A 57671-nucleotide genomic window follows, 5' to 3' on the forward strand; every position below is an offset into this window, starting at 1 on the left:
CCTAGGATGGAAGACCATTAGGGAGTATCGCGAGGAGAGGTACCATGCGGCATAGCGCCGGGACATGGTCCGGAAAAACGTCCGAGGTCCCACTCAACCCGTTTTGCGACTCCATCTCCTTGAGCATCTGGTTGCGAAGCGCAATTCCGTCCGTAGAATCGGGACGCAGACCCGGAACCTCCCTGGGGTACACGCGAAGCGAATCGAGGAAGTTATCGAGAACAAACAGCTCGCCATCGATAAAGCGCCAGTCAATTCGCTTACGATTAATCAGGTCATCAAACTGCTCTTCGGTAAACTCAGGCCACTCCTCGCGAATCATCGCAATAGCCAGATCACGCGACACCGAAAAATGAAGCGGCGTCTCGAGCATGCGATACCGCTCGGCACGAACGCAGGCTGCCAGGGAAGGCTCAGGATTCTGCTCCAAAAGGCGATCGCAGGCAGCAACAGCCCGCGTCAAATAGCCGGCATCCTTGAGACGAAGAATCTCGGGCGGCAGTTCAATATCGAGATGACGAAAGTCATCGCAGCAAACATCAACAGAGCAACCAACAGGACCCTCGTCAATAACCTTCCCATCCGAAGGCAGCACATCAATAACAGCCATACCAAACTCCAAGTCATTAGAACTCTTGAAGCCCATTGTAGCGAGATAAAAAAGAAAGCCCCAATAAAGGAACCCTCAACACCGATAAACGGTACCTATTAAAAATGAATTCAGCCCAGTAACCCTGCGGCGTTAAACGAAGGAAGCCCCGTCTCCCGGAACTGTTTCCTTGGCGCGACTTCTGGCGAAGCCAGGTGAGCGCAAAGGAAACAGTGTAGGGGGACGGGGCTTCCGGCGGGAAGTTTAGCGACGCTTACGCCTTGTTGACGGAGCCAAACTCCTCCATGAGCTCCTTGGTGCGGGCAACGATGTTGTCGCGACCAGGCTTGAGGAGCTTGCGGGGATCAAAGCCCTTGCCCTGCTGATCCTTGCCAGCCTCGATGTACTCGCGGACGCCCTTGGCGAAGACGAGCTGCAGGTCGGTGTTGACGTTGATCTTGGAGATGCCCAGGGAGATGGCCTTCTTGATCTGATCCTCGGGGATGCCGGTACCACCGTGCAGAACGAGGGGCAGGTCGCCGGTCTGAGCCTTGATCTCGCCCAGACGCTCGAAGGAAAGGCCAGCCCAGTCGGCGGGATACACGCCGTGGATGTTGCCGATGCCGCAGGCGAGGAAGTCGACGCCCAGGTCAGCAATCTGCTTGCACTCAGCAGGGTCAGCGAGCTCGCCGTTGGAGGTCACGCCGTCCTCGGTGCCGCCGATGCCGCCGACCTCGGCCTCGATGGACATGCCCTTGGAGTGGGCAAGCTCAACGAGCTCCTTGGTGCGGTCGAGGTTAAGCTGGAAGGTCTCCTCGTGAGAGCCGTCATACATGATGGACGTGAAGCCGGCCTCGATGCACTTGAAGCAGTCCTCGTAAGAACCGTGATCGAGGTGAAGGGCGACGGGAACGGTAACGCCCGTGGCCTCGACGGCAGCCTTGACCATGTCGGCGCAGACCTTGAAACCGCCCATCCACTTAGCGGCACCAGCGGTGCACTGAAGGATCAGCGGAGACTTGGCCTCCTCGGCGGCCTGGAGAATAGCCAGGGTCCACTCGAGGTTGTTGGTGTTGAAGGCACCGAGAGCGTACTTGCCGGCCTCGGCCTTCTTGAGCATGTCTGCTGCGTTGACGAGCATAAAAGAAACCTCCTGTAAGGTTGCTCCGATAACGCCTGAGATTTTACCACGGCGTACCCGAGCATAAACGTTCGTTTGTTCACGAATATCGTCCAAACAGACTTTTTTTGACCGTTTGCCCTACGGAATCGACCCGTTGGGGAAAAATAGCTTGACGTTTGGACGCTTCTCGTGCTTCAGGAGCTGACTATAAAGCTACACCTGCATGAAAGGGTTCTGCATGAGCTCGCGTGCCATGGTGGTCGAATCGCCATGGCCGGTTAGGCAAACGGTATCGGGCGGGAGAAGCCGGGCGAGCTTGGAGAGCGAGCGCAGAATCGCCGCCTCGTCTCCGCCGGAAAGGTCGGTACGGCCGTGCCCACCCGGAAACAGGGTGTCGCCCACAAAGGCAATGTTCCCCTGCTCGGTGGCAGCAAACAAGACGATCCCGCCCGGCGTATGCCCTGGTGTCTCGATCACCTGCAGGCAGATATCGCCCACCTCGATTGCATCGCCCTCGGCGAGCAGGCGCGTCGGCTCCCCAGGGTCGGGCGTCTCAATGCCCCACATAGCTCGCTGTTCCTCGATGTTCGCATGCGGCACCGCCACATCCTTGGCACACAGCTCATACTGGCAGCCCTCGCCAACGGTGGTTCGTACGCCGGCAACACCACCAACATGATCAGCATGGCCATGAGTGCATACGGCGCCAAGCATGCGTACGCCGGGATGCTCGGCTCGAATATGCTCCACCAAGCGCCCGCCTTCCCATGCGGGGTCGATAATCACGCACTCATTGTCCGAAATAACAGCATAGCTATTGGTCTGAATGGGACCGTTTACGAGCGTCTCGATCTTGACCGATCCCTTGGGAGTTAAATCCAAGGACACAGCATTCATGTCCCTCTCCTCTCAATAGAACTCGAGGCATCGAACGATGCCTCGAGTGTAGCGAATATCGAAAATGTGGCACGTTCGTCGCGACTAAACGCGACGCTTAAGCTGGGCTCCACCCTCGCCGGGCATCAGGCGGCGCGCGTCGTAGACCGAGTCAACGCTGCTGATGGAGGCCAGCAGTGGATCCAGACCACTCGCGTCCGAGATCTCGACCATAAAGCGCAGGGTTGCAATACCCTCGCGGTTGGTCGACGTGGCGGCAGAAAGGATATTGCCGCCTGCATCGCCAATGGCGATGGTGACGTCCTTGAGCAGGCCCATGCGGTCCAGGCACTCGACCACAATCTCGACCTGGAAAAGCGTATCGGCAGCACCATCCCACTCTACGTCAATCATGCGCTCAGGATGTTCCATAAGGCCCTTGACGTTGGGGCAGTTGGCGCGATGCACCGAAACGCCACGACCGCGCGTGATGAAGCCGACGATGTCGTCGCCCGTCACGGGGTTGCAGCAATGAGCCAGACGGACCAGCAGGCCGCTGTTGCTCTCGCCCTTGACGATAATGCCGTTACTGGCACTCTTACCGCGCTTTTGCGGCTTGCGGTTGGAGCCGCGAGCGGGCTGCTTTACGACCTCGGCGATAGCCTCGGCCTTGGTGAGCTGTTCCTCGGGCTTGGGGTCCAAGATTTGCTCGACCTTATTGCCCACAGCGCGCGGGGCGACCTTGCCCGCGCCAACGGCTGCAAAAAGGTCCTCGAGCTGCTTGAAGTTAAACTGCTCCGCCACGGCGTTGAGCGCACGCGTGGATCGTGGCGTAGAGATGCCATACCCGCGCTTACGCAGGTCCTTGGCCAGTATATCGCGGCCGGCGGCAGCGTCGTCATCCTTGGTCGCGGCGGCGAAATAACGGCGAATCTTTGACTTGGCCGAAGGTGTCTTGACGATCTTGAGCCAATCGCGCGACGGCTTAGAGCTCTTGTTAGTCAGAATCTCGACACGGTCACCCGTCTTGATCTCGTGCGTGAGCGGCGCCACCGCACCGTTGATTTTGGCGCCGACACAGTGGTTACCGACCTCGGTATGAACGGCGTAGGCAAAGTCGAGCGGTGTAGAGCCGGCACGAAGCGCCATGACCTCGCCCTTGGGCGTAAAGACAAAAATCTCCTGGTCAAACAAGTCGACCTTCAGCGAGTGCAAGTATTCCTTGGCATCGGTGATCTCGTCAGACGCCGCCCAATCGAGTGAGTGCTTGAGCCAGTTAATCTGGTCGTCCAGACGCTGGGCATCATTGGTCTTAGACGCAGACGATCCGCCCGATTTCTTATACAGCCAGTGGGCGGCAATGCCGTACTCGGCCTGCTCGTGCATTTCGTAGGTTCGAATCTGAATCTCGAGCGGACGGGCCGTGGGGCCGATAACCGTCGTGTGAAGCGATTGGTAGTTATTGACCTTGGGCATGGCGATATAGTCTTTAAAACGACCGGGCATGGGATGCCACAGGGTATGCACGGCACCAAGCGTGGAATAGCAATCGCGCACCGAATGAGTGATGACGCGCAGCGCCACCAGGTCGTAAATCTCGGAGAACTCCTTGCCCTTGCGCTTCATCTTTTGATAGATGGACCAATAGTGCTTGGAACGACCGTTGATCTGAAAGCCCTCAAGACCAATGCGATTGAGCTCATCGGTGAGCGTCTTGATGGTCTCGGCCAGATAACGCTCGCGAACCTCGCGCGACTCGGATACCATGCGCGCGATGCGCTGGTAGGCATCGGGCTCCAAGTAGAAAAAGGACAGGTCCTCGAGCTCCCACTTGATTGAACTCATGCCCAGGCGGTCGGCCAAAGGCGCGTACACGTCCATGGTCTCGCGTGCCTTAAACAGGCGGCGGTCCTCGCGCAGGGCGGCAAGCGTGCGCATGTTATGCAGGCGGTCGGCGAGCTTGACGATGATGACGCGGATGTCCTTGGACATGGCGAGGAACATCTTGCGCAGCGTAAGCGCCTGCTTCTCGTCCATGCTGTCGACTTCAATGTTGGTGAGCTTGGTCACGCCGTCGACGAGCCCTGCCACGGTTTCGCCAAACAGACCCGAAACATCGGCAAGCGAGGTCTCGGTGTCCTCGACGGTATCGTGCAGCAACGCGGCGCACACCACATCGCAGTCCATCTTGAGGTCAGCCAGAATGATAGCTACCTCGACGGGATGGTTAATGTACATCTCGCCCGAGCGCCGCTTTTGGTTGCAGTGCTTCTCGGCAGCAAAGCAGTAGGCCTGCTCCACATTGGAGAAGTCGTCCTCGTTCATATATTTGAGGCACAGACGCTCCAGCTTGTCGTAGCTGTCCGCCATAATCTCGGGCGGCAGCTCATCGGCATGCTTATAGTGCTCCATCTCCGAAAACGGCTGGAGGGTGGAATCATGGGCGGTACGGGCTGCGGCGTCCATCGAGGTCCCCTTCCCCTAGGCCCGCGGTACGATCGGGCGATTAACTTTGGCTAGCATATCAGAAGCGCACGAATCGAGCGCCCAGCTCCGAAAAGCCGTGAACTCCATGCGCGAGCGCAAGCCCTCCAAATAGCGAATTGACCTGCTTAATTGCACGCGACCGGGGTTTTCCGCCATCGCGATGCGACGCGTATCGTCAAACCCCGAAACGCGGCAGAAACCGAGTTCTTCGAAGATTCCCAGGCCGCTTTCCACCGAGCGCTCGTCGACCGGCGTGCGGGCATCGATGGCAAGACACATCTGCGCAATGTCGATATCGCTCGCGCAGAATGAATCGTCCCCCGTCTTGCCACGGTTGGAGCGCCACATGGTCTGCAGCGCTCGATAGAGAGTGACAAGCTCATCGCGCTCGGGCGCGTAACAATCGAGCAGGCGCTCATTAATACGAGCGTCACGCGACGAATAGAGCAAGTGAATCACGGCGGGCTGTCCATCGCGGCCGGCACGGCCACTCATCTGGTTAAACTCAATCGCACCAAACGGCATGTGGTAGAGCACGACATGGCGGATATCGGGCAGGTTGACGCCCTCACCGAAGGCCGAAGTTGAAACGATGCAGCTGAGACTTCCGTCTCTAAAGGCTTCCTCGACACGGCGGCGATCGGAGCGCGCAAGCCCGGCGTTATAGAACGCAATATGGGTCGCGCAGTCGGGCACGCGTTTGCGCAACGTCTTGGCAAGCGCCACGGACTGGTCGCGCGAGTTCACGTAGATAACGGTCTTCTCCCCCGTCGCCACGATCGACACCAGGCGATTTTCGCGGCTCGCAAGGTCACGGTCGTCCTCGAGTTGTAGGTTCTCGCGAACGGTCTCGTCGACCACCGTCCTGGTAATCGGCAATACACGAGCAAGCTCCGCCACGACTGGGGCCGTCGCGGTAGCCGTTGCCGCCATGACAACGGGATCGCCCAGGGCTTTGAGAATATCGGGCATGTCAAGGTAGGCGCTCCGGTCGCCGCCTTTGGCAAGACCGGCATGGTGTGCCTCATCGATAACGACAAAGCCAATACGTCCAGAACGCGCAAAGCGATCGCGATGGATAGACAGGAACTCCGGCGTCGTGAGAACGATGCCGGTGCGGCCCGAAGCCAGACCGGCAAACACGTCATCGCGCGCTGCCTCCACGGTCTCGCCGGTCAACACGCCCACGCCAATGCCGAGCGCAGCCATCGTCGACGAGAGGTGATAAGCCTGGTCGGCAACGAGCGCGCGCAGCGGATAGACAAAGATGCTCGCCCGCCCACGAAGGACCGCCTCGCGCGCGGCGTGCACATGGAAGATGAGCGACTTGCCGCGACCCGTTCCCATAACGGCCAAAACGCTCTGGTGGTCGGCCAGGGCGTCAAGCGCCTCGACCTGTGCGCGGTGCGGCTGGTTCGATCCGATAAAGCTGTGAATGAGCGAGCGCGTGAGCTCGGTATAGGAAAGCTGAGCGAGCGTTTCGCGTTTACGCGACTCCAGGCGCAGGCCAGAATCCGCCGGTTGTACGCCGCGGCGAAGCTCACATGCCGGATCGTCGATATTGGGCGCCGTGGCATCGCGTAGCAAGACATCTTTGATCATGAGTTTGGGCTTCACGCGCCCCTGCCAATGCTCGGCAACGGCCTCGAACACCAAGTCGACGGCGCTGTCGCAATTGATAAGCCTGTCGATCTGCGGCACACGAAACATGATGGCCGGCACACTTGCGGCGCCATCCGTCGCCACGAAACGCATATGCTCGCCGGTCTTACCCACCACGGCGCGGTCACACATCGTCACACCCTCGGCAGCCAGCAGCGGCACCTTATTACCCTGGCCAAACGGCTCAAGGCGGGAAATCTGCTCGATGGTCTCGATATTCAGCTCGGAGAGGTCAACGGTGGCGGCAACCTCGTCAGTGTCCTCAAAGTCATCGGCAGGAAGCTCCGATAGCACGGCCGAAAGGCGACGGCGGAACTCATCGAGCTTGGATGCCTCGATGGTCACGCCCACCGCACCGGCATGCCCGCCGCGACGAATCAGCAGGTCGGAGCAGCGTTCTACGGCGTCGAACAGGTTGACTTTGCCCACCGAGCGACCCGAACCGCGAGCGATACCGTCCTCGATCGAGAACAGCAGCGCCGGCACGTGATAACGGTTGGTGAGGCGGCTCGCCACGATGCCCTTGACGCCCTCGTGCCAACCTTCGCCGCCCACGACAATCGCGCGCCCGCCGTCATAAGTCTCCTCGACCTTCGCCATGGCATCGCGCGTAAGCTCGGCCTCGATCTCGCGGCGTTGGCGATTGATTTCCTCGAGCTCGGCGGCAAGCGCGCTCGCTTCGATGGGGTCGCGGGCAAGCAGCAGGTCGAGCGCCAGCTTGGGATCAGCCATGCGGCCGGCAGCATTCAGACGAGGGATGAGCGAAAACGACAGGCCGTCGGCCGTAATGGTAGAAAGGTCGGCCTTGGCAAGTGCGGCAAGCGCGATATAACCGGGGCGGGCCGTCACGCGCATCTGCTGGATGCCCTCGGCGACCAGTGCGCGATTCTCGGGCGTGAGCGGCATCATGTCGGACACGGTGCCCAGCGCCGCGACCTCTATCAGCGAACGCCAATACGACGGCTTGCCCAAACGCTCGCCCAGGACCTGTACCAGCTTAAGCGCCACACCGGCACCGGCAAGCTCGCGCGAGGGGCCCTCGTCCTCGAGCTTGGGGTCGGTCAGGGGCACGCCCTGCGGCACCTGGTCGGACGGCTCGTGATGGTCCGTGACCACCAAATCAATCCCCAGGCTCTCCAGGTAGGAGACCTCTTCCTTGGCAGCAATACCGTTATCGACGGTCACAATCAGGTTGGGTTGAGCAAGCTCGTTGACGCGGTCGAGCGCCGCACGCGACAGGCCGTAGCCCTCGTCAAAGCGGTGCGGAATAAACGGCGTGACGTTGGCGCCAAACGAACGTAGCGCCTCGGTCAACAGACAAGTCGACGTAATGCCGTCGACGTCAAAATCGCCAAAGACGGCGATACGCTCGTGGTTGCGAATAGCACGCTCAACGCGGTCGGCGACGACCGCCATGCCCGGAATAACAAGCGGGTCCGCCCAGTCGCGATCGAGCGAAGGCGTCAAAAACAGCTGGCCTTCCTCGATGGATGTAATGCCGTGCGCAACCATAATGCGCGCCACCAGCCCGGGTATGCCCAGACCAGCCGAAAGCTCCTTTTCGAGCTCGGGATTTTGCTGAGCGACCGCCCAGCGATGCGTCGTCTTAAGCGATGACATAGGCGCCCACCCCCGATAGGGGCAGGTCGCCGCGATACCTCTCACGGTTCATAGCGATGAGTCCTCTGTGTATGCCCGCTTCGGCAGGCAGATCTGTTGAACGGATTTATTATACCGTGCGGCACGGACGCAGAGCCTCGCGGCACGCCCTGGTTTCGGTAAACGAGGCCGGTAATAGCCTCGAAATAATCGAGCGTTTCTGACGCACGGACGCATGCGAGCGTCTAGCATATCCATTCAAACGAGTTCGCGGATAAAGGGAGTCACGGGGCATATGAAGCAATGGGTTGGACTGGGAAAGTTCCTCGCGGGGCATATGCAGGTCATCGTTCCGATTTGCGTAACGCTCGGCGTGCTCTTTCCCCAGCAGATCGGAGTACTTAAGCCCATCGTTCCCGCCCTCTTCGCCTTTATGACGTTCCAAGGTGCGCTCAGCAACACCTTCCACCAGGTCGCTGAGGTGTTCCGCCGTCCCCTGCACCTGATTTTGGCGCTGCTCGTCTCGGCGGTGCTTATTCCCATAGCAGCCTATGCCATGGGATCGCTGTTCTTTGGCTCCAATCCCAACCTTGTCTGCGGCATCGTGCTCGAGTACAGCGTACCCGTGGCGGTCACTGCCTTTATGTGGATTAGCATGTTCGGCGGCAACGGCCCGCTCGCGCTCACCATCATCCTGACGTCCTCGGTTATCTCGCCTGTGACGATTCCGCTCACGCTGAAGCTCTTGCTGGGTGCCACCGTCTCGATCGATGTGCCGAGCATGATGCAGGACATGGCCTTTATGATCGCCATCCCCGCCGTGCTCGGCATCGTGATCAACGAGCTCACACGTGGATGGGGACACGAGAAGCTCTCCCCCGCGCTCTCGCCCGCCTGCAAGTTCATGATGATGGGCATTATCGCCTCCAACTCCACCGCCATGAGCGAGTACGTCCTGCACATGAACGCGATGCGTCTGGAAGTCGCCCTCTTTATTTTGACCTTCGCCATCAGCGGCTTTGTCGTCGGTTTTCTGGTCGCCCGTGCGCTGCATCTGCCATATAGCGAGACGACTACCATGTGCTTTACCTGCGGCATGCGTAACATCTCTTCGGGCGCCGTCATCGCCACACAGTACTTTCCAGGCGAAGTCGTGTTTCCCGTCATGTGCGGAACGCTGTTTCAGCAGATACTCGCCTCGTTTATCGGGCATCTCTTTGAGCGTCTGACCGGCGAGGAGCGCGCCGCCCAGCGCAAGCGTGTCGAGGCCGGCCGCGACGCCATGGCGCGCTAGACTGTCCGCATTACACGGGTGTTAATCTTGCTATACGAGCGTTTCCAGATGCGCACGCAAGCGCTCAGCATCGATATCGAGCGTTGTCTCGGCATTGACCTGGGCCAAACGATAGCCGACAAAGTAGGGCGAAACCACCCAACGCGGCAGCGCCTTGGCAATGGTCCGACCGCCCAGGTGATAGAAGAACAAGTTGTACGACTCTGCGCGACCACCGTGGTGCTCGTTCAGGATATAGCGCAGAGCCACCTGGATCGCATCGGCGAAGAGATCTGCCTCGGCTTGGTCTCTTGTGTCATCGCTGGCGGCGATTCCCTGCGGGGCTGAAACGTTGACCTCAAAGAACCCCATAATCGGTTCGGTTGAGATGTTGGCCGCGATTCTCCCCTGTTGCCAGACATTGATGCCTTCGAAATTGGCGGAAGTCAACGAAGCATAGCCGTCTTCCTGCTCCAAACCCACAATCTGCATGTGCGGATGAACGAGACTACCGCCCGAGAGAGGACCCTTGTTCTTGTACATGAGCACGCTTCGATACTGCCGTGAATCGATCATCTGCTGCCAGCAATCCAGGGCAAACCTCATCACATGGTGGAGTTCATCTGGCTCATAGGTCACCAGGTCGGCATCGTGATCGGCTGACTCGATCAGCACGGTTTGACGGGTGGCGCGCAGGGTTTTGAACTTATTCTCGAGCCAGATGCAGTCGCCGTCGCGCCGGATGATATTGGCGAGTCCCTCGGTATCGCAAAAGGGGCACGCGGTGCCAGGGCGCCGGTTGTCGTCGGGCTTGCCGCTCGCCTGCTGAACGTCAAATACCAGCGCCACGGGTTACGCCTCCAGCGGCACGATCTTGGTGCCATGGAGCTCGGAGACGCCCAATGCCGCCGCCACGGTATCGCGGTTGGCCGTGGAAATGCCGCCGCCGGGAAGGATGGTCAGGCGGTCGCCCGCATACTCGACAAGACGCGATAGGTGCTCCAGATTGTCCTCGATCGGCGTTCCGGCAGCACCACCATGCGTCAGGATACGCGTGATGCCGCAGTCGGCGAGTGTGTCGACGGCATCGAGCTGAGCCTCGGGCGAGAGCTGGTCAAACGCCATGTGGAAGGTGATGTCAAGGGACTCGCGCTTGCACTCCTCGGTCGCGCAGCCCGCGGCCATCACGAGGGCGCCCAACGTAAGCTCGTCGAGCGCCCAGCCGCCGGCACAAGGCTTGCAGCAGCCAAAGACCAAGCCATCGGCGCCGGCGCTCACGGCAAGACCCAAGTCCATCTCCATCATGCGCAGCTCGTCCTGGTTGTAGTGAAAGTCACCGCCACGCGGGCGAATCATGCACATCACTCGTGCGTCATGCTCGTGAGCATAGCTGACCGTAGCGCTGATAACACCAGCCGAGGGCGTAGTGCCACCGACGGCAAGGTTGTCGCACAGCTCGATGCGCTTTGCACCGGCATCGATAGCCGCCGGCACCCGCTCAAAGTTCTCGGCACAAAACTCGTACAGCATAGATAGACCCCCAGATGGCAAACGTTTTCCGATGGGCATTGTCGCACGCCCCCATGAAGTTGCGGTGGAATAGGGACTGTTTTGGCCTCTGAGGCTCCCATTTAGTCCCTATTTCACCGCAACTTAAAGGGGGTAGTCGTTGGCATCTGCCACAACGCCGATGTTTTGGCAACGACAGCGAAAGCCCGCCAGAGCGAACAAGGTGCCTTGAAACAAGGCAGCATTGACCTTCTGGTCATGCCGCCGAAGTTGAAAGGCAGATTGCCGCTCTGGCGGGCTTGCAGCGTCGGCTGGTTACGGCGTTTGGCAAAACGCCGTAACTATCTAGCCGCCCAGGTAGGCTTTACGCACGTTATCGTCGTGCAGCAGCTCTTGGCCGGTGCCGGTCATGGTGATCTTGCCGGTCTCGAGCACGTAGCCGCGTGTGGCGATGGAAAGCGCCATCTGTGCGTTTTGCTCGACCAGGAGCACTGTGGTTCCGGCCTTATGCAGATCCTCGACGATCTGGAAGATCTGCTCAATCAGAATCGGTGCCAAGCCCATAGAGGGCTCATCGAGCATGAGCAGCTTAGGGTTACTCATAAGAGCGCGGCCCATAACGAGCATCTGCTGCTCGCCGCCCGAAAGGGTGCCGGCGACCTGGCGACGGCGCTCCTTCAGGCGCGGGAACTGCTCGTAGACGCGCTCAAGGCCCGGAGCAACCGTGGACTTTGGCTGCGTGTAGGCGCCCATCTCCAGGTTCTCCTCGACCGTCATCTGCAAGAAGGCGCGACGGCCCTCGGGGACCTGAGCCAAGCCCTTGCCCACCAGCTTGTCGGCAGGCGTATGGGTAATGTCCTCGCCCATAAACTTGATGGAGCCGGTCTTGGAACGCAGCAGGCCCGAGACGGTTTTAAGCGTCGTGGACTTGCCGGCACCGTTCGCACCGATCAGAGCCACGATCTCGCCCTCGTTGACGTTAAAGGAGATGTCCTTGATGGCGTGGATGGCGCCGTACCAGACATTGATGTTGTAGACGGAAAGCATCGGCTCTGCCATTTAGTTCTCCCCCTTATCCTGCTTGCCCAGATACGCCTCGATAACAGCGTCGTTGTTCTGGATTTCCTCGGCCGTGCCTTTGGCGATGACCTTACCAAAGTTGAGCACGCAGATACCCTCGCAAATATTCATGACGAGCGACATGTCGTGCTCGATAAGCATGATGGCGATACCAAAGGTGTCGCGAATCTTAACGATGTTCTCCATGAGTTCCGCGGTCTCGGACGGATTCATGCCGGCGGCAGGCTCGTCGAGCAGCAGCAGTTTGGGGTTGGTGGCAAGCGCGCGGACGATCTCCAGACGACGCTGAGCACCGTAAGGCAGCGAGCCGGCCTGCTCGTTTGCCAGGTGCTCCATATCAAAGATGGACAGCAGCTCCATTGCACGCTCGTGGGCGGCCTTCTCGTGTTTCCAATACGTCGGCAGGCGCAGCACGCCCTCAAAGCCGGAGTAGCGCTCCTGGTTGTGCAGGCCGACCTTAACGTTATCCTCCACCGTCATGGTGTTGAACAGGCGAATGTTCTGGAAGGTACGGGCAATACCCATGCGGTTGACCTGATAGACCGACTCGCCCGAGGTGTCCTCGCCGTCGAGCAGGATGGTGCCGTGCGTGGGCTGGTACACCTTGGTGAGCAGGTTGAAGACCGTAGTCTTGCCGGCACCGTTGGGGCCGATGAGACCGGCGATCTCAGTCTTGCCGATGGTTAGGCTAAAGTCGTCGACTGCCTTAAGGCCGCCGAATTCAATGCCCAGGTGGATGCACTCGAGCGCCGGGCGCTCGCCCAGGTCGCGATCGGGAACGATGGCGCCAGAAGGATACGGGACCATCTTGCCCTTGTTGAACTCAAACTTACTGGGCATCGGCTGCCACCTCCTTCTTGGAAGCAAAGCGGTCCTTAATGCGTGCGAAGAACGCCTTGAGCTGTGGGTTGTTGGTAAAGATCATGACCAGGATCAGCACGATGGCGTAGATGAGCATGCGGTAGTCCGAGAACTGACGGAGCAGCTCGGGAAGCACCGTGAGCAACGCCGCCGCGATGACGGAACCGCGCATATTGCCCAGACCACCCAGGACCACGAACACCAGGATGAGGATGGACGTGTTGAAGTCGAACTTGGTGGCGGAGAGCTGCGAGAAGTTACCGCCGAAGAGGGCTCCGGCAGCGCCGGCGAGAGCGGCGGAAACCACGAAGGCGATCATGCGGTACTCGGTGACGGAGATGCCCACGGACTCGGCAGCGATCTTGTTGTCGCGCACGGCCATAATGGCACGGCCGGTACGGCTGCGAACCAGGTTGAGCACGATCACGAGTGCGACCATAACCAGGATGGCACCGGCGAGGAAGGTCGAGTACGTCGACACGCCCGAGGCGCCCTGGGCGCCCTTGATGATGGCGGTGCCGTCCTCGAGCAGGTGCAGGTCGTCGATCGTGGAGTTACCCGTGATGTTAAAGATCACGTGCAGGCCGCGGGAGTCGACACCCACAATGAGGCAGGTGACGATTTCTTTGATGATCTCGCCAAAAGCCAAGGTCACGATGGCCAGGTAGTCACCGCTCAGGCGCAGGACCGGGATACCGATCAAAAAGCCCAGAATGGCAGCAGCGATGGCGCCGACCACGATGCTGATGACAAGACGCACCGGATCGGAGGGAACGGCGCTCTCGAGGGCGACGGCGGTAACGATGCCCGTATAAGCGCCGACGCTCATAAAGCCCGCGTGGCCCAGCGACAAGTCGCCCGCGATACCGACGACGAGGTTGAGGGAAATGGCCATGACGATATAGGCCGTAATGGGGACCAGCTGACCGGCGATCATGCGCGGAATCATGTGGTTAGACTGCATAAAGAACACGATGGCGAACGCCACAAGGCACATGGCGTACGTAACAAAGTCGTGACGCGTCTGCTTGTCTTTAAGAAACTTCATAACGCTCACCTACACCTTCTCGGGGACGTACTTGCCCAAGAGGCCGGCAGGCTTGACGAGCAGGACGATGATCAGAACACCAAAGACGATGGAGTTGGCAAGGCTCGTGGAAATGTAAGCCTGTGCCATCGCCTCGATGATGCCGATAAGAATACCGCCAACAAAGGCGCCGGGGATGGAGCCGATGCCGCCGAAGACGGCAGCGTCGAACGCCTTGATGCCGGGCATGGCGCCCGTGGTGGGCTGCAGCACCGGCGAGTAGGAGCACAGGAGCACGCCGGCGATAGCGGCAAGTGCCGAGCCGATGGCAAACGTCATCGAGATGGTGCGGTTGACGTTGATGCCCATGAGCTGAGCGGCGGCCTTGTCCTCGGACACGGCACGCATTGCCTTGCCCATCTTGGTCTTACCTGTAAAGAACATCAGGCCGGCCATGATAACCAGGCAGGCGACGATGGTGACGAGCGACACGGCGCTCACGTTGAACTTGGCCAAGAACTCCGGCACCGGGAAGGTGACGAGCGAAGTGAAGTTCTTAGGCGTGGCGCCCCACAGAAGCTGCGCGGCGTTCTGCAGGAAGTAAGACACGCCGATAGCCGTGATCAGAACGGCCAGCGGCCCCGCCTGGCGCAGCGGCTTATAGGCCAGGCCCTCAATGAGAACACCGAGAACCGTGCAGACCGCGCAAGAGAGAATTACAGATGCCCAGCCCGGGAGGCCGAGATACGACGTGGCACAGAACGAGACATAGGCACCGACCATGATGACGTCGCCGTGAGCGAAGTTGAGCATCTTGGCGATACCGTAGACCATGGTGTAGCCCAACGCGATGATGGCGTAGACGCTGCCCATGGACAGGCCGTTGACCAGGTATTGGATAAAGACCGTCATGTTCCACATCCCCCTTTCGAATAGGTTTCCAGCTAATGTATGAAACAGGGACGTTACACTGTCCCTAGATACCAAGCAAGCAGGGAAGGCCAAAACCTCCCCTGCCTGGGATCAAAACCGCTCTATGTAAGGCGGTCTATTAAGCCTGTACGTACTTGCCATCGGTGATAACGTACGCCGTGGGGTCCTTCTGGACCTGGCCCTTATCGTTCCAGGTGAGCTTGCCGGTCAGACCGTCAACGGTAATCTTGAGCATAGCCTTGGGCAGCTTCTCGGCGACCTCGGTCGGGTCGGCGTCGACACCAAGACCGGCCTCCTTGAGGGCCTCGGCCACCGCGTGCACGCCATCGTAGGCGTCGGCGGCAAACTGGTCGGGGGTATCGCCGTACTTATCCTTGTAAGCGTTGACGAAGTCGGCGTTCTTCTCGTCGTCGGCGGAGAACGGGGTCATGAGCAGCAGGCCCTCGGCAAGAGAAGTGTCGAAGCCCTCAACGCCCAGGATGCCGTCCATGCCGTCGCAGCCCATCATCTTGACGTCGTAGCCCATGTCCTTGGCGTTCTTGAGCAGGACGGACGCCGGCGTGTAGTAGATTGGTGCAAAGATCATGGTGGCGCCGGCCTGCTTGGCCTTGGTCAGCTGGTTGGTAAAGCTCGTGGCGGAGTCGTCCTTAAAGGTCTCCTCGTCGACAACCTCGAGCTTGGACTCAGCGGCCTGGGCCTTAAAGGCATCCGCGACACCCGAAGAATAAGCGTCGCCGGAGTTATAGAACAGCACGAACTTCTCGTCCGCATACTTCTGCGCCAGGAACTTGGCAGCGTTGACGCCCTGGTTGGGGTCGGTAAAGCAAACCTGGAAGACGCAATCCTTGCCGTCGGTGACGTCCTCGGAGGACGCGGACGGGGTGATCATGAACGTCTTGGGGTCGTTACCGCACTCTGCGGCAACGGCAACCGACGCACCCGTGGTGGTCGGGCCGACAAGGGCCTGCATGCCCCAGTCGAGCAGGGTATTAAAGGCGTTGACGGCCTTCTCGCCGTCGGCCTGGTCGTCCTCGGCCTTGCTGGCAAGCGGCAGCTCCTTGGTGGAGAAGTCCTTGCAGCCAAGCTCGACGCCCTGGGTAACGGACTTGCCGTAGGACGCGGCGGCACCGGTCAGCGGGCCGATGGTGCCGATCTTAAACGAAGCGTCGCCCGAAGCGGAACCGCTGTCGCCGCCGTTGGAGGAGCAGCCAGCTAGAATGGACATCGCCCCCAGACCTGCTGCGCTCGCGATAACGCTCCTGCGATTCATAACAGGGTTCAATGACTTACCGGTGAGGCTCGACATGCGGCTCTCCTCTCAAATCTCGTCGGGTTTTGGTTACCCGACAGGCCATCCTTCGCCGTGTTCGGCGTTCGCAAAATAGTAGACGCTTTAGTTAGGAAAAGTGGCGATTATTTCAACTTTTCTTTGGATTTGTTCATTTATCCATATTTCTGCGTATTTCTATTACTTTATGCAGTAAAGCCACTTTATTGTGTAAAAGCAATGTTTCCGTTCTGTTACAAGCGTCCCCGCCCTGAATAAAACAGCCTCACCGGTCGCGCTTTATGCGCGCTTAGGCGGCGATGTACTTGCCGTCCTGGATCACATAGGCCGTAGCGGGCTTTTCGACCTGGCCCTCGTCATTCCACGTCAGCTCACCCGTCAGGCCCTCGATCTTGATCTTGCGCATGGCCTTGGTCGGCTGGTTGATAAAGCTCGTGGAGGAGTCGTCCTTAAAGGTCTCGGTATCGACGATGTCGAGCTTGGACGCCTTGGCCTGCTCGGCAAAGGCATCGGCGATCTCGCCCGAGACGGCGACGGCGGCACCGGTGGTGACGGGGCCGACGAGCGCCTGCATGCCCCAGTCGCACAGGGCAAACCTTATGGTGCAAACGTTGACAGTTTGTTACGGAAGTTCGTTTGTAGCGAGCGTGTTTCCAATGTTTCCGCAGCGTTTCGGGGGTGCCGTTTTGTGCGACTCCTGTTGCCTGGCGAGCACGCGTCCTCGGTTCACGCTAGAATGCACTCAACCTTTAAGCGATTTATCCATCCATAAGATGCACGAAGGAGCTATCTATGAGCGAACCCCTGCGCACCGTGAACGTCGGCCTCATCGGTCTGGGAACCGTCGGCGGCGGCGTGGCCCGTCTGATCAAGAGCCACCACGATGAGTACCTGGCAGCCTACGGCATCGACCTTAAGCTGACCCGCGCCTGCGCGCTTGCCTGGGAGCAGGCCGAGGCGGCAGGCATTGAGCGCGAGGCCTTTACGAGCGACTGGCACGATGTCGTCACCGACCCCGCCGTCGACATCGTCGTCGAGCTGATCGGCGGCGAGCATCCCGCAACCGAGATCTTCACCACTGCCTTTGAGCACGGCAAGCACGTCGTCTCTGCCAACAAGGCCCTGCTGGGCCGTCACGTCGAGACGCTTGCCAAGAAGGCACGCGCGTGCGGCGTGCAGATTAAGTGCGAGGCCAGCTGCGGCGGCGGCATCCCCATCGTGAGCACGCTTGAGCACGATCTGGTGGGCAACAAGATCCTGACCATCGCCGGCATCCTCAACGGCACCACCAACTACATCCTGTCGCGCATGGACGCCGAGGGCGCCGATTACGCCGACGTGCTCGCCGATGCACAGGCCAAGGGCTATGCCGAGGCCGACCCGTCCGCCGACGTCGACGGCTTCGATGCCGCCAGCAAGACGGCGATCCTCGCCTCCATCGGCTTTGGCACCCGCGTGACCACCGATGATGTGTACCAGCAGGGTATCCGCACCATCGGCGCCGAGGACATCGCCCAGGCCCGCGAGCTCGGCTACACCATTAAGCTGCTCGGCATCGCCCGCAACACCGACGCCGGCGTCGACGTCCGCGTGCATCCCACGCTGATCCCCGCCGACCACATGCTTGCCAAGGTCAACGGCGCCATGAACGCTGTTTACGTAGTGGGCGATGCCGTGGGCGAGACCATGTTCTACGGTGCCGGCGCAGGCTCCTTCCCCACCGCGAGCGCCGTCGTGGGCGATATCCTGTCGCTCTCCGAGCAGATCAGCCGGGGCGTGGCTCCGCTGCCCGAGATTGAGCCCTATGGTCACAACCTCGCCTTTAAGCCCATGGACGAGCTCCAGACCAAGTACTATGTGCGCCTGAAGGTCGCCGACCGCGTGGGCGCCCTGTCCGAGACGGTCGACATCTTTGCCAAGCACAACATTTCGATCTCGCTCATCAACCAAGTCGAGGACGGCAAGTCGGGTGTCAGCGATGCCTGCTCGGTCATCTTCCTGACGCACCGCGCACTCGAGAAGGACGTCCAGGCTGCCGCCGCCGAGCTTGCCAGCGTCGACTGCGTGGCCGAGGTCGCCAACGTCCTGCGCATCGAGGACGTCGAGGCTTGGACCGAAGGTGTCATGGCCAACTAGTTCGGTTTACACCCCACAACGCATTTGCTCGAAGGGCTCCCGTCTGGTCTTGGACGGGAGCCCTTTTATTTGCACGCTCGGGGCGCATTGACGCGATCCGCGTTTGAACAATTTGACCGTTCGGTGTCAACCAGGGATACCGCTCACCGATAAGCAGGCACGTTTGCTTTTGTCCGCCGCTATCCTGTGCTGCGTACGTCCACCCCCGAAGAATGGAGGCACCATGTTGCTCGAGGGCAAGAAAGCAATCATCACCGGAGGCACGCGCGGTATCGGCTATGCCATCGCCTGCCGCTTTATCGAGGAGGGTGCCACCGTCACCGTCTTTGGCTCGCGCCAGGAGACTGCCGACGCGGCCGTTGAGAAGCTGACAGCCGCCTATCCCGAGGCCAAGGTCTGGGGTCGCTCCTGCGACCTCACCTCGCTCGAAGCCGTAACCGAGGCCTTTACCCAGGCTGCCGCCGATATGGGCGGCTTGGACACGGTCGTCAACAACGCCGGCATCTCCCAGCGCTCGCCCCTTTTGGATTACACGGCAGAAGAGTTTGCAAAGGTCATGGACCTCAATGTCGTCGCCGTCTTTAATGGTCACCAGGCTGCCGCCAAGATCATGACCGAGGCCGGCCACGGCGGCACCATCACCACCACGAGTTCAATGGTCGCCAAGTATGGCCAGCCCTCCGGCGTCGGCTATCCTACGTCCAAGTTTGCCGTCAACGGCATGGTCCAGTCGCTCTCGCGCGAGCTCGCCCCCATGGGTATTCGCGTCAATGCCGTCGCGCCTGGCGTAACCAAGACCGATATGGTCGCCAACCTGCCCGAAGAGGTCATCAAGCCCATCATCGCCACTATTCCGCTCGGTCGCATGGGCGAGCCCGAGGACGTTGCCAACGCCTTCGTTTTCCTTGCGAGCGACATGTCCTCCTATGTCACGGGCGCCATCCTCCCCGTCGACGGGGCAGCCCGCTCCTAAAGGTCGAAAGTTTCGGCTTCGAACCTCAACAGAGTTCAACGCAAAAGGCGCGCTGTCCGCATCAACCGCAGGCAGCGCGCCTTCTATTATTTGGACGGAACCCGTATCCCGACACTCCTTGCTACTTGCCGTCGTCGTCCTGGGCTTCATCGCGCGCGTAGAGCTCCAGCATGCGGCGGCGGTATTCGTGCACGGCGAGCTTGGCGCGCTCCAGGCGGCGGCGCTCACGCGGAGTCAGCTCGGACGGGTCAAGCTCATCACCATAGGTCTTATCGGCAAGAAGATGCGCCGCGTCCACGATGCGGGCATCGATGTGGCCGTTCGCTGCCTCGGCGGAAAGACGCTCGGCAATCGTATCGAGCGTAGGCAAGCCCTCGAATACGCGACCATGTCCATGCGAGGTCAGCAGCTCGTGCTCGCGTGCGAGCAGGCTCGCCAAATCGTGATGGGCGCGCAGGATGTCGAGCGCGTCGGAAGGATGCTCGGCAACCTCTGCCACGGCGGCGACCGGCGCGGCATCGACCACGCGGTAGAAGAGCTGCGCGAGCAGCGGCATCAAGAACACCGTGATGGCACCGGCGGCAACCATGACCGACGCAATATCTTGCGACAGCGCGCCCGCGTTGACGGCAACGCTTGTCACGGCAACGATGATCGGCAGGGCCGTGGTGCAGTAGAGCGCCACGGTAATGCGACCATACGCCGACACATCGCGCGTCGCAGGACAAATGCCCATAGAGATGAGGATGGGCACGGCACGAATAATCAGCAACGCCACGATAAAGCCCGCGAGCAAGCCCGGACGCGACGCCACGGCCGTCAGGTCAATCTTTGCGCCCGATACGGTAAAGAACACCGGAATCAAAAAGCCGTAGGCCAGGCCGTCGAGCTTGGTCTCGAGCGTATGGTTGCCCTCGGGGATGATATAGCGCAGGACAAAGCCGGCGGCAAAAGAACCCAACACGATGTCGAGATCAAAGACGGCCGAGAACGCCACGAGCGTGACCAAAATAAGCACCGTCAGGCGCACGAAGGTCTGCGACGTGGTATCGGCGCGCTCCTCGACAAACGCAAAGAAGCGGCTGCCGACGCGCTTGGAACGGCTCGGGACCACGGCCAGTAACACGCAAACCACCGCAAACAAGCCAAGGATTACGAGCGTTTGGATGCCAGTGCGAGCAGACAGCAGCACCGACATGGCGAGCACGGGACCGAGCTCGCCCCAAGTGCCATACGCGAGAATCGAGTCGCCCACACGCGTGCCGGTGAGCGAGCGCTCGCGCATGATGGGCACGAGCGTGCCGAGCGCCGTAGAAGTGAGGGCAAGCGTCACGGCGATACCGTCGAAATGACTGACCGAGAACCACGGGGTAAAGCGCACGGCAAGCCAGGCGATACCAAACGTGACGACCCACGTCGCCAAGCCGTAGCGCCCCTCGACGCCCGTGATGCTCTTGGGGTCGATCTCAAAGCCGGCGAGCAGGAACAAAAAGGCCAGACCGAGCTCGGACACCAGCGAGACCTCGGCATCTACATGGATGACGCCGAGCATATGGGGTCCCAGCACCGCACCGAACACGAGCAAAAAGACCGTCTCGGGAACGGGTTTTCCGGGAATCGCCGAGGCGATGAAGGGGCTTGCAAAGGCCACGAGCGCGATGATGGCGAGTGAAACGAATGCCATGTGATGCCTTTCTCTTGTTTGCGCTTCACTGTAGCACCCTCGCCGTCCTCAACGCGCCGCGAGCTGTCGTATCATAGTGAGGTTTACAAACATGTGGCTCAAGGCGACCGCAGGGCAGACCCCGCAAACCGACCGCTGCCGCATACCGTACCGTACGCCCAACCGATCAGGAAGGCAGGAACCAATGGTCTCTCGTATCTACGTGGAGAAGAAACCCGGGTTCGACGTCGAGGCTCAGCAGCTCAAGGGCGAGCTGACCGAGATTCTCGGCATCAAGGGCATCGAGGCCCTGAGGATCATCAACCGCTACGACGTCGAGGGCATCGACGAGGAGCTTTTCCGCTCCTGCGTGCCGACCGTCTTTAGCGAGCCCCAGGTCGATGTGACCTACGACGAGCTCCCCGCAAGCGATGGCGCCGTCTTTGCCGTCGAATTCCTGCCTGGCCAGTTTGACCAGCGCGCCGACTCCGCCAGCGAGTGCGTGCAGCTCATCAGCCAGGGCGAGCGCCCCGCCGTGCGCTCCGCCAAGGTCTATATGATCTCGGGCGCCCTGGACGAGGCCGCCATCGAGGCCATCAAGCACTACGTGGTGAACCCCGTCGAGGCGCGCATCGCCTCGCTCGACCTGCCCGAGACGTTGCACATTGAGACACCCGAGCCGCAGCCTGTCGAAGTGCTCGACGGTTTCCGCGAGCTCGACGAGGCCGGCCTTGCCGCCTTTATCGCCGATCGCGGCCTTGCCATGGACGAGGCGGACATCGCCTTCTGCCAGCAGTACTTCCGCGATGAGGACCGCGACCCCACCATCACCGAGATCCGCGTGATCGACACCTACTGGTCCGACCACTGCCGCCACACCACCTTCGGCACCGTCCTGGACGACGTGACGATCGACGACGCCGTGGTGCAGCAGGCCTTCGACCGCTACATGGAGATGCGCCACGAACTCGGCCGCGACGCCAAGCCCGTCTGCCTCATGGACATGGGCACCATCGGCGCCAAGTACCTCAAGAAGACCGGCGTCATGACCGATGTCGATGAGTCCGAGGAGATCAACGCCTGCACCGTCAAGGTGAAGGTCGATGTCGACGGCGAGGACCAGGACTGGCTGTTCCTCTTTAAGAACGAGACCCACAACCACCCGACCGAAATCGAGCCCTTCGGCGGTGCCGCCACCTGCGTGGGCGGCGCTATCCGCGACCCGCTCTCGGGCCGCAGCTATGTGTACCAGGCCATGCGCGTCACCGGCGCCGGCGACCCCACCGTCCCGGTTTCCGAGACGCTCGAGGGCAAGCTGCCGCAGCGCAAGCTCGTGACCACCGCTGCCGCCGGCTACTCCAGCTACGGCAACCAGATCGGCCTTGCCACCGGTCAGGTTAATGAACTCTATCACCCCGGTTACGTGGCCAAGCGCATGGAAGTTGGCGCCGTCGTGGGCGCCACCCCGGCAAACCACGTTCGTCGCGAGTGCCCCGCCCCCACCGACAAGATCATCCTGCTGGGTGGTCGCACCGGCCGTGACGGCATCGGTGGCGCCACCGGCTCCTCAAAGACCCAGAACACCGAGTCCATCGAGACCTCGGGTGCCGAGGTCCAGAAGGGCAACGCCCCGGTCGAGCGCAAGCTGCAGCGTCTGTTCCGCCGCGGCGACGCCTGCCGTCTGATCAAGCGCTGCAACGACTTTGGCGCCGGCGGCGTCTCGGTCGCCGTGGGTGAGCTTGCCGACGGCCTGTATGTCGACCTTGACACCGTGACCAAGAAGTACGACGGCCTGGATGGCACCGAGCTCGCCATTTCCGAGTCCCAGGAGCGCATGGCTTGCGCCGTCGCCGACGGTGACGTCGAGGAGTTCATGGGCTACGCCGCCGAGGAGAACCTGGAGGCAACCGTCATCGCCGAGGTTACCGCCGAGCCGCGCATGCGCATGGCCTGGAACGGCGTTGCCATCGTCGATCTGTCCCGCGAGTTCCTCAACTCCAACGGTGCGCCCAAACACCAGGTCGCCCACGTCTGCGCCCGCAGCGTGTGGCAGCCCAGCTGGGCCGGTACCACGCTTGCCGAGCGCATGACCTCGCTCGTCACCGATCTTAACGTCGCCTCCAACAAGGGCCTTTCCGAGCGCTTCGACTCCACCATCGGCGCCGCGACCGTGCTCATGCCCTTTGGCGGCAAGACGCAACTCACCCCCAGCTCTGCCATGGTCGCCAAGTTCCCCGTGGACGGCGAGACCACCACGGCAAGCGCCATGGCATGGGGCTTCAACCCCTACCTGATGGAAGCCGACCAGTTTGCGGGCGCCTACCTGTCCGTGGTCGAGTCCATCGCCAAGCTCGTTGCCGCCGGCTTTGAGCACAAGCGCGCCTACCTCTCCTTCCAGGAATACTTTGAGCGTCTGCGCACCGAGGCAGAGCGCTGGGGAAAGCCCATGGCTGCCGTCCTGGGCGCCCTTATGGCCCAGGTCGACCTGGGTGCCGGCGCCATCGGCGGTAAGGACTCCATGAGCGGCTCGTTTGAGGACGAGGCCGGCGAGCTCAACGTTCCGCCGACCCTGATCAGCTTCGCCGTTGCCGTGGGCAAGGCCGCCCGCGCCGTCTCGCCCGAGTTCAAGGGCCTCACGCACCGCGTCGTCCGCATCGCCCCCGCCACCTATGGCGAGGACTACCGCCCCGATGCTCAGCAGCTGCTCGCCGCGTTTGACGCCGTCGAGGCGCTCACTGCTACCGGCAACGCCCTGGCCATCTCCACGCCCGGCTACGGCTGCGGCGCCGAGAGCCTCTTTAAGATGTGCGTCGGCAACCAGATCGGTATCGAGCTTGCCGAGGATGTAGACGTGGAGAGTCTCTTCACCCCGCTCTACGGCAGCTTTATCGTCGAGCTCGCCGAGGATGCCGAGCTGCCCGAGGTCGCCGACGGCGTTGTCGTCGAGCCCCTGGGCACCACCGTCGAGGGCTATGTCATCGACACCGGCTCCGAGGTCATCGAGCTCGCCGAGCTCCAGGAGGCCTGGGAGAGCGGCATCGAGGGCGTCTTCGCCTACCGCAGCGCCGGCGAGACCCCCGAGGTCGAGGCCATCGACTTCCGCGCCAAGGACATCCACGTGTACGGCGGCGCCAAGATCGCCCGTCCGCGCGTGATTATCCCCGTGTTCCCCGGCAACAACTGCGAGTACGATAGTGCCCGCGCTTTCCGCGCCGCCGGTGCCGAGGCCGATACCTTCGTGATCAACAACCTCACGCCCGAGGCCGTCGCCGAGAGCACCCACGAGCTTGCCCGCCGCATCCGTGCAAGCCAGATCGTCATGATCCCCGGCGGCTTCTCGGGCGGTGACGAGCCCGACGGCTCCGCCAAGTTCATCACGGCGTTCTTCCGCGCTCCCGAGGTCACCGAGGCAGTCCGCGACCTGCTCAAGGCCCGCGATGGCCTGATGCTGGGCATCTGCAACGGCTTCCAGGCCCTGGTCAAGCTCGGCCTGGTGCCCTATGGCGACATCGTCGACGCCACGCCGGATGCACCCACGCTGACCTTTAACACCATCGGTCGCCATCAGAGCCGTCTGGTGCGCACCCGTATCTCGTCCAACCTGTCCCCGTGGCTGTCGCAGTGTAGCCTCGACGACCCCTACACCGTCGCCATCAGCCACGGCGAGGGCCGCTTTGTCGCCAACGACGAGGTGCTCGCCCAGCTCATCGCCAACGGCCAGGTCGCCACGCAGTACGTGGGCGAGGACGGCAAGCCCAGCATGGATCTTTCCGTCAACCCCAACGGCTCCGCACTCGCCATCGAGGGCATCACGAGCCCCGACGGCCGCGTCCTGGGCAAGATGGGCCATGCCGAGCGTCGCGGCGACAACCTGTACCGCAACGTGCCCGAACATGTCCCCGGCGATAAGTTCATGCCGATCTTTGAGAGCGGCGTAGCCTACTTCGCTTAAAGCTTCCCCATCGGGTACAATCCCCTCGGGTAACAACACCCGCCACCGGCACGCCCGGTGGCGGGTTCTTTTTTGCTTCGCGCATGTAGGAAGGACATCATGGAAAGCCGCAAGCCGTATCTCGCCACCCTACCCGGGCTCATCCTGGGCTGCCTCGTCTGCTGTGCGCTCTGGGGGTCGGCTTTCCCCTGCATCAAGATCGGTTACGGGCTCTTTGGCATCCCCGCGCACGATAGCGCCTCACAGCTGCTCTTTGCGGGCTTGCGCTTCACGCTTGCCGGCGCCCTGGTTATCGTTGGGATGAGTGCGGCCCAACGCCGCCCCCTCATTCCGCAGGCTCGTGACATCAAGCCCATCTTTGTCTTGTCACTCTTCCAGACTATCGGGCAGTACTTCTTTTTCTACCTAGGACTCTCGCGCGCCAGCGCCATGTCGAGTTCCATCATCGAGGCCAGCGCCAACTTCCTCGCAATTCTCTTTGCCGCCTTGGCATTTCACACCGAGAGGCTCAATACGCCCAAGGTGCTTGGCTGTGTGCTGGGCTTTGCAGGCGTCGCGCTCGTCAACCTTTCGGGCGCGGATGGCACCTTTGGCTTTACGCTCGACGGCGAGGGATTTATCTTGGCTTCCACTGTTGCGGGCGCCCTGTCGACCTGCCTCATTGGCATCTTCTCGCGCGAGCATGACGGCGTCTTGCTCGCCGGCTGGCAGTTTTTAGTCGGTGGCGTGGTCCTTACCGCAATCGGGTTTTTGATGGGCGGCACGTTTTCCCCCACCGAAATCGCCCCCGCCATCGCGCTCATCATTTATATGGCGCTCATTTCCGCCGTCGCGTACTCGCTGTGGTCCCGCCTGCTCGCCGTCAACCCCGTCAGCCGCGTTTCGGTCTTTGGCTTTATGAACCCGGTCTTTGGCGTGCTGTTGAGCGCACTGCTGCTCGGCGAGGGCGCTGGCACGAGCCCCGTTACCGTACTTGTTGCCCTGCTGTTGGTCTGCGGCGGCATCATCATCGTCAACAAACCCAAAAAAGCCTAGCGAACCGCCCTTATTTAGTAGAGGAGATTCACATGCTTTAGCTTAATGGAGTACATCGGTGAGCTGAGGGCCGCAACGCACGCCAGCGTTCGCCCTTTTTTTCTAGCGTATCTGGACGCCGGCTTTCTTCTTCTCGCGCTTTACGCGGTAAAGCTCCGCGTCGGCAGCGCGAAGCAAGTCTTGCCAGGTATCGACGCCATCACCAACCCGTGCGTAGCCGATGGACATCCGCAACAGATACGGGACCTCGGCGCGCGCGAGCTCGTCGCTGATTGCCGCGCACAGACACATGATGTGCTGCTCCGCCGTCGCCTTTTGAAGCACCACAAACTCATCGCCGCCATAACGTGCGATAAAGCCACCAGACGCCGAGCAGACCTCTTTGAGCGTAGCAGATATGACCTGGAGGGCATGATCGCCCTCAACATGTCCATACCGGTCGTTAATCTGCTTAAAGCCGTCAGCGTCCATCATAAGCAGATATACATCTTCGGCCTGATCCACATTTGAAAAGAGCGACAGCATATAGGTCTCAAAACGGTTGCGATTGTTGAGGCCAGTCAACGGGTCGGTCGAGATCAGCTGCTCCTGGTAGATGATGTAGAGCAGCAGGATGCTCAGCGTTATACCGACACAAAGGCCCGGTACCGAAAACAAAACCTGGAAGGTACCGCCCACCAGAGCGGGAACCGCAAAAAAGGCGAGGGTGCGATAAATGGCATTCTTTTGCAGACTTTCGACTTTTCGAGTCTGAATAAAGGCATGCAAAGACGTATATATGATGTAGCAGTAGCTAACGATAGGCTGAATCATATAAAGCGCTCCGCGACGATATACGCCCTGTGCATCGATATAGAACATAGTGTGCGTCCAGTAGCTGGTAAATGCCAGCACGACCACCAATACGGTTGGCAACGTCACGAGCGCCACCCTATAGCGCGCGGTCAAAAGGCGTGAGCCCTGCACTGTCTCGGAATAGAAAAACCAAATGAGGCACGCGATGGCGAACAGCGAAAACGAGACCGCGTTGGAAATCCAGTTGGCCGTGATGCCTACAGGAGTGCTCACGCCGTCCGAGAGCGTCCAGATCATATCGAAGAAAATGTAGGCTGCAGACGTGTAGCCCAGCATGCTAAACAGAAGCTGCTGGGTGCTCGAGAACAAGGAGCGGCGGCTTCGTGCGGCAAGCCCGATAAGAACAATCATGCATAGCAGGAATATCTCGATTTTGAGTGCCTTAACCACTAGACGCCATCCCTTCAATATTCAAGTGGTCAGAATCGCCCGATTCTGGTCTGGGCAACAAACACCCCCTACCCGCAGGGGTAGGGGGAATCATAGCAGAGCGCCCGAACGTCACTGCAAAACAGTCATCGTTCGGGCGCTCAAACGGCGCGAATTGCACTCCGGCATCATTGATTGGTAGCGATTGCTATTCGCCATCGATGTCGGTCGCGACGGCCTCCTCGATGGCCTCGACACCGGCAGGCGACAGATCCTCCTTGCCCTGGCAAAACTTCTTGTCGACCCAGCCGGTCAGAATCGGGGCCATGATTGCTGTGATGATGACGGCGGTGGCGATCTGCGCATACGCGGTGGGCGCAAGCTCGGCATAGCGCGGAGCTACCTCGGCGAGGGCGACCGGCGTGGTCATAGCCGTGCCGGCGATAGTGGAGCAAGCCACAGCGGCCTTGCCATTGCCGCCGCACAGGCGCTCGAAGGCAAAGGTAATGGGACCGACGATAAAGAGCGTGATGAGGCCCAGCAGGATGCCCGAAATGCCGCCGGTGATAAAGCTCGAAAGACTCATGGACGCACCGAGCTGAAAACCGATAACGGCAATCGCAGGATTGGCGCCGGGAACCAGCAGGTTCTTGATGAACGGGAACAAGTTGCCCAGAACCATGCCGATAACAAGCGGCAAAATGGAGCCGATGATGGTGCCGACGGGGATGTTGGCGAGACCCGAGACACCGAGGATGATCATCGTGACGGCGGGGCCGGCCGTAAAGAACAGGATACCGACAGCGCCCTGCTCGGACTCGTCGCCGAACTCGCCCATGATGCCCGTGTAGAGCGCCATGTTGCAAAACGTAATGCCGCCGATGATGGAGACCGAGCTCAGACCCAAAAGGTTATCGTTAAAGAAGTACGCGACGCCCAGGCCCAACGCGGCCGCAACAACAAGCTTGGGGATCAGCACGACGATGCCGGTCTTGATAGCGCCCGGCGTGGACTTAAAGCTGATGCCGGCACCCACAAACAGCAGGATCGCGGCGACGATGGTGTTGGAACCACCGCGGCAGGCGGCGGTAAAGAAGCCGCCGATCTCAAAGACCTGCGGGCAGAAGGTATTGAGCAAAAGGCCAACGATCATCGGGTAGATCATGATGTCACCCGGGATACGCGGGACTTTGAATTTCTTTTGCTCGTTGGCGGTCGCTTCCTGTGCCATGAAACCCCCATTTCCGCTGACGCAGAACAAAAGCCCACGTCACACTTTGCTACAGTAAAGTTTGACCATGGTACCAGAAGAAGCAGACCGGCTCGGTGAGAAATTCGATTCGTTGTGCCGGGACGCTAAACGTGCCCCGCTCTTATATGAAGCTCAAAACGATATAGAACACGATGCCCGAGACGCAGCACCACAACATCGACTTTGTCTTGATTGCCACCGCCACGACGCCGACAGCCGCAATCCAGGGAATCAAGCCCTGCCACAAGCCGGCGTCGAAAGCGCCAGGGCTTATCAAATCGTTGGCAACCAGCGCCGCAAAGGCGGCAGGCGGAATATAACTCAAGGCCTCGGTAACGCGGGGCGACAGCGCTCTCCCGCGCAAGGCAAACGCCGGGGCAATGCGGAAAAACGCGATGGCCGCCCATGACGACAGCCATAGGACCAAAAACTCATTAACGGGCATCGCGAGCGCCCCTTCCCTCGGCGAGGACATCGCACGCGAGTGCCGTGACAACGCCGACGAGCACACTTGCCGGCACGGCGATATTCGTCCACCCCAAGAACTTGCATATGGCGACGGACACCGCAGCCAAACCGGCAGCTACGACATTGCCGCGCGACAGTCGCTGCGAAAAGAGTAGGCAGATAAAGAGCGATGTGCAGACAAAACCCGCAATAGCGGTGGGAACATCGACAACGGCGCCGACGATGGCGCCCGTCGTACACGAAACGCCCCATGTTGCGATGAGGATCACGTTGAGCACAAAGGACTCGAGCGGACCCCAATCCTCCCCTTTAACCAACTTGGCAAGCGAAATGCCGTATGCCTCCTCGGTAAGTGTCGCGGCAACAGCCAGCGTCTGACGCTTCGAAGCACCCCTCAAATGCGGTGCGATCGATGCCGAGTAAAGCGCAAAGCGCGAGGAGATTGCGGCGACGCTCGCGACGATCGACGCCGCAGGCACGCCTGCTAGCCACAGATTACAGATCATAAACTGCCCGCTGCCCGTCACGAACGTGCTGCTCAGGGCAAAAACCATCCAGGGTTCCATTCCCGTCTGCGCCATAATCATTCCGCACGGCGCGGCTATCGCAACATAGGTAAGCATCACCGGCCAGACGGTTTTAACGATTTTGAGCACCATAGCGTTCCTCGTCCCGACAAGATTTCCGAGCCGCATTCAACGACGCGGCAGAACCATCGCCCGATGGCAACCGAGTTCACCTACAATTGCCACCGGATCGAAAGACACAGAAAGACACAACTTTTTAGGAAGTCATTATGACAGCTATCGATCGAACGCGGGCTGCCGCGGCCTTCAAGACCTACACCGATGCCTACGATGCCGCCAATCCGCGTATCGCGCTCAAAATCGAGCATACGTACCACGTTGCCGAGGCATGCGATGCCGTGGCACGCGAACAGGGCTGGTCACCTCAGGACATTGACCTAGCGTGGCTTTGCGGCCTGCTGCACGATATGGGCCGCTTTGAGCAGCTGCGACGCTGGGACACGTTTAAGGATGCCGAGAGCATGAGTCATGCGGCGTTGGGCGTCGAGGTTCTCTTTGGCGAAAACCCTGCAGACGCGCCCGCGACAACAAGTATCCGCGACTTTATCGACGATCCGGTAGAAGACGAGTTGATTCGCGCAAGCATTGCCTATCACAGCGATTTCCGTCTACCCGCGCAGCTCGACGAGCGCACGCGGCGCTTCTGCGATATTGTGCGCGATGGCGACAAGGTCGACATTATGCGCACCATCGCCGACAGCACCGTCGACACCATCCTCAAAGTGGATGAGGACGTGTTTCTTGCCAGCCACTTCTCGGCACCGACGCTGGCTGCCTTTGACGAGCACCGCTGCGTCACGCGCGATGAGCGCGATGAGCCCGCGGACTACTTGGTGGGGCTTATCTGCTTTATGTTTGAGCTCGTCTATCCGGCAAGCCGCGCGCTGGCGCGCAAGCAGGGCGATATCTACCGCCTGCTCGACGCACCTTTTGGCATCGTGCGGCCCTTTACCGACCCCGCCACGCAAGCGACCTGGGAACGCCTAAAGAAAGAGATGCGAGCCTGGCTGGCCGGCGCCTAGCGCTCGAGCTGGGCCAGGAGCTCTTCGACGACTTCGACGACGTCGCCGACAACTTTATACTGCGCAGCGCCGAAGATGGGGGCATCTGGGTCCTCGTTGACGGCAATGACGCACTCCGCGCCGCCGATGCCGGCTAGGTGCTGGATAGCACCCGAAACGCCGATACTCACAAGGAGCTTGGGCGAAACCGACACGCCGGTCTGCCCAACCTGGTGGCGGTACTCCAGCCAACCTGCCTCCACAACGGGACGCGTGCAACCAAGCTCGGCACCCAAGGCATCGGCGAGCTTTCGCATCAGGGGCAGATTCTTCTTGGAGCCAATGCCGCGGCCCACCACGACCAGGCGCTCGGCATCGGCAATTGATGCCTGCTGCCCCCACTCCTCGGCGGGAATCGAGATCTCGACGCGGACCTTAGCATCATCCGCAAGCGATACCTGGGTAATCGTGCCAGAGCGGCTGTAATCAAACTCGGGTACCCCAAAGATGCCGGGACGCACCGTTGCCATCTGGGGACGATGATTGGGGCAGATAATGGTGGCCATCAAGTTGCCGCCAAACGCCGGGCGGGTCTGCTGCAGTAGACCCGTCTCCGTATCCATCGAAAGCACCGTACAGTCGGCCGTAAGGCCCGTCTGCAAGCGTACGGCCACACCGGGCGCCAGCTCACGGCCAAAGGCGGTCGCGCCGTACAGAATGGCCTCGGGTCTGCGCTCGGCCACCAAATCGCAGATGAGACGAGCATAGATCTCCGCATCGTTTTGGCGCAGTCGCTCGTCGCGGCAGACCACGACCTCGTCGGCACCGGCGCAGACCAGATGCTCCAGGTCCTCAAGCGAGCCCTCGGGGCCCATGCCGGCCAATGCCACCAGACGGCAACCGCGAGCATCGGCAAGCTCGCGCCCCTTACCCATGAGCTCGTAGGCCACCGGAGCCACGACATCGTGATCGTCGGTCTGCACGAATACCCATATGTCTCGATACGCATCGAGGTCAACCGCGCCGGCGGCCTCGTCGCGCTCGATCGAAATGGCATTGACGGGGCAGGCGTCGACGCACCCGCCGCACAAGATACAGCCGTCGGTCACATGGGCGCAGCGGTTGGGGCGCTCGCCCTCCATCACAATGCCACCCGAGGCACAGGCGCGAACGCAGCGGCCACAGCCAACGCATGCCTCGCTATCGATTATCAGTCCGCTCATCTATGCCATCCCCTCGATAATCTTGGCAAGCTTTGCTGCCTGCTCGACCGGCGTGCCCTCGATGGCCTCGCACGTTTGGTTACGGTCGGGCACAAACGAGCGCACGACCTGCGTCGGCGATCCGGTAAGGCCGCAACGCGAAGGGTCAGCATGTACATCGGCAGCACAGACCACCCGCACATCCGCATCTTCGGCCGCGCGAATGCCGGCGATGCTCGGCATGCGCAGCTGGCCGATCTCCTTGGCGGTCGTCATCGCGCACGGCATCTTCAGATAGACCGTCTCCTCGCCGGCATCGCAACCGTGAACGAGCGAAAGCGCACCGCACGTCGTAAAGCCCGCACTCTGCACGCAGCTCACATCGGTCACGCAGGGAATCTCGAAGGCGCCGGCCAGCTCGGGGCCAATCTGGGCGGTATCGCCATCCACCGCCATCTTGCCGCAGATGAGCAGATCGAAGTCCTCGTCAAGCGCCTCGATGCCGCATTTGAGAGCATAGGTGGTCGCCAACGTGTCCGCGCCCGCAAAAGCACGGTCGGTGAGCAGCAATGCATCGTCGGCGCCGCGGGCAATGCAGTCGCGCAGCAGCGATTCGGTTGCAGGGATGCCCATCGACACCACCGTCACGCGCACATCCATGCCAAAGCCGATAAAGTCGTCCTTGAGCGCCAGAGCGCATTCGAGGGCACTTGCATCGAAGGGATTAATGACCGCCTGCTTGCCATCACGCACGATGGTATTGGTTTTGGGGTCCATCTTGACCTCGGTGCTTCCCGGTACCGCTTTGACGCACACCACCATATGGAAATCGCCCATCTTCACGCGCCCCCTTTCTGGACGAGTTCATCCAAGAGCTTCTCCGAAAACAGGTTGCCACGACCCAGCTGCCCGGCAGGATCGAGCTGCAGCTTGAGTCGAGCCGATTCGACCATGGCCTCGTGGCCGTACATCGTCTCCAAAAAGCCCGCTTTGATCTTGCCGACACCGTGCTCGGCAGAGACGGCGCCGCCCATAGCCGTTACCTCCGCAGCCCACTGGGCAAACAGCTCGCCACCGCGACGGTAGTCCTGCGCATCGCGCGGCAGGATATTCACATGCAGATGGTTGTTGCCGATATGTCCCCAGGCGGCAGACTCAAGCCCGCTTTCGGCCAGCGTGCGGCGATAGAAGGCAACGACATCGGCCAGGCGCGCGTTGGGTACCGACATATCCGACCCCAGTTTGGTAATGGTGGGGTCGGTGCGGCGACGCTCGTCGATGAGCATGTTGACACTCTCGGGGACGGCGTGGCGGAAGAACCGCTGGCATTCGCGATCGACCTCGGTACGCGCAACCCAGGTCGCGTCATCGCGGCCGCCCGCAAGCTCCAAAACCCATCCCAGGTGGTACAGCTCCTCAGTCGCTTGAGCCTCGTCGTCGCAGTCGAGTTCCACGTAAGCACAGACCTTTGCCTCATCGTCGAGCGCCGGCAGCGAGGCAAACGCGGTCGACTGCTCGCGCTGGCGGCGAAGGATATCCAAGGCGCCGGCATCGAAATACTCAATAGCGGCGGCATGGGACAGCACGGGGCGCACGGAATCGGTAAAGGACACCGCCTTGTCCTCACTGTCGAAAAAGCAGCTCACGCCCCATACGACCGAAGGTGCCGCCTGCAGGGCGATCTCGAGCTCGGTAATGACGCCGAGTGTGCCGCACGCACCGATAAAGAGGTCGATGGCGTCCATATCGTCCGCAACGAAATAACCCGACGCGTTTTTGGTCTTGGGCATGGTATAGCCAGGAAAATCCAGCTCGAGCGCGCGGCCTTCCGCTGTCACGAGCGACAAGTGGCGTGCGTCAGCGTGCGCCTGACCTCGATGAAGCTCAAGCAGGTTGCCGTCCGCCAGTGCCACGTGAAGCCCCGTAACGTGCGGGCGCATGGGGCCGTAGGCGTAACTGCGGGCACCGGAGGCATTGCATGCCGCCATGCCGCCCAGGCAGGCAGATGCCTCGGTGGGATCGGTGGGAAAGAACTGCTCGGGAGCTGCCTGGAACTCCTCATAGGCCTCAAGCGATGCCTGATCCCAGCCAGCGGTCGGCAATGTCTTCTTGCCCAGCTGCTTGCGTAACTCCGAAAGCACGACGCCCGGCTCCACGCGCAGCAGAAAACGGCCTCGCTCGTCGCGTCGAAGACCCAGGTAGCGATTCATACGAGAAGTGTTGAGGATGTGGCCGCCGTGGGGCACGGCACCGGCAGCCAGACCGGTCCGAGCACCCTGGACCGTTATCGGAACATGCTCGGCATGGAGCTTTCGCAGAATGGCGCGGACTTCGTCCTCCGTTGTCGGAAACGAGATGCTCGACGCCTCGCCCGATGTGCGAGATTCATCGCGACCATATTCTTCGAACTCGTCGCCGAAGGGTTTGATGGCTGCAGACACGCGAACTCCCCCTTTAGTTAACTACAGTGTTTGCAGGGAGATGTTACCGCATCGTTTCGTCGACGTGACTGAGACCGTCTCCATAATTGGCGAATTTTACGTTTGCGCAATTCGGCGAGCGGCGGCGTTTTCTCGGCAGGCGCTCTATTTAACGCGCTCCTTCCCATCGCAGCCACGCGCACAATTGGCGCTCGAAAAAACTTGAGATATTTTTTAGCGTCTCTCACCTGCGGCGATGTAAATCCGTCAAGCATTTGGTCAGAAATTGGTCAAGTTGTGGCTGATACGGTCGGCATCGACAGCCAAAACCAATAGAAGGTTTGGCCCAAAAGCAGGGAGGTTCCCATGGCATATTACTGGCCCCAGTACGGCATCGCCATCGAAGTTGACGATGACCCATATCTTCTGCCCTTCGACGAGGAAGCGTTTCCCGATGCGGCTGTCTATCACGTCACCACCGACGTGATTTGCGATCCCGAATCGTTTTCGGCACTCGCCCACCACATCGCCCACATCCACGACATCAAACTCGACCCAAACTTCGACGAGCTCATCTACTCGCGACGCCTCATGCTCCACATGCTCTTTGGCGCCGATCCGTCCACGTTCGCGCGCGTCTATACCACTAAGGATGCCGCATGAGCGTAAGGAAGCAGTCGAGCCCCCTAGGGTCAAAACATCGAAAAAGGCTCGGCGCCGTCTGTTTGGCCATCGCCTGTGCCCTTATCGCCGTCGGCCTTTACGCTTGGCAGTCAAAGCCTGTCGCCGAGACGGGTGCCTCGGTCACAGCGGCAGAGGGTAAGTCGCGTCAGGAAATCCAGGACGAGCTCGATGCCATCGTCCGCGACAACATGATGACGATCTCGGTCGCACCGGTCGCCCAGCTACAAAAAGGCGGCAAGCTGCGCGTCAACGTGCAAAACGTCCAGGATAACAAGTTTCCCCAGCGTTTCCGCGTGATCCAAAACGACGAGACCATCTATGAATCGGGCGTGGTCGAGACCGGCAAGACCGTTGAGACCTGCCCTGCAGGCGACATCAAAGAAGGCGAGGCGTATATCGAGATTCAAGCGCTCGACGCCAAGACCTACGACGCCCATGGCAATCCCACGCGCGTCAAGGTGCGAGTTGCGCAGACAGAAGACTAGACCTGCCACCTGTTATGAAAATGCGCACCCGTGCCGCTTTCGTCTAACCCTCACGGAAACGGTCCGTGACGAATAGAAAGGAACGATTATGGACATCACCAGGAACTTGAATGGGGCCAGGGTGCTCGTCGTGGGCGCGGGGCTGATGCTTGCACTCTCAATGGGTGCCGCGCCGACCACCGCCCTGGCGGAGGGACGCACTGGAACCACCAACGTGACCATCAGGACCGAAATCGACAACATCAAGTTCAAAGCCCCGACCGTCATTCCGTTCGTCGCTAAGGCAGACGGCACGCTCCAGGGCCCTTCCGAGAATACAACCACCATCGACAATCTTTCGGCCTATGGCATCCACGTTACCAACATGAAGATTGCCGCCCAGAAGTCCTGGAGCATCGTCGCCGACGCCAAGACGGGGACCGCCCAGAACTCCATCGATTTTAAGGTCGGCCCAGACAAGGCACTCCAAGACGCCCACGCCGCGACGCAGGAAGCGGGCCTCGACCTTTCCAAAAATGCATCCTTCGACATGGGCTACCAGGGCATCGCCGATGGTACGGACAAGATTAAGCTCAAGACAAGCGGCAATGTCGCCCGCGTCACGCGAGACATCTTCCATGTGACTGGCGAGGGCGACCAGGTCGCAAGCATTACGTGGACGGTCGAGCCCGGTGCGCACACGGCCTAAGGCGATTGTCCTTGCCGTCATCATCGGCGTTGTAACGTTTGCCCCGATCGCCGCCTTTGCCCAACAAGAGCAAGCGCAGGCTGCCACGCAAGTGACTGTCGATCTATCGGAGCTCGAACGCAGTGGCCAACATGAGCCCCTCGCGCAAACGGGCGACACGCGACAGCTCCTGGCAGCAGGAATCGCCGCGGCAGGCGCAAGCGCCATCGGCCTTGGCCTGCGCATCAAACGCAGCCAGTAGCCGCGATAATCGAGACCGTCCAGAACAGGTAAGGAGAACCCATGGCATCAAAGAACCTTTTGCCCGTTACCGCGCTCTGCAGTGCGCTTGCCACCGGCATGCCCGTCGCCGCTCTAGCGACACCCGCCGTGGACATCCCCTTACCTGCCGTCAACTGTCTCGCCACAAACCAGATGAGCACCATCGCGCGCCAACGCTTCTCGCTTGCGCAGGCAAGCATTTCGGCCTCGGGGTGCCTCCGTCGCTGCACGAACAGCTCGATAGTCGTGGATACCGAGCGCTCGAGCACAGCGGACGGCCCCCTAACGGGATGCATTATCTGCACATGGCGCGCAGCTGCAACTGATGCCGATGGCGATTCCTGCGACGTGGAGCTGCGCCTCGACATCACCCTGTCCGATGACTCGGCGGACGGGGCAACAGTCGCCTTCGACAGCACGTTTTTCGAAAACGGAGGGGGTGTATGCCTGGGCTGCGTCCCCTCGAGCGCCGATGGCACGCAGCCCGCTATCTCATTCACCGCATCGCTGAAAATGACCAAGGCGGGCACCGACGCCACGGCAAATGGCGAGATCGCTCTGATGTTCTACGCGAGCGGCACAGAAAGCCAGGAGATTCGGGGCAAACAGCGGACCGGATCGCTCAGCCTGACGCGAGGGGCAGATCCCGGTCCTGTCGATATCAATGCCGAAACGCAAGATGTGCATCACGTCCTTGTCGATCCAGCGCTCCTCGAGATGGAATGGAGCGGAGTAGGAGCGGTCGGACTCGCCCCCTCGACGGGTGACATCGCAAGCGACTCCAGCGAGAGCAGCGGTGAAATAGCGCCTGGGGACAATGGCGCACCAGGCGGCATAACACCGCCATCGAGCGGTCCTTCAGCCACTTTCAGCGAGCCAAGCGAAACAGCCACCGCAGTGGGCGGCACGCAAGCTGGCGAAAACTTGGGGTGTCCCATGCCGGCAGACATCGACGAGGGCAATTGTTGTATGATGGTCGCGCTCGACCGCACGGAAACCGTCGACGCCGCGAGCATTGAGGTCACCGCTGCCGATAAGCCCGTCCGCAAAGCAGCCATTATCGCATTCCCTAAAACCGTCGAAGTTGTTTTTCTGCCATCGGGCGAGGTCGTAGCCCCCACCTTGCTCACCTTGCTTGGGGCAAAGGGCACGGCCAACCAAATCGACAACCTCACGGTCGCCGACCCTGCGACCACCGCAAAACTGCACCTGTATGCCGTAACCTCGGACGGAGGCAAAACCGAGGAATTCGACGGTGAGAACCTCCTGAATAACCGGATACTCCATAAAATGGAAGACGTCTCGTATCAAATTGAGCTCGTGGGATTTGACCGAGCTCGAGATGCCGATATCATCGCCGCGGCCATTGAGTCCCCGCAGCGACTCATGACGCTGTGCTTCGATTACAGCCCCTATGTCGTGATGGGAGACTGAGGCTTGGGCACCAAATGCCGTCATTAATACCACTTATATAACGTATAGGATGAGTCATGACGCACCCTGCAGCCCGTTCTGCTACGATTGCCAGGTTGGCATCAATATGGGAGGGTTCATGCCGGGTTTGGGAACGGTCATCAACGTCGCACTTTTGATTGCGGGCGGGCTGCTGGGCCTTATAGGCGGACGCTTTATCACGCCCCGCATCCAAGACACGCTCATGAAGGCGTCGGGGCTGTGCGTTTTGTTTATCGGACTGGGCGGCACCATGCAAAAGATGCTCGTCATTGACGGGAAAGCGCTGGAGACCACCGGCACCGCCATGCTCATCGTCTCGTTTGCCCTCGGCTCGCTCATCGGCGAGGCCGTTAACCTGGAAGCCGGCATCGAAAACCTGGGCGAATGGCTCAAGCGCAAAACCGGCAGCGAGGGAGACAACGAGTTCACCAATGCCTTTGTCTCGACATCGCTGACCGTCTGCATCGGTGCCATGGCTATCGTGGGATCAATCCAAGACGGCTTGCTCGGCGACTGGTCCACGCTTGCCCTCAAGGGCGCGTTGGACTGCATCATCGTCTGCACCATGACGGCTTCGCTCGGCCGCGGCTGCATCTTCTCCGCCCTGCCCGTTGCCGTATTCCAGGGAACGATTACGCTGTTTGCAGGCGCGCTCTCCCCCATTATGACCGCCGCCGCCCTCGACAGCCTATCGCTCGTGGGCTCTATGCTCATCTTCTGCGTCGGCGTAAATCTCATCCGCCCTCAGACCTTCCGCACGGCCAATATGCTCCCCTCCGTTGTCATAGCCGTCATCTACGCCCTCCTGTTCTAAATCCATCTACGTAGCGGTATCTCGAACACCTGTTTGATGCTGTGCTATGATATGAGGTCACCGAAGCTGCGTTAGGAGAGGAGAAACGGTGGCCGACCAGGACATCAAGATGCTCATCGAGCGCATTATGGCCGAGGCCCGGACCCATCAGTCTGCTCGCTTCTCAAACGAAGTCTATGCTGACGAGCCGATTCTCAAAACCGGTCGTCAGATGCAGAACTTCCTTCCCGACCAGTACCGCAAAATGCGTGAGATATCGCGTTGGCAAGAAGACCCCAAGGGTGGCGCGGGACGTTGGCTTTCGGAAGCCGAGCTTTTCTACCGCCAAGGCCTGCTGATGGCCGACTTTGAGGACGACTGTCCCTACAACGGCACATTCAAGTCGTACTTTCCCACCTATAACGCCATGAGCGATCGGCAGCTGCGCGGCTATTTTACCTGGCGCACCCAAGTGCGCCGCGGAACCGTCGAGGAAACGTCTACGTCCTTTGCCTTTCTGTATCTCTATGAGCTGATCTGCGGCATTGGCGTAGATGACCCACTCGATGGTTTTAACAAAATCAAGGCCTTTTGGGATGCCTATCGCGCCTTTGAACCCGGCATCGACCGGTTCGCACGCGTGTGGCTGCAGGACTACGCCGTGTTCCACGGACTCGACCCCAAGCTGCTTCGCGACTCTAAAACCGTCATGTTCGATAACGCCCTTATCGAGCTGCGGCGTGCGGCGCGAGACCTTGCGCCCGCGCCAACGCCGTCAGACCTGGCGCCTGCGCGTCGCAAGACCTCCGAGCCTACGCTCCCCCTTCCGCCCGACGAGGCGCGCGAGGAGCGACTCATGGCCGCCATCAACGCCCTCTCCACGTATAACCTCAATAACTCACGGCTCGATCGCAGTCACCATCGCGACCTACGCCACGTGGCATGCGCCGTGTATGTCCGTATGGCGCGCTACTATGACACGCACCGAAAGAGCGGTATCGTGGCGAGCTTGTTTGGGGAGGAGACGGCCATGCCCTATACCATGTTTGCCTCGGCTGTGTTCTTTGCGCCTAATCGCCACGAGGATTGCGAATACCGTCTGGACCCCATCCATATTTACCGTTGTCAAAACGGCTTTTGGGAATGCATGCGAATTCACGGCAGCAGGCAAAAAAGCAGCAAGCTTGGTGAGATGATGCGCGCCTGCGACCAACGGCTGCGCCTGGCCCTAGACCCCACCCACCCCCTAAAGGAGGAGAAGGTCCCCAAATATCTGGCCAAGATCATCGATGACGAGATCGTGACATGGCTTTCGTGGGACGCCGCGCACCAGCCCGTCAAGATCGATATCGATTTGAGTCAGCTGGGGCACATTCGGAGCGTCGCAGCGCAAACGCGTGAAGCGCTTTTGATTGATGAGGAGCGCGAGGACGATGTGCTCGCAGAGGTCGATACGGCGGGCTCCGAGCAGCCGAAAACCGAGCCCGCAGCAGACGCGTTTGTCGAACCGGCCACGACGGCCGCAGGGCAGGACGAGGCCGACGAGCCAACCATTTCCATCGAACAGTTTGGTGTCGTGGCGCCGCTTCTTGCGCCGACGCCCCCGCCCGCAGCGGCTGCGTCCACTGACGCCGCGACCGAACTCGCGCCCGCCGCAGATGCCTTCCTTCGCGCGCTCCTCGAGCAAAACGCAGTGCAAGCGACATCGGCAGTGGCGCGCTCGGGCCAGAGCGAGGATATGCTCGTCGACAGCATCAACGAGGCGCTCTTTGACCTGGTGGGTGACACCGTTATCGAGTTTGGAGCGGCAGGACCGCAGATTATCGAGGACTACGAAGCAGACGTGAGAGGATACCTAGACCATGAGTGATACCGCATCCGCAGCACCCCACGTGCCCAAGCGCGTCGCCGCCGTCATTCTCAACTCGCTCAAGGGCGGCGTGGTCCCGCGCATCGGCCTTCCCTATATCACCGTGGGGCGCGAGGTCGAGATCCGTGCTCTGCTCACCGACCTGAGCCTCATCGCCGATGGCGGCGCAAGCTTCCGTTTCCTAGTCGGTCGCTACGGCGCCGGCAAGAGCTTTTTGCTCCAGACCATCCGCACGCACGCCATGGGCGAGGGATTCGTCGTGGCCGATGCCGACCTATCCCCTGAGCGCCGCCTGCAGGGCGGCCAGGGACAGGGCCTTGCCACCTACCGTGAGCTCATCCGCAACATATCGACCAAGACGCGCCCCGAGGGCGGTGCGCTCAACCTTATCCTGGATCGCTGGGTCGCCTCGTGTGCCGATGCCGACGAGTCTGCCGTCAATGCCCAACTGGCCCCACTCGAGGAAATGGTCCACGGCTTCGACTTCGCCCGCATGCTCCGCCGCTACCGCGCGGCCGTATCCGAGGGCGACGAAGAAGCTATGAGCCGCGTGACCAAATGGATTCGCGGCGAGTACCGCACCAAGAGTGAGGCACGCGCCGAGCTGGGCTCCTCAACCATCATCAGCGATGACGACTGGTACGACTACGTTAAGCTCATTGCGCGCTTTTTGGTCTGCAGCGGCTACAAGGGCATGCTGGTGCTCATCGATGAGCTCGTGAATCTGTATAAGATTCCCAACGCCATCACACGCCAATACAACTACGAGAAGATCCTGACCATGTACAACGACACGCTCCAGGGCAAGGCGCAGTACCTGGGCATGATCATGGGCGGCACGCCAACCTCCATCGAAGACCGCCGCCGTGGCGTGTTCTCCTACGAGGCCCTGCGAAGTCGACTCGCTCAGGGCCGCTTTGCACGCGAGGACCTTAAGGACATGCTCGCGCCCATCATCCGCCTGCAGCCACTCACCTACGAGGAGTTGCTGGTGCTGATCGAAAAACTCATGCAGATCCATGCCGGATACTTTGGCTGGACGCCCACGCTTACCGAGAACGACTTGGTAGACTTTCTCAAGATTGAGTTTGGCCGCGTGGGAGCCGATACGCACCTGACGCCGCGTGAGGTCATCCGTGACTTTATCGAGCTGCTCGATATCCTGTGCCAGAACCCCGATGCAAACGTGGCTGAGTTGCTGCAAAGCGTCGGCGGCGACGCGCTGGCACCGGCAGCCGCAACAGGCGACACCGGCACCGCAGACGGCAACCGCAACTTCGCCGAATTCACCATCTAACCTGCCAAAAAGGGACAGGTCTATTTTGGCAGCTTTTATCTGCACAAACGTTGAGACAGCAATGCAGCAAACCATTGCCAACCGCATTGAGAGGTTCGTATTTGAGGGGAGGCCCCGTGAACGCCTTTGACCGATATGCTCCGTTTATCCAAGACTTCATCTACTCCCACGATTGGGAGAGTCTGCGCTCTATCCAGGTTGCGGCGGCAGATGCCATCTTTAACACACAAGACAATGTGCTCCTAACGGCATCCACAGCTTCCGGCAAAACCGAGGCAGCCTTCTTTCCCATCCTGACCGAGTTTTGGGAGAACCCGCCCGCGAGCGTGGGCGCCCTCTACATCGGCCCCCTCAAAGCGCTCATCAATGATCAGTTCGTCCGCCTCAACGACCTCTGCGAAGAGGCCGATATCCCTGTCTGGCACTGGCATGGCGATGTCTCGCAGTCGCACAAGGCTAAGCTCATTAAAAAACCGAGCGGTATCCTGCAGATTACACCCGAGTCACTCGAAGCGCTTTTAATCCATAAGCACATGGCGATCCCGCGCATGTTTTGCGACCTGCGCTACGTGGTCATCGATGAGGTCCACTCGCTCATGCGCGGCGACCGTGGCGGGCAAACGCTCTGCCTTATCGAGCGACTCTCGCGCATGGCCGGCGTGCAGCCTCGCCGCATTGGCCTTTCGGCTACCATCGGCGACCCCGAGCGCACGGGCGCTTTTCTCTCACAGGGAACGGGGCGCGACTGCATTATCCCCCGTTTTGAGGAACCGCGTCGCGTGTGGCGCATCTCCATGGAGCACTTCTACAACTCGGGCCCCCAGGCGCAGCAGCGGGGATTCATGGGTACAGGTCCTCAAGAGGCCGAAGTGCTTGCGTGCGAGCGCATCGATGCGGCGGCATCCGCGGCACTGCCCGCCGGCGCCCAAGACATGCGTCACAGCGGACAGCTCACACAAGAGGAGCGCCGTCAACGTCGTGAGCGGGCACAGGGCAAGGCCGCTCCCAAGGACCGCCAAGCTTCCTCGGCCCCCGAGGGCGAAGTCGACATCCCCCAAGCACCCGAACAGGCATTACTCAACCCCACCGATACAGCACCAGACAACGCCGACCCCGGTATGGGATATATCTTTGAGCACACGCGCGGCCGAAAGTGCTTGGTCTTTGCCAACTCGCGCGAGGAGGCAGAGGCCGTATGCTCCATGCTGCGTAGCTACTGCGAGAGCCGGCACGAGCCCGACCGCTTCCTTATCCATCACGGCAACCTCTCGGCATCGCTACGCGAGACGGCAGAAGAGCTCATGCGCGACGAGGAACAGGCACAGACAACCGTCACCACCTCCACGCTGGAGCTCGGCATCGATATCGGCCGTCTGGAACGTGCGTTTCAGATCGATGCGCCGTTTACCGTCAGCTCCTTTTTGCAGCGTATGGGCCGCACGGGACGCCGCGATCTTCCACCCGAGATGTGGTTCGTCATGCGCGAGGAAGAGCCCGAGCCGCGCACGATGATGCCTGAAACGATACCTTGGAAGCTCCTCCAGGGCATCGCGCTCGTACAACTCTATCGCGAGGAAAAGTGGGTCGAGCCGCCCGAGCTCGATCGACTCCCCTACAGCCTGCTCTATCACCAGACCATGTCGACCCTCGCCAGCACCGGCGAACTCACGCCGGCAGAGCTTGCCCAGCGCGTGCTCACGCTCAGCTATTTCCACCGCGTCTCGGCCGATGACTATCGCGTACTGCTGCGCCACCTCATCAAGATCGACCACATCCAGGTCACCGAGGGCGGTGGGCTCATTGTGGGCCTCGCGGGCGAGCGCATCATTAACAACTTTAAGTTTTACGCCGTGTTCCAGGAAAACGAGGAGTTCACCGTTCGCAGCGAGTCGGCCGAGTTGGGCACGATCGTCAATCCGCCACCGCCCGGTGAGCGCATCGCCATCGCCGGACACTGCTGGATTGTCGAGGAAGTGGACTGGAAGCGTCATACCGTCTTTGCCACGCAGGTCAAGGGCCGGGTGCCGGCCTACTTTGGCGACTGTCCCGGTGACATCAATACACACGTACTCGAGCGCATGCGCAAGGCGCTCAACGAACACGCCGCGTATCCGTACCTTATGGGTAACGCACGGGCCCGCCTTGCGCAGGCTCGTCATACGGCCGAGATTTCGGGCGCGGGAACTAAACCGCTCATTAACCTGGGCGGCGATACCTGGGTGCTCTTCCCCTGGCTGGGCAGCTACGCCTTTTTGGCCCTCGAGCGCATGCTCAAGATTAAATGTGCCGCGGAGTTGGGCCTTCGCGGACTCGACCCATCACGCCCGTACTTTATGCAGTTTAAGATGAAGGCCGACGAGGAGACGTTCTTTGAGGTGCTCGCCGCCGAGGCCGAGAAGGACTTCGATCCCATCGAGCTCGTCTATCCCGGCGAGGTGCCTTATTTTGACCGCTACGACGAGTTTGTTCCCGAAGAGCTCGTGCGCAAGGGCTTTGCCGAAGGCGTGCTCGACATAGAGGGCATGAAGCAGCGTGTCCGCAGCTGGAGCGACCACGCCTAAGACCCGTCTTTTTGGGACGGAGAGACTTACTTGTCGTGAAGGACGGTGCCGAGGAAGTCGGTGTCGAAGGGTACAGCTTCGGCAAAGACATAGTCGCCGTCGCTGGCGATGAGCAGGTAGTTCTCCTCGCCGCCGAACTCCGCATCGCCGCATGGGACCACCCAGGCGTGGGCGAATACCTCGAGTGCCGCGGCAACGCAATCGCGCAGGAACGTCACGTCGCTCCCCCTGTTCGCACTCACGATATTGGCAACATAGATGCCCCCGGGGTTCAGGCTGCCTCGCACCAAACGCAATGCCTCAACCGTCGCCAGCTCGCGTACGGGCTCGGCACCGCCAAAGCAATCGCTCACGACCACGTCGTAGCGACGATGACCCACGCTCGTCACGCCCAGATACGAGCGAGCCTCAGCGGTAATCACTCGCAGGCGATCGCCCACCGTGCGCTCCAGCTCGTCCAGGTAGAACCAACGGCGCGCCAGGCGCGTAATCTCGGCATCGTACTCAACGACGTCCATGCGCAAGCTCTCGTGCGACATCAGTGCAAACTTGGGATAGGCAAACCCGCCGCCGCCCAGCATGAGCATACGGTCGATACCATGCCCGTAAGCATCACGCATTGCGTCCTCAGCCTCAAACACGTCGTCAAACGCGCGATAGTACGCAAAGACGGGCTCCGCCCAACGCTCGCCAACGTAGCTTGCGCTTTGGTAAACGCCGCCTTGCACCAATACACGGACTTCGTCGCCGCCCTCATCGTGCACGCGTTTCACACGCGCCAACCCATTGCGGGTTCGCGCAACCTGCAGACAGGCAGCACGGACAGCGACAGCGGCCGCGCCAAGCGCCGCGGCCCCCAGAGCAACGCCGGCAACGACGCCGGCAGAAACACTCGGCTTGTTCATCTAGAGCTCCTTTTGCAGATAAAGGCCATGGTCATAAAATCCAAGATGACGATAGTACTCACGTGTGCCAATCGCGCTAATCACGTTGATACGCGCATAACCCGCATCCCGGGCAATCTCGCACGCACGCTCTACGAGCAAACGCCCCAACCCGTGATGCTGCGCCGCCTGGCCTTGATCGCCCACGCGCGCCGCCATGCCATACACGTGAACCTCGCGAATCATCGCCTCGTCCGACACCGTCGGCAACTCGTCCGCATGCGCGGCAACAAACGCGCGGTCGGGCAGCGACAGGCGCAAAAAGCCCGCGATTTTGCCCTGCGGTGTCACCCACTGCAAAAAGCGCTCGTGCGTCACCGGCGTCTCGTACGCCACTTCCTCGTCAAGGGTCAACTCGTCCAGGTCGGCACCCGCCGTGCTGATCTCGCGATAGCGAATCTCACGCACCGTCGCACCGTCACCCCGAGCAGCCAGGCGGTTCTCAACGAGCTGGCGCAGGTTGGGTTTCTTGTTGCCCACCATGATGTCATCGGAGCTAAAGTCGCGGATCATGCGGCTGATGCGGCAGAACGCCGGCGTCACCACGATGTCGTCGGCCAACACATCGAGCAGCTCGTCCTCGGTATAGGGGCGCCACTCGCCACGCTCGTAACAGCCCACCAGACGCGAGCCCTCGATGAGCGCGCACGGGTAGACCTTGACCTCGTCGGGCATAAAGGCGCCCTCGGTCATAAAGCGCTCGTAGTCGCGCTTGTCCCCATCAGGCGTGGCGCCCAGCAAGTTGAGCATAAAGTGCGCGTGGATCTTAAAGCCAAACAGGCGCGCGAGCGAAAACGCCCGCTCGATCTGCGCCACCGAAATGCGGCGCTCGTTGATATCGAGTAGATGCTGGTCAAGACTCTGAATACCCATCTGAATCTTGGTGCAGCCCAAGCGGCGGATAAGTGTGAGGGCCTGCGGCGTTACGGCATCGGGGCGTGTCTCGATAACGAGCCCCACCACGCGATGCTTCGCCGTCTCGTTGATGCGCTGCTGGTGCTCAAGTTCCTCCATCGTTGCCGCCTGCCACTCGGCAACCTCGCCCCACGGCGTGCCAGGGCCGTACAGACGACGCACCGCACGGTTGTAGCCGCCCACAGCAACATCCACGCGCTCCTGCTCTCCTGCAACACCGCTCACGAGCTCGGCCTCGTCTGTCGCAATGCCGGCAGCCCGGTAGCGCTCGCGACGCCCCGCCACCACCGGCGGCAGGGCATCGGCGGGCGCATCGTCGAGCAGGCGCCCCGCCTCGGCACGACTGATGCCCGGACGCGCCAACATGGGATTTGCCGCCACGCCCGCCACCGCATCATCATTGAGCGCACGGAAGAGCTCCAACATAAACCACGTCTGATACCCTTGCGGATAGTCGCTCCAGGTACCGCCAAGCACAATAAGCTCGATTTTATCGGTCGCATGACCCATCTGCGAAAGCGCGGTCAGGCGAGCGCTCACCTGCAGATACGGGTCGAAGCAGTTTTGCTCCGCACGGGCGCATGCCGGCTCGGCGTGCAGATAGCTTTTAGGCATGCGCAGGTCGTTGGGGCAAAACAGGCAATCGCCCGAGCACGGCCAGGGCTTGGTGATGACGGTAATGGTCGCCACGCCCGAGGCCGTTCGGCGCGGCTTCATACGCAGCACCTGCAGCAGTTGACGTTCCAGATCGGAATCGACATTCCACGCAGCCCACCGAGCCGGCTCCTCACGTTTAACCCGCTGGTAGAACGGCAGCAGACGGCGCTTGGCCAAATCGCGTTTGTCGGCACCCTCGCGGCGCGCCTCGGCATGTATCAGTTTGACGAGCACCTTGTCGTCTACGGTCTCGCCGCGACGCAGGGCCTCGAGTATGTTCAAGATAATCTGTTCCATGCCCCCATTGTAAAGGCAAAGGCGCCGGAGCCCGTCACGGCTCCGGCGCCTCCATCAAAGAGCATGCCTATATGTACCGATCTCCGAAAACCGCATCTCACTCTGGATCAAACGACATGTCGCCCGAACCGACCTCGAAACGATACGTAGCAGACTTATCGCCGCTGTCGAATTCAAGATTCAATATGGTCTCGCCATCGTAGCCAAGCGGAAGGAAATCGCTCTCGAAGTCGCCGCTGCCCACGGTGAGGCTCGCCTTAAAGCCCGTAGAGTTCGGAACCGTTATCTCCACATCGCCCGAGTCCACACTCACGTCCATCGACTTCGCGGGGGCCTGGTAGAGCTCGAACGTCACATCGCCCGAACCGACCTCAGCGCTGAGCGCATCAGTCACGCTGCCCGTAAACTCTACATCTCCCGCACCCAGGAAAAGGTCGAAACCATCACAGGTGACACCGGCAATCTGCAGATCACCCGAGCCCACGTGCGCGTTGACTCCCTTCAGATGTGCGGCAACACGGCGCGGCAGCTCAACCGTAACCGAGCGGTCAATTGCCTTACCGTCATCACTTCCAAACTGAGAAACCTTGAGCGTCGAGTCCTCGACGGATGCGATGTTCTGCGTCGCGGCCTTGGAGGCATCCATACCATTGGCAACGCGTCCCCGCTCGATAACGCGAGCCTTGTTGCCATCAACAACCTTGACGTCCACCGTAGCCGCATCGATATCGAAATCGAGGTAGCGAAACTCATCAGCATCAAAGGTCGTACACGAAAGTTGCTGAGGCCGAGCGGAATAGTTACCGCTATTCAAGGAATCGTCCTCGTCAAACGCATCGTCCATACCAGACAAGCCGGATACAACATCGTTGAGATCCCACGGTCCATCAAAATGAATCAAAGTCCGCGAAATGCCAAAGACAAGCCCGATGATGAGCACAAACGCTCCGATGCCAATGCCCAGGCGCAGCTTGGATTCATGCGAAAGCTTCATCATTCGTCACCCTCTTTGGCACATGGCTCAGCGGTGGCCGCGGTAGCCACGCCAGCATCAGGTTCCGCAGAAGTATCCTTCCCCTGGGCCTTGATCGCCACCGACGCCGGGCCAACCTGAATATCCCCGCGCGCCCAATCGCCATCGAGCGCACGCGCCACCCAGTGATAGATGGGAATCGTAAAGAAGATCAGCGCGGCAAAGGGACAGGCACCAAACAGGAACATCAGCAAAAAGAACAGCAGCCAGCACACGGCCCAATACGGGAACGACTGGAACGGGCCCTTCACCGGAGTCGAGCCAACCGCGGTGCCACTCGTCGCCTGCGCCGTAGCGGCATTGGCGGCCTGCGCACTCCAGCTTGCCGCCTGCGCCGCCTTGGCCGCGGCATCACTTGCCTGCGTAGCTGCCTCCGTGGCGCGTGCCGCCGCCTCATGGGTGCGGGCGCGCTCTGCCGCCTCGGCCTCGCGCTGACGGGCGCGGTCCTCGTTCTCAAACTCGATATCGTCCTCGATCTCGTCGCTCGGATTGAGCAGCTCGTCCAGGCTCACGCCATAGAGTTTGGCGAGCGAGATCAGGTTCTCGGTATCGGGCGAGCTCTCCGCGCGCTCCCATTTACTGACTGCCTGGCGCGACAGCCCCAGCTTTCGCGCCAGCCCTTCTTGGCTAAAACCCTTGCTGCGACGAAGGTCGGCGAGCCGCTGCGCAGTTTCTACATTCATGGTTCCTCCTATGTGATGCCAGCCGTGCCGCCGGACCGTTTTTGTTCTTAAGGCGCCTTGCACAGTTAAAAATCTATCCGCCACCGCCAAGAGCATGCCACCTATTCTAGTGAGATTTTTGACAACCGGCGGTTGCGGGCACATATGAGCTGCGGAAATGTGTCCAAACAAAGCAATGACCCGTAGCTTGGTTGTCCCCGTTGCGGCGTTAACGGTAGTATGGTCGTACTGTTTATTCCGCACCGCCAACGGAGGGAGTCCCGCGCCGTGAACCGCGATTTCGCCTCATCGCTCATCCAGCTCAACAACACGTTCTATCGCGAGCACTCCGCCTCCTTCTCCGATACGCGCCAGGCCCCGTGGCCCGGCTGGGTACGCACCATGGACATCGCGCTCGGGCAGCTCGACGTCGCCACGATCGAGCATCCCGTCCGCGTCTTCGATCTCGCCTGCGGCAATATGCGATTCGAGAACTTTGCAGCCGGCGGCGCACTTGCCGCCAAGGGTGTCGACGGCGCAAACCCCTCGGCAGATGCCAGCTGCCCGTTTGAGTTCTATGGCGTCGACTCGTGCCAAGACCTGGCCATCGATGCACATGGCCACGCGCTTCGCATTCCCAACCTGCACTTCCAGGAACTCGACGTGCTCGACGCCCTCATGAAGCTCAACCCCGCCGAAACACCCGACGTGCTTTTCGACGCCCCGCTCGCCGACATCTCGGTCTGCTTTGGCTTTATGCACCACGTGCCGTCGTGCGAGTACCGCGTACGCGTGCTCGACGCCCTGGTGCGGCAGACGCGCCCGGGCGGCATCATCGCCATCAGCTTTTGGGAGTTTATGAACGATGAGCGCATGGCGCGCAAGGCCGTTCGAGCCGAAGCCCGTGCCGAGCTCACCCCGCCGTTTGAGGGTTACGATTCCGCGCAGTTTGAAGCCGGCGACCACCTCATTGGCTGGCAAAACGACCGCCACGCCTACCGCTATTGCCATCACTTTGACGATCAGCAGATCACCGACCTGGTGCGCGGCGTCCGTACGTTCTACAAGAGCGGCGAGGTCCCCGTGCGCGAGCTTGAGCGCTTCCATGCCGATGGTCGCAGCGGCGAGCTCAACCGCTATGTAATCCTCAAGCGCCTGTAGGCACCGACGACTCGCCGCCGGGCCGCACCACATCTTTCGGGCAAACTATGCCCACCCTTTTTTCAACCCATTGACGGAACGCGCAGCTATGCGTTCCATACTTATGACCAAGGAGCCTCATGGGAGCCGTCCACGTTCGCACGCCTAAGAACTTTGTGCTCGAGGAGCGCCTGGAGCGCTACGTCGATGCGATTGAGACGAACCCTGAAATCTATGCCGGAGATTGGCGCGAGGCCTGTGCGCCAGTTGGCAGCAAGCCCTTTGAACACCTTCACCTGGATCTTGGCTGTGGCAAGGGAACGTACCTTGTAGAGCGCGCGGCCCACGAGCCAAACACCCTCTTTATCGGTATGGACCAGGAGCCCATCTGTATCGCCTATGCCGCGCAGAAAATCTGCGAGCAGGAACTGACCAACGCACTCGTCCTGCCCCGAAGCGTCGCATCGCTGCCGCAGCTGTTTGCCGCAGGCGAGCTCGATGCCATCACCATCAACTTTCCCACGCCGCAGCCCAAGGCCAAGTACGCCAAAAAACGACTCGTCCATGTCGACCATCTGATGCTCTACCGCCCGCTCTTTGCAGCCGGCACCACCGTCACGCTGCGCACCGACAGCAAGCCATTGCGCGACTACGCCCTGGGGCAGTTTGCCTCGGCCGGCTACGACACGCTTTGGGTAAGTGACGACGTTCGCCGCGACCATCCCGAGCATCCCGAGACCGAATATGAATGCCGCACGCGCGAAATGGGCGCCGCTGTCTATGGCATCTGCGCCACACCCGGCACGCAGCCAACCGACGAACAGCTCACAGTAGGACGCGCGCAGGAGCAAAGCCTTGCCTGCTACCTGCCCGATAACCTCGATGAGCTCACCTATGTACCTCTGGGCATGGAAGAAGCCGTCGAGAACTTTAGAAACCGCGCCCGCAAAGGCAAGAAGCGCCTGCCGCAAGAGCACTAACTTCAAGCGCCCATTTCCTGCATTTTCTCGCGCGCTGGCACCCCGCGGCGCCGCTACGCCATAATAGTTGGCGGACAATCGCGAGAGAAAGCAACCACATGGCACAGACCACGACAGATACCGCTGCCAGCACCGTTTCCGGTGCCGGGGCCGCCAGCTCATTCTCGGGCGGCACGGGAACCGAAGCCGAGTTTGGCTCGCTCGGCGCGCTCTCCCCCACCTGGTGGGAGCCCGAGGACGGCAGCGAGCCCGAGCCATGGCTCACGGCCGATCAAGCCTTCGAACGCTTCTTTGAATGGACGAGCGATCGCGGCATTGAGCTGTGGGACCACCAAGAAGAGGCCCTCATGGACCTGGCTGCCGGCGATCACGTCATTTTAGGCACACCGACCGGATCGGGTAAATCGCTCGTCGCGCTGGGCATGCTCTTTATGGGCATGGCGCAGGGCAAGCGCTGCTATTACACGGCCCCCATCAAGGCCCTGGTCAGCGAGAAGTTTTTCGACCTTGTACAGGTGCTCGGCCGCGACAACGTCGGCATGATCACCGGCGATACGCACATCAACACCAAGGCGCCCGTCATCTGCTGCACGGCCGAAATCCTTGCCAACGATGCGCTGCGCGAGGGTGAGGACGCCGATGTGGGCTGCGTGGCCATGGACGAGTTCCACTACTTTGCCGACCCCGACCGCGGCTGGGCCTGGCAGGTGCCGCTGCTCACCCTGCCCCACACGCAATTCATGCTCATGAGCGCCACGCTCGGCGATGTCACCGCGATCGCCGCCTCGCTCGAGGAACACACCGGCGCTACCTGCGACCTAGTCGTCGACGCCCCGCGTCCCGTACCGCTGAGCTACGACTATGTGACGACCTCCCTCGAGGGCACCGTCGAGCTCGCGATGCGTCGCGGCGAGGCCCCGCTCTACATCGTGCACTTTAGCCAGGATGCCGCACTTGCGACGGCACAGTCACTCGCCAATTTTGGCATCGCCAGCAAGGAGCAGCGCGAGGCCATCAAGGAAGCGGCCAAGGGCACGAGCTTCTCGACGGCCTTTGGTAAGATTCTCAAGCGCCTGCTTGGATGCGGCGTCGGCGTGCACCATGCTGGCATGTTGCCGCGCTATCGCCTGCTGGTCGAGCGCTTGGCGCAGCAGGGTCTGCTGCCCGTCATCTGCGGCACCGATACGCTCGGCGTCGGCATCAACGTACCCATCCACACCGTGGTGCTCACCGCGCTCACCAAGTTCGATGGCTACAAGATGCGTCGTCTGCGCGCCCGCGAGTTCCACCAGATTGCCGGTCGCGCCGGCCGCTCGGGCTTTGATACCGAGGGCATGGTGATTGCCGAGGCACCCGAGCACGAGATCGAGAATGCCAAGCTTATGGCCAAAGCGGGCGACGACCCCAAAAAGCTCCGTAAGATTAAAAAGAAAAAGGCCCCCGAGGGCTTTGTCACCTGGAACAAGCAGACCTTTGAGCGCCTGATCGAGACGCAGCCCGAGACGCTCAAGCCGCGCCTGCGCATCACACACTCCATGGTGATTAGCGTGGTCGAGCAGGGCGGCGATGCCCGAGCCCGCGTACACGACCTCATCGAGACGAGCTTGCAGACCCCCGAGGAAAAGGCCAAGCTCGAGGTTCGCGCCGACGAAATCTTCGCCACGCTCATCGATTCCGGCGTCGTCGTTCGCACCGAGGTGCCGCCCGCACCCGACGCCCCGACTGACGCCGCACCAGACATCGACTATGCGCTGACGGTCGATCTGCCCGAGGACTTCGCGCTCGATCAGCCGCTCTCGCCGTTCTTGCTTGCCGCATTGGAGCTGCTCGATCCCGAGAGCGAGACCTATACCATGGATCTAATCTCAATGGTCGAGGCAACGCTCGAGGATCCCAAGCAGGTGCTGCGCGCACAGGAGCGCGCCGCACGCGATCGCGCTATGGCCGAAATGAAGGCCGACGGCATCGAGTATGAGGAGCGCTTGGAGCGCATTCAAGACGTCACGTACGAAAAGCCGCTCGAGGATTTGCTCGATGCCGCCTTTGACAAGTACTGCCAGGAAGTGCCCTGGGCAAACGACTACCAGCTCTCTCCCAAGAGCGTCCTGCGCGATATGCTGGAAAGCGCGAGCGATTTTAAGGGCTACATTCAAAAGCTCGGCATCGCCCGCTCCGAGGGCATTTTGCTGCGCTACCTGGCAGAGGCTTACCGTTCGCTCGACCGCACCGTACCCATTGAGAAGCGCGACGAGCGCCTGCGCGACATTATCTCGTGGCTGGGCTTTGTGGTGCGCTCGGTGGACTCGAGCCTGGTGGATGAGTGGGAGAACGCCGGCAACCCGGCAGCCCTCGATGCCGCACCGCCGCAGGGCATCGACGAAGTCGTGGCAGACCGCCGTGGCTGCACCCTGCTGGTGCGCAACGCGCTCTTCCGCCGCGTGACCCTTGCCGCCCGCGAGCATGTTCGCGACCTGGGCGAGCTCGACGACGACTGGGGCATGAGCGAGATCCGCTGGCAAAAAGCACTCGACGCTTACCACGAGCAGCACGAGGAAATCCTCACCGACGGAGATGCCCGCAGCGCCGCGATGTTTTCCATTGACGAGTCCGACGAGAAGACCGCGCACGTATGGCACGTGCACCAGATCTTTGCCGACGAGGATGGCGACCACGATTTTGGCATCATGGGCGATGTCGATCTGGACGCCACGCAAGACGGCGGCGAGGTCATCTTCAAAAACTACCGCGTCGGCTTTATCGAGGACCTGCTCGAGGACTAGCCGAACGTACCGAAACGAAACGAAGCGGGGCCGTTGGCAATTTCGCCAGCGGCCCCGCTTTTGCACTATCCGCTATACCTTACTCGGCATCCTCGATCTCATACGAATCCGCCTCGGCTGGCTCATCGTTTGTCTCTGACGCAGCCCCGCGCGCCTCGTCAAACGCCGCCTTCATGGTCTTGTTGCCCCACGTGAGCTTGCGAATGGTAAGATCGTCGGCCTTCTTGTTGGCTAGGCGCAGATTGTTCTCGGAGGACAGCAACGCCTCCTTGGTTTTCTGCAGATGGCTAATCGTCTTGTCGATCTCATCAATCGCCGTTTGGAACTTGCGGCTCGCGATCTCGTAGTTGCGACCGAAATCATTCTTGAACTTTTCCATCTTGGCTTCGAAGTTCGTAACGTCGATATTCTGCTGTTTGTACTCCGCTAGCTCCTGCTTATAGCGCAGCGAACCCATGGCGGCGTTGCGAAGAAGCGTAATCATGGGAATGAAAAACTGCGGGCGGATCACGTACATCTTCTCGTAGCGATAGCTCACGTCGACTATCCCTGCGTTATAGAGCTCGCTCTCGGGCTCGAGCAGCGTGCAGAGCACCGCGTACTCACAGCCTTTTTGGCGGCGATCGTGATCGAGTTTCTTAAAGAAGTCCTCGTTTTTATGCTTGGTCGTGGTCTCGTCGTTCTCGTTTTTCATCTCGAACATAATCGAAATGACCTCGTTACCGCTTGCGTCGCACTCGCGGAAGATAAAGTCGCCTTTGGTACCCTCGGACGCATCGTTATCTTTCTCGAAGTACGCGTTGGGAAACGCCGTCATGCGCAGACGGTTGAACTCGGTCTCGCAGTGCTGCTCGAGCGACTCGCCCACCATCTTGGTGGACAGGCGGACCTTCATGTCCTTAAGGCGCTCAATCTCTTCATCCTTGTAGCGAATCAGGTCATCGCTCGCGCGCTTGGCCTGCGCAAGCTCGAGCTCGTGTGCCGCCTTGGCTTGCTCCTCGCGAGAATCGCGCACCGCCAGCTCGCTCGTCAGCTTGGCACGCGCTTCGTCACGCTCACGCTCTGCTGCGGCAACCGCCTCCGATAGGTTCATTTTGGCCGTCAGTTCCTGTTCGCGCAGCTGAGCACGCAGACCCTCGGCTTCCTGCTCGGACTGAGCCTTTGCGACGGAAAACTTCTCTTGTACCTGCGCGCGATAGTCAGCAAGCGTGCGCTCGGCCTCGCTGCGAGCGGCCTCGAGCTCACGCTGCGACTCGGCCGCAGCAGCAGCAAGCGCCATCTCCTGGGCCTTGTCCGCCGCGGCAAGCCTGGCCTGCAGCTCGGCAATCTGAGCATCACGTGCAGCTAAATCGTTTTGAGCAGCATTACGTGCCGCCGCCTCGGCAAGCCTGGCTTCATCATCTTTGCGCCCCAACTGCGCACGCAGGTTGTCGATCTCGCGCTGCAGCTCGGCATTCTCCTTTTGAGCATCGGCGCGGGCCTCAACCGCCGCACGCTGGCTTGCACTCTCGCGCTCTGTGGCAGCGCCCTCGAGCTTGGCGCGCAGCTCGGCAAGCTCAGCATCGCGCTTGGCAACCTCTTGTGCCAGCTGCTGAGCTGCAGCATTCTTCTGCTCGACAAGCTGAGCGTTGCGCTGAGACTCTGCCTCCTGCAAAGCGGCTGACGAACGCGAGCGCTCAAGCTCCAGCGCCTGCTCGCCCTCGCGTCGAGCCGCCGCTACGCGCTCATCCAGGTCACGCGAGAACTCAGCATCGCGCACTTGCTTGACGATATCCGCATAGCCGGACGCATCGACCTTAAAAACTTCGCCGCAATGCGGGCACTTGATCTCGTTCATAGCAGCTCCTCAATGGACGCAAATTTCAACCGCCTACACTCTACCGCGCCGCGCGGACAAAATAGGCGCCGCTGCCAGAATGGCAACGGCGCCAGAACCGCCACAAAGGTGCCTGTCCCCTTCGTGGCGGTTTGCGAGCTACAGTCCAAAGAAATTCAGGATCTGGTCTCGGCTTACGGGCTTGTAGTCGTTGGCGTCGAGGCCCACATCGTAGCGATAAATGGGACGCTCGCGATCGCGGTTGCGTGCGTTGGTGCGGTCACCCCTGCTGTGGATATGCCCATGCAGCATAATGGCGCCACGTGCCTTGCCGTTCCAGCTGAGCATGGGGTAGTGGCTCATAACCAGACGATGGCCCTTGGCATAGCCGGGAGCAATCTCCAGGTAATCGCGCACGTCTTCCCAAATCTGCGGTACGTCGGGATCTTCCCAGTCGCCGTCATGGTTACCACGGATGAGCGTCACGTTCTGGCATTCGATACGCTCGCGCAGGCGCACCGCCTCCGCCAGGGGCAAATGATAGGTAAAGTCACCCAAAATATAGAGGCGGTCATCCGCAGCCACGCACTCATTGATGGCATCGATGACCTTGCGATTCATCTCCTCGACCGAGCCAAACGGCCGATCCATGTCGTGCAAGATATTCGTATCGCCCAGGTGCAGGTCGGCGGTAAACCACATCATCGTCTCTGTCCTCATTTCGCAACGTGTTCAACTCGTGCTAAGTATACAGACGCAGCGATGTGGCGGTTATCCAAAGAGCCCGCCGAACAGTCCGCGGCGGCGTTTGTCTTTCTTTTTCGACGCATCACTCTGGGCGTTCTTGCCCTGCCGCTTCTTACGATCCTGCTCCAACTCATCGTCATCGAGTAGCAGATCCCACTCAAACGGATCGTCTGTCAGATCGAACAGATCATCGTTATCAAACATGGCCGCCTCCCTTACCGATTAGCGAGCATCCACCACGTAGAGTCCAACGCGCACCTGATGCCACGGGCTGCGTTCGGGAGCAACCTGTTGCACGCGGGCCTCAAATACGTCCTCGTGGCCGTAATACATCATCAAGGACAGCGGGCCGACCTCGTTTCCCGGAACATACCCAAGCTTGGTGTTGCCGTAATAGATCGCAACCGCCTCGGGGTCATGGGGATTATCGCGCTCGGCACACAGCGTCAGCTTATCGCCGACCTTAAGATCGCCCAGGACCAAAGCGCCGTCGGCATATTGAAATCCTGCGATGTGAAACGACAGAAGAACACGTGAAGGCTCGTACATAGCAGCTCCTCTAACAGCAGGATAAATCGGCGCTTAACCGTACTGAGAAGCTTACGGGCCCGTGCGGACACAAATTCGCCCCACCCGCGCCTTTTCGACCGTTTGTCGCTACACCATCTGATTCTAATGCACAAACATGCGCACGAACTTGTGCTTCCAGCTTGCGTAAGGAGCATAGCGGAATGGCACGTCCAACCACGTTGCCTTGTTCACGATGCTCTTCTTGTGGCTAAACGTATCGAAGCTCTCGTGTCCATGGTACTGCCCCATACCGCTCGCGCCCATGCCGCCAAAGCCCATATGGCTCGTAGCCAAGTGCATGATCGTGTCGTTGACACAGCCGCCGCCAAAGGGCACGTAACGCACAAAGCGCTGCTGAACTGCGCGATCCTGGCTAAAGATATACAGAGCCAGCGGCGTCGGACGATCTGTAATAAACGTCTCGGCCTCGTCTAGGCTCTCAAACGTCAGCACCGGCAAAATGGGGCCGAAGATCTCCTCCTGCATCACGGCGTCATCGGGGGTCACGCCGTCCAAAATCGTCGGCTCGATCTTGAGCGACGACTCGCGCGCCGTGCCTCCAAGCACAACCTTATCGGGGTCGATCAGCCCGCGTACGCGCGCAAAATGCTTGGCGTTGACGATATGCCCGTAATCCTCGTTATCGAGCGGATGCTCGCCAAACATACGGCGGGCCTCCTCCTTGATAAGGTCCAGCAGCTCGTCGTGCACGCGCGCATCGACCAGCAGGTAGTCGGGCGCTACACAGGTTTGCCCCACGTTGAGCCATTTACCAAAGGCGATACGCCGCGCCGCGACCTTCAGGTTTGCCGTCGC

The 57671-nt window shown here is 60.6% G+C and carries 48 protein-coding genes (1 of these 48 running past the window's edge); 18 read left to right on the plus strand and 30 right to left on the minus strand.

Annotated features, from left to right (window positions below; all coding sequences use genetic code 11):
* Position 1: 1 nt before the first annotated feature.
* The 5 genes from AQ996_RS02110 to recJ form a co-directional block, all read right to left on the minus strand.
* Complete coding sequence (locus tag AQ996_RS02110; protein ID WP_055250614.1) at positions 2-610, minus strand: hypothetical protein; 609 nt, start codon at positions 608-610, stop codon at positions 2-4.
* A 253-nt stretch (positions 611-863) separates the two neighbouring features.
* On the minus strand, positions 864-1730 hold the full coding sequence (gene fba, locus AQ996_RS02115; protein WP_006234429.1) for a class II fructose-1,6-bisphosphate aldolase: 867 nt from the start codon (positions 1728-1730) through the stop codon (positions 864-866).
* A 195-nt stretch (positions 1731-1925) separates the two neighbouring features.
* Positions 1926-2609, minus strand: a complete 684-nt coding sequence (locus AQ996_RS02120; RefSeq protein WP_055250616.1) for an MBL fold metallo-hydrolase — start codon at positions 2607-2609, stop codon at positions 1926-1928.
* Positions 2610-2693: 84 nt separating this feature from the next.
* Positions 2694-5054 carry a RelA/SpoT family protein gene (locus AQ996_RS02125; RefSeq protein ID WP_055250618.1) on the minus strand — a complete coding sequence of 787 codons (2361 nt, stop codon included), beginning with the start codon at positions 5052-5054 and terminating at the stop codon, positions 2694-2696.
* Between the two features lie 15 nt (positions 5055-5069).
* Entirely contained in the window at positions 5070-8357 is a 3288-nt protein-coding gene (gene recJ, locus AQ996_RS02130; protein ID WP_055250620.1) for a single-stranded-DNA-specific exonuclease RecJ, read from the minus strand.
* A gap of 274 nt (positions 8358-8631) precedes the next feature.
* Here recJ and AQ996_RS02135 point away from each other — a divergent pair, with 274 nt between their 5' ends.
* Positions 8632-9630, plus strand: a complete 999-nt coding sequence (locus tag AQ996_RS02135) for a bile acid:sodium symporter family protein (RefSeq protein WP_055250622.1) — start codon at positions 8632-8634, stop codon at positions 9628-9630.
* Between the two features lie 30 nt (positions 9631-9660).
* On the opposite strand, the gene AQ996_RS02140 is transcribed toward AQ996_RS02135, so the two are convergent.
* From AQ996_RS02140 to AQ996_RS02175, 8 genes are all read right to left on the minus strand, one after another.
* Positions 9661-10458: a DUF4931 domain-containing protein gene (locus AQ996_RS02140; protein ID WP_055250624.1), complete on the minus strand. Its 798-nt coding sequence runs from the start codon at positions 10456-10458 to the stop codon at positions 9661-9663.
* 3 nt (positions 10459-10461) lie between these two features.
* Positions 10462-11139 carry a copper homeostasis protein CutC gene (locus tag AQ996_RS02145; RefSeq protein ID WP_055250627.1) on the minus strand — a complete coding sequence of 226 codons (678 nt, stop codon included), beginning with the start codon at positions 11137-11139 and terminating at the stop codon, positions 10462-10464.
* Between the two features lie 324 nt (positions 11140-11463).
* Positions 11464-12177: an ABC transporter ATP-binding protein gene (locus AQ996_RS02150; RefSeq protein ID WP_006234438.1), complete on the minus strand. Its 714-nt coding sequence runs from the start codon at positions 12175-12177 to the stop codon at positions 11464-11466.
* Positions 12178-13038: an ABC transporter ATP-binding protein gene (locus AQ996_RS02155; RefSeq protein ID WP_055250629.1), complete on the minus strand. Its 861-nt coding sequence runs from the start codon at positions 13036-13038 to the stop codon at positions 12178-12180.
* Positions 13028-14107, minus strand: a complete 1080-nt coding sequence (locus tag AQ996_RS02160) for a branched-chain amino acid ABC transporter permease (RefSeq protein WP_055250630.1) — start codon at positions 14105-14107, stop codon at positions 13028-13030. The genes AQ996_RS02155 and AQ996_RS02160 overlap by 11 nt, the downstream gene beginning before the upstream one ends.
* A 9-nt stretch (positions 14108-14116) precedes the next feature.
* Positions 14117-14998 (minus strand): branched-chain amino acid ABC transporter permease, encoded by an 882-nt coding sequence (locus AQ996_RS02165; protein ID WP_055250632.1) that lies wholly within the window; start codon positions 14996-14998, stop codon positions 14117-14119.
* A gap of 139 nt (positions 14999-15137) precedes the next feature.
* A complete protein-coding gene (locus tag AQ996_RS02170; protein WP_055250634.1) occupies positions 15138-16325 on the minus strand; it encodes an ABC transporter substrate-binding protein in 1188 nt (395 codons plus the stop codon).
* A 271-nt stretch (positions 16326-16596) separates the two neighbouring features.
* Positions 16597-16881, minus strand: coding sequence for a hypothetical protein (locus AQ996_RS02175; protein ID WP_055250636.1), 285 nt, complete (start codon positions 16879-16881; stop codon positions 16597-16599).
* Between the two features lie 218 nt (positions 16882-17099).
* Between AQ996_RS02175 and AQ996_RS02180 the strand changes: the two genes are divergently transcribed.
* Together AQ996_RS02180 and AQ996_RS02185 are read left to right on the plus strand one after the other, a co-directional pair.
* Positions 17100-18443 (plus strand): homoserine dehydrogenase, encoded by a 1344-nt coding sequence (locus AQ996_RS02180; RefSeq protein WP_055250638.1) that lies wholly within the window; start codon positions 17100-17102, stop codon positions 18441-18443.
* 223 nt (positions 18444-18666) lie between these two features.
* On the plus strand, positions 18667-19416 hold the full coding sequence (locus tag AQ996_RS02185) for an SDR family NAD(P)-dependent oxidoreductase (protein WP_055250640.1): 750 nt from the start codon (positions 18667-18669) through the stop codon (positions 19414-19416).
* A 121-nt stretch (positions 19417-19537) separates the two neighbouring features.
* Here AQ996_RS02185 and AQ996_RS02190 read toward each other — a convergent pair whose 3' ends face one another.
* Complete coding sequence (locus AQ996_RS02190) at positions 19538-21100, minus strand: cation:proton antiporter domain-containing protein (RefSeq protein ID WP_055250641.1); 1563 nt, start codon at positions 21098-21100, stop codon at positions 19538-19540.
* 184 nt (positions 21101-21284) lie between these two features.
* Between AQ996_RS02190 and AQ996_RS02195 the strand changes: the two genes are divergently transcribed.
* Positions 21285-25031, plus strand: a complete 3747-nt coding sequence (locus tag AQ996_RS02195) for a phosphoribosylformylglycinamidine synthase (RefSeq protein WP_055250643.1) — start codon at positions 21285-21287, stop codon at positions 25029-25031.
* A gap of 99 nt (positions 25032-25130) precedes the next feature.
* Positions 25131-26066 carry a DMT family transporter gene (locus AQ996_RS02200; protein WP_055250645.1) on the plus strand — a complete coding sequence of 312 codons (936 nt, stop codon included), beginning with the start codon at positions 25131-25133 and terminating at the stop codon, positions 26064-26066.
* A 102-nt stretch (positions 26067-26168) separates the two neighbouring features.
* Here AQ996_RS02200 and AQ996_RS02205 read toward each other — a convergent pair whose 3' ends face one another.
* From AQ996_RS02205 to AQ996_RS02220, 4 genes are all read right to left on the minus strand, one after another.
* Positions 26169-27311: a GGDEF domain-containing protein gene (locus AQ996_RS02205; RefSeq protein ID WP_055250647.1), complete on the minus strand. Its 1143-nt coding sequence runs from the start codon at positions 27309-27311 to the stop codon at positions 26169-26171.
* Positions 27312-27498: 187 nt separating this feature from the next.
* Positions 27499-28521, minus strand: a complete 1023-nt coding sequence (locus AQ996_RS02210) for a 2-keto-3-deoxygluconate permease (RefSeq protein ID WP_055250648.1) — start codon at positions 28519-28521, stop codon at positions 27499-27501.
* A gap of 142 nt (positions 28522-28663) precedes the next feature.
* On the minus strand, positions 28664-28987 hold the full coding sequence (locus tag AQ996_RS02215) for an AzlD domain-containing protein (protein WP_055250650.1): 324 nt from the start codon (positions 28985-28987) through the stop codon (positions 28664-28666).
* The gene (locus AQ996_RS02220; protein WP_055250651.1) at positions 28977-29669 is read right to left on the minus strand and encodes an AzlC family ABC transporter permease; all 693 of its coding nucleotides are present in this window, start codon (positions 29667-29669) and stop codon (positions 28977-28979) included. The genes AQ996_RS02215 and AQ996_RS02220 overlap by 11 nt, the downstream gene beginning before the upstream one ends.
* A gap of 137 nt (positions 29670-29806) precedes the next feature.
* On the opposite strand from AQ996_RS02220, the gene AQ996_RS02225 reads away from it, so the two are divergent.
* Positions 29807-30619 (plus strand): HD domain-containing protein, encoded by an 813-nt coding sequence (locus AQ996_RS02225; protein ID WP_055250652.1) that lies wholly within the window; start codon positions 29807-29809, stop codon positions 30617-30619.
* Here AQ996_RS02225 and AQ996_RS02230 read toward each other — a convergent pair.
* The 3 genes from AQ996_RS02230 to AQ996_RS02240 are packed head-to-tail and all read right to left on the minus strand — an operon-like array spanning position 30616 to position 34241.
* Positions 30616-31821, minus strand: coding sequence for an electron transfer flavoprotein subunit alpha (locus AQ996_RS02230; RefSeq protein ID WP_055250654.1), 1206 nt, complete (start codon positions 31819-31821; stop codon positions 30616-30618). The genes AQ996_RS02225 and AQ996_RS02230 overlap by 4 nt on opposite strands.
* On the minus strand, positions 31822-32637 hold the full coding sequence (locus AQ996_RS02235) for an electron transfer flavoprotein subunit beta/FixA family protein (RefSeq protein WP_055250656.1): 816 nt from the start codon (positions 32635-32637) through the stop codon (positions 31822-31824).
* A gap of 2 nt (positions 32638-32639) precedes the next feature.
* Positions 32640-34241: an FAD-binding oxidoreductase gene (locus AQ996_RS02240; protein WP_055250658.1), complete on the minus strand. Its 1602-nt coding sequence runs from the start codon at positions 34239-34241 to the stop codon at positions 32640-32642.
* A 345-nt stretch (positions 34242-34586) separates the two neighbouring features.
* Here AQ996_RS02240 and AQ996_RS02245 point away from each other — a divergent pair, with 345 nt between their 5' ends.
* The 9 genes from AQ996_RS02245 (at position 34587) to AQ996_RS02285 (ending at position 44314) form a co-directional block, all read left to right on the plus strand.
* Positions 34587-34883 carry a hypothetical protein gene (locus AQ996_RS02245; protein ID WP_055250660.1) on the plus strand — a complete coding sequence of 99 codons (297 nt, stop codon included), beginning with the start codon at positions 34587-34589 and terminating at the stop codon, positions 34881-34883.
* Positions 34880-35389, plus strand: a complete 510-nt coding sequence (locus tag AQ996_RS02250; protein ID WP_148315804.1) for a hypothetical protein — start codon at positions 34880-34882, stop codon at positions 35387-35389. The genes AQ996_RS02245 and AQ996_RS02250 overlap by 4 nt, the downstream gene beginning before the upstream one ends.
* Before the next feature lie 88 nt (positions 35390-35477).
* Complete coding sequence (locus AQ996_RS02255) at positions 35478-36077, plus strand: hypothetical protein (RefSeq protein ID WP_055250664.1); 600 nt, start codon at positions 35478-35480, stop codon at positions 36075-36077.
* Positions 36061-36318 (plus strand): hypothetical protein, encoded by a 258-nt coding sequence (locus AQ996_RS02260; protein ID WP_055250666.1) that lies wholly within the window; start codon positions 36061-36063, stop codon positions 36316-36318. Before AQ996_RS02255 ends, AQ996_RS02260 begins: the two co-directional genes overlap by 17 nt.
* A 41-nt stretch (positions 36319-36359) precedes the next feature.
* A complete protein-coding gene (locus tag AQ996_RS02265) occupies positions 36360-37772 on the plus strand; it encodes a hypothetical protein (RefSeq protein WP_055250669.1) in 1413 nt (470 codons plus the stop codon).
* Positions 37773-37890: 118 nt separating this feature from the next.
* Positions 37891-38607, plus strand: a complete 717-nt coding sequence (locus tag AQ996_RS02270; protein ID WP_055250671.1) for a DUF554 domain-containing protein — start codon at positions 37891-37893, stop codon at positions 38605-38607.
* Between the two features lie 88 nt (positions 38608-38695).
* Positions 38696-40456 (plus strand): TerB N-terminal domain-containing protein, encoded by a 1761-nt coding sequence (locus tag AQ996_RS02275; RefSeq protein WP_253274590.1) that lies wholly within the window; start codon positions 38696-38698, stop codon positions 40454-40456.
* The gene (locus AQ996_RS02280) at positions 40449-41753 is read left to right on the plus strand and encodes an ATP-binding protein (protein WP_055250673.1); all 1305 of its coding nucleotides are present in this window, start codon (positions 40449-40451) and stop codon (positions 41751-41753) included. The genes AQ996_RS02275 and AQ996_RS02280 overlap by 8 nt, the downstream gene beginning before the upstream one ends.
* Positions 41754-41869: 116 nt before the next feature.
* Positions 41870-44314, plus strand: a complete 2445-nt coding sequence (locus AQ996_RS02285; RefSeq protein WP_055250676.1) for a DEAD/DEAH box helicase — start codon at positions 41870-41872, stop codon at positions 44312-44314.
* 26 nt (positions 44315-44340) lie between these two features.
* Here AQ996_RS02285 and AQ996_RS02290 read toward each other — a convergent pair whose 3' ends face one another.
* From AQ996_RS02290 to AQ996_RS02305, 4 genes are all read right to left on the minus strand, one after another.
* A complete protein-coding gene (locus AQ996_RS02290; RefSeq protein ID WP_055250677.1) occupies positions 44341-45219 on the minus strand; it encodes a spermidine synthase in 879 nt (292 codons plus the stop codon).
* Positions 45220-47127 (minus strand): elongator complex protein 3, encoded by a 1908-nt coding sequence (locus AQ996_RS02295; RefSeq protein ID WP_055250679.1) that lies wholly within the window; start codon positions 47125-47127, stop codon positions 45220-45222. It abuts the gene before it with no gap.
* Positions 47128-47224: 97 nt separating this feature from the next.
* Positions 47225-48121 (minus strand): DUF4097 family beta strand repeat-containing protein, encoded by an 897-nt coding sequence (locus AQ996_RS02300; protein ID WP_172674590.1) that lies wholly within the window; start codon positions 48119-48121, stop codon positions 47225-47227.
* Complete coding sequence (locus AQ996_RS02305; RefSeq protein ID WP_055250684.1) at positions 48121-48843, minus strand: helix-turn-helix domain-containing protein; 723 nt, start codon at positions 48841-48843, stop codon at positions 48121-48123. Before AQ996_RS02305 ends, AQ996_RS02300 begins: the two co-directional genes overlap by 1 nt.
* A 267-nt stretch (positions 48844-49110) precedes the next feature.
* On the opposite strand from AQ996_RS02305, the gene AQ996_RS02310 reads away from it, so the two are divergent.
* The 3 genes from AQ996_RS02310 to AQ996_RS02320 all read left to right on the plus strand — a co-directional run bounded on the left by AQ996_RS02310 (position 49111) and on the right by AQ996_RS02320 (position 53722).
* A complete protein-coding gene (locus tag AQ996_RS02310; protein WP_055250686.1) occupies positions 49111-49983 on the plus strand; it encodes a class I SAM-dependent methyltransferase in 873 nt (290 codons plus the stop codon).
* Between the two features lie 119 nt (positions 49984-50102).
* Entirely contained in the window at positions 50103-50942 is an 840-nt protein-coding gene (gene trmB / locus AQ996_RS02315; RefSeq protein ID WP_055250688.1) for a tRNA (guanine(46)-N(7))-methyltransferase TrmB, read from the plus strand.
* Between the two features lie 98 nt (positions 50943-51040).
* Complete coding sequence (locus AQ996_RS02320; protein WP_055250691.1) at positions 51041-53722, plus strand: DEAD/DEAH box helicase; 2682 nt, start codon at positions 51041-51043, stop codon at positions 53720-53722.
* A gap of 79 nt (positions 53723-53801) precedes the next feature.
* Here AQ996_RS02320 and AQ996_RS02325 read toward each other — a convergent pair whose 3' ends face one another.
* The 5 genes from AQ996_RS02325 to AQ996_RS02345 all read right to left on the minus strand — a co-directional run.
* Positions 53802-55559: a DUF2130 domain-containing protein gene (locus tag AQ996_RS02325; RefSeq protein ID WP_055250694.1), complete on the minus strand. Its 1758-nt coding sequence runs from the start codon at positions 55557-55559 to the stop codon at positions 53802-53804.
* A 138-nt stretch (positions 55560-55697) separates the two neighbouring features.
* Positions 55698-56243, minus strand: coding sequence for a metallophosphoesterase (locus AQ996_RS02330; protein ID WP_070097112.1), 546 nt, complete (start codon positions 56241-56243; stop codon positions 55698-55700).
* A gap of 66 nt (positions 56244-56309) precedes the next feature.
* Positions 56310-56489 (minus strand): hypothetical protein, encoded by a 180-nt coding sequence (locus AQ996_RS02335; RefSeq protein WP_055250698.1) that lies wholly within the window; start codon positions 56487-56489, stop codon positions 56310-56312.
* Between the two features lie 18 nt (positions 56490-56507).
* Positions 56508-56834 (minus strand): HIRAN domain-containing protein, encoded by a 327-nt coding sequence (locus AQ996_RS02340; RefSeq protein ID WP_055250700.1) that lies wholly within the window; start codon positions 56832-56834, stop codon positions 56508-56510.
* Between the two features lie 123 nt (positions 56835-56957).
* Positions 56958-57671, minus strand: the 3' portion of a protein-coding gene (locus AQ996_RS02345; RefSeq protein WP_055250702.1) for an aldehyde dehydrogenase. Its footprint extends 666 nt past the window's final position; only the last 714 of its 1380 coding nucleotides appear in the window; its start codon lies beyond the right edge, outside the window; it ends in the stop codon at positions 56958-56960.

Origin of the sequence: Collinsella aerofaciens (assembly GCF_001404695.1) — a bacterium.
Classification (GTDB): Bacteria; Actinomycetota; Coriobacteriia; order Coriobacteriales; family Coriobacteriaceae; genus Collinsella; species Collinsella aerofaciens_E.

Coding starts and splice junctions, on each gene's coding strand:
- AQ996_RS02110 (WP_055250614.1), bottom strand. CDS start 610: ATGGCTGTTATTGATGTGCTGCCTTCGGATGGGAAGGTTATTGACGAG.
- fba (WP_006234429.1), bottom strand. CDS start 1,730: ATGCTCGTCAACGCAGCAGACATGCTCAAGAAGGCCGAGGCCGGCAAG.
- AQ996_RS02120 (WP_055250616.1), bottom strand. CDS start 2,609: ATGAATGCTGTGTCCTTGGATTTAACTCCCAAGGGATCGGTCAAGATC.
- AQ996_RS02125 (WP_055250618.1), bottom strand. CDS start 5,054: ATGGACGCCGCAGCCCGTACCGCCCATGATTCCACCCTCCAGCCGTTT.
- recJ (WP_055250620.1), bottom strand. CDS start 8,357: ATGTCATCGCTTAAGACGACGCATCGCTGGGCGGTCGCTCAGCAAAAT.
- AQ996_RS02135 (WP_055250622.1), top strand. CDS start 8,632: ATGAAGCAATGGGTTGGACTGGGAAAGTTCCTCGCGGGGCATATGCAG.
- AQ996_RS02145 (WP_055250627.1), bottom strand. CDS start 11,139: ATGCTGTACGAGTTTTGTGCCGAGAACTTTGAGCGGGTGCCGGCGGCT.
- AQ996_RS02150 (WP_006234438.1), bottom strand. CDS start 12,177: ATGGCAGAGCCGATGCTTTCCGTCTACAACATCAATGTCTGGTACGGC.
- AQ996_RS02155 (WP_055250629.1), bottom strand. CDS start 13,038: ATGCCCAGTAAGTTTGAGTTCAACAAGGGCAAGATGGTCCCGTATCCT.
- AQ996_RS02160 (WP_055250630.1), bottom strand. CDS start 14,107: ATGAAGTTTCTTAAAGACAAGCAGACGCGTCACGACTTTGTTACGTAC.
- AQ996_RS02165 (WP_055250632.1), bottom strand. CDS start 14,998: ATGACGGTCTTTATCCAATACCTGGTCAACGGCCTGTCCATGGGCAGC.
- AQ996_RS02170 (WP_055250634.1), bottom strand. CDS start 16,325: ATGTCGAGCCTCACCGGTAAGTCATTGAACCCTGTTATGAATCGCAGG.
- AQ996_RS02175 (WP_055250636.1), bottom strand. CDS start 16,881: ATGCAGGCGCTCGTCGGCCCCGTCACCACCGGTGCCGCCGTCGCCGTC.
- AQ996_RS02180 (WP_055250638.1), top strand. CDS start 17,100: ATGAGCGAACCCCTGCGCACCGTGAACGTCGGCCTCATCGGTCTGGGA.
- AQ996_RS02185 (WP_055250640.1), top strand. CDS start 18,667: ATGTTGCTCGAGGGCAAGAAAGCAATCATCACCGGAGGCACGCGCGGT.
- AQ996_RS02190 (WP_055250641.1), bottom strand. CDS start 21,100: ATGGCATTCGTTTCACTCGCCATCATCGCGCTCGTGGCCTTTGCAAGC.
- AQ996_RS02195 (WP_055250643.1), top strand. CDS start 21,285: ATGGTCTCTCGTATCTACGTGGAGAAGAAACCCGGGTTCGACGTCGAG.
- AQ996_RS02200 (WP_055250645.1), top strand. CDS start 25,131: ATGGAAAGCCGCAAGCCGTATCTCGCCACCCTACCCGGGCTCATCCTG.
- AQ996_RS02210 (WP_055250648.1), bottom strand. CDS start 28,521: ATGGCACAGGAAGCGACCGCCAACGAGCAAAAGAAATTCAAAGTCCCG.
- AQ996_RS02215 (WP_055250650.1), bottom strand. CDS start 28,987: ATGCCCGTTAATGAGTTTTTGGTCCTATGGCTGTCGTCATGGGCGGCC.
- AQ996_RS02220 (WP_055250651.1), bottom strand. CDS start 29,669: ATGGTGCTCAAAATCGTTAAAACCGTCTGGCCGGTGATGCTTACCTAT.
- AQ996_RS02225 (WP_055250652.1), top strand. CDS start 29,807: ATGACAGCTATCGATCGAACGCGGGCTGCCGCGGCCTTCAAGACCTAC.
- AQ996_RS02230 (WP_055250654.1), bottom strand. CDS start 31,821: ATGAGCGGACTGATAATCGATAGCGAGGCATGCGTTGGCTGTGGCCGC.
- AQ996_RS02235 (WP_055250656.1), bottom strand. CDS start 32,637: ATGGGCGATTTCCATATGGTGGTGTGCGTCAAAGCGGTACCGGGAAGC.
- AQ996_RS02245 (WP_055250660.1), top strand. CDS start 34,587: ATGGCATATTACTGGCCCCAGTACGGCATCGCCATCGAAGTTGACGAT.
- AQ996_RS02250 (WP_148315804.1), top strand. CDS start 34,880: ATGAGCGTAAGGAAGCAGTCGAGCCCCCTAGGGTCAAAACATCGAAAA.
- AQ996_RS02255 (WP_055250664.1), top strand. CDS start 35,478: ATGGACATCACCAGGAACTTGAATGGGGCCAGGGTGCTCGTCGTGGGC.
- AQ996_RS02265 (WP_055250669.1), top strand. CDS start 36,360: ATGGCATCAAAGAACCTTTTGCCCGTTACCGCGCTCTGCAGTGCGCTT.
- AQ996_RS02270 (WP_055250671.1), top strand. CDS start 37,891: ATGCCGGGTTTGGGAACGGTCATCAACGTCGCACTTTTGATTGCGGGC.
- AQ996_RS02280 (WP_055250673.1), top strand. CDS start 40,449: ATGAGTGATACCGCATCCGCAGCACCCCACGTGCCCAAGCGCGTCGCC.
- AQ996_RS02290 (WP_055250677.1), bottom strand. CDS start 45,219: ATGAACAAGCCGAGTGTTTCTGCCGGCGTCGTTGCCGGCGTTGCTCTG.
- AQ996_RS02295 (WP_055250679.1), bottom strand. CDS start 47,127: ATGGAACAGATTATCTTGAACATACTCGAGGCCCTGCGTCGCGGCGAG.
- AQ996_RS02300 (WP_172674590.1), bottom strand. CDS start 48,121: ATGAAGCTTTCGCATGAATCCAAGCTGCGCCTGGGCATTGGCATCGGA.
- AQ996_RS02305 (WP_055250684.1), bottom strand. CDS start 48,843: ATGAATGTAGAAACTGCGCAGCGGCTCGCCGACCTTCGTCGCAGCAAG.
- trmB (WP_055250688.1), top strand. CDS start 50,103: ATGGGAGCCGTCCACGTTCGCACGCCTAAGAACTTTGTGCTCGAGGAG.
- AQ996_RS02320 (WP_055250691.1), top strand. CDS start 51,041: ATGGCACAGACCACGACAGATACCGCTGCCAGCACCGTTTCCGGTGCC.
- AQ996_RS02325 (WP_055250694.1), bottom strand. CDS start 55,559: ATGAACGAGATCAAGTGCCCGCATTGCGGCGAAGTTTTTAAGGTCGAT.
- AQ996_RS02330 (WP_070097112.1), bottom strand. CDS start 56,243: ATGATGTGGTTTACCGCCGACCTGCACCTGGGCGATACGAATATCTTG.
- AQ996_RS02335 (WP_055250698.1), bottom strand. CDS start 56,489: ATGTTTGATAACGATGATCTGTTCGATCTGACAGACGATCCGTTTGAG.
- AQ996_RS02340 (WP_055250700.1), bottom strand. CDS start 56,834: ATGTACGAGCCTTCACGTGTTCTTCTGTCGTTTCACATCGCAGGATTT.